The 55,380-nt window shown below is 69.9% G+C and carries 60 protein-coding genes and 1 pseudogene (2 of these 61 cut by a window edge); 14 read left to right on the top strand and 47 right to left on the bottom strand.

All coding sequences use genetic code 11. The features are described 5' to 3' along the window. A protein-coding gene (locus ACQP09_RS21875) for a LuxR C-terminal-related transcriptional regulator (RefSeq protein ID WP_433402099.1) crosses the window boundary here: on the bottom strand, positions 1–2,771 show its 5' portion. 109 nt of this gene lie to the left of the window's left edge; the window shows 2,771 of its 2,880 coding nt (coding positions 1–2,771); its start codon is at positions 2,769–2,771; the stop codon falls past the left edge of the window. 814 nt (positions 2,772–3,585) lie between these two features. Here ACQP09_RS21875 and ACQP09_RS21870 point away from each other — a divergent pair. Together ACQP09_RS21870 and ACQP09_RS21865 are read left to right on the top strand one after the other, a co-directional pair. Then, positions 3,586–5,034: a S8 family peptidase gene (locus ACQP09_RS21870; protein WP_433402097.1), complete on the top strand. Its 1,449-nt coding sequence runs from the start codon at positions 3,586–3,588 to the stop codon at positions 5,032–5,034. Positions 5,035–5,104: 70 nt separating this feature from the next. Continuing rightward, entirely contained in the window at positions 5,105–6,331 is a 1,227-nt protein-coding gene (locus ACQP09_RS21865; protein ID WP_433402095.1) for a S1 family peptidase, read from the top strand. A gap of 125 nt (positions 6,332–6,456) precedes the next feature. On the opposite strand, the gene ACQP09_RS21860 is transcribed toward ACQP09_RS21865, so the two are convergent. Both ACQP09_RS21860 and ACQP09_RS21855 read right to left on the bottom strand, forming a co-directional pair. Beyond that, positions 6,457–7,116, bottom strand: a complete 660-nt coding sequence (locus ACQP09_RS21860) for a hypothetical protein (protein ID WP_433402093.1) — start codon at positions 7,114–7,116, stop codon at positions 6,457–6,459. Continuing rightward, complete coding sequence (locus ACQP09_RS21855) at positions 7,109–7,630, bottom strand: SigE family RNA polymerase sigma factor (protein ID WP_432151131.1); 522 nt, start codon at positions 7,628–7,630, stop codon at positions 7,109–7,111. Before ACQP09_RS21855 ends, ACQP09_RS21860 begins: the two co-directional genes overlap by 8 nt. A gap of 196 nt (positions 7,631–7,826) precedes the next feature. Between ACQP09_RS21855 and ACQP09_RS21850 the strand changes: the two genes are divergently transcribed. From ACQP09_RS21850 to ACQP09_RS21835, 4 genes are all read left to right on the top strand, one after another. Next, the gene (locus ACQP09_RS21850; protein WP_433402091.1) at positions 7,827–8,474 is read left to right on the top strand and encodes an RNA polymerase sigma factor; all 648 of its coding nucleotides are present in this window, start codon (positions 7,827–7,829) and stop codon (positions 8,472–8,474) included. After that, the gene (locus ACQP09_RS21845) at positions 8,462–9,511 is read left to right on the top strand and encodes a CU044_5270 family protein (RefSeq protein WP_433402089.1); all 1,050 of its coding nucleotides are present in this window, start codon (positions 8,462–8,464) and stop codon (positions 9,509–9,511) included. Before ACQP09_RS21850 ends, ACQP09_RS21845 begins: the two co-directional genes overlap by 13 nt. 149 nt (positions 9,512–9,660) lie before the next feature. Further along, positions 9,661–10,656, top strand: a complete 996-nt coding sequence (gene coaA, locus ACQP09_RS21840) for a type I pantothenate kinase (RefSeq protein WP_433402087.1) — start codon at positions 9,661–9,663, stop codon at positions 10,654–10,656. A gap of 23 nt (positions 10,657–10,679) precedes the next feature. After that, positions 10,680–11,645, top strand: coding sequence for a DUF389 domain-containing protein (locus ACQP09_RS21835; RefSeq protein WP_433402085.1), 966 nt, complete (start codon positions 10,680–10,682; stop codon positions 11,643–11,645). Between the two features lie 99 nt (positions 11,646–11,744). Here ACQP09_RS21835 and glmM read toward each other — a convergent pair whose 3' ends face one another. From glmM to ACQP09_RS21815, 4 genes are all read right to left on the bottom strand, one after another. Next, a complete protein-coding gene (gene glmM / locus ACQP09_RS21830; RefSeq protein ID WP_433402083.1) occupies positions 11,745–13,103 on the bottom strand; it encodes a phosphoglucosamine mutase in 1,359 nt (452 codons plus the stop codon). Between the two features lie 244 nt (positions 13,104–13,347). After that, complete coding sequence (gene rpsI, locus ACQP09_RS21825; protein WP_432151127.1) at positions 13,348–13,875, bottom strand: 30S ribosomal protein S9; 528 nt, start codon at positions 13,873–13,875, stop codon at positions 13,348–13,350. A gap of 44 nt (positions 13,876–13,919) precedes the next feature. Next, positions 13,920–14,363 (bottom strand): 50S ribosomal protein L13, encoded by a 444-nt coding sequence (gene rplM, locus ACQP09_RS21820; RefSeq protein ID WP_003966932.1) that lies wholly within the window; start codon positions 14,361–14,363, stop codon positions 13,920–13,922. Between the two features lie 450 nt (positions 14,364–14,813). Next, a complete protein-coding gene (locus ACQP09_RS21815) occupies positions 14,814–16,433 on the bottom strand; it encodes an ABC-F family ATP-binding cassette domain-containing protein (protein WP_404064681.1) in 1,620 nt (539 codons plus the stop codon). Positions 16,434–16,499: 66 nt separating this feature from the next. On the opposite strand from ACQP09_RS21815, the gene ACQP09_RS21810 reads away from it, so the two are divergent. Next, the gene (locus ACQP09_RS21810) at positions 16,500–17,363 is read left to right on the top strand and encodes a hypothetical protein (RefSeq protein WP_433402080.1); all 864 of its coding nucleotides are present in this window, start codon (positions 16,500–16,502) and stop codon (positions 17,361–17,363) included. 58 nt (positions 17,364–17,421) lie between these two features. Then, positions 17,422–17,763 (top strand): hypothetical protein, encoded by a 342-nt coding sequence (locus ACQP09_RS21805; protein WP_433402078.1) that lies wholly within the window; start codon positions 17,422–17,424, stop codon positions 17,761–17,763. 12 nt (positions 17,764–17,775) lie between these two features. Here ACQP09_RS21805 and truA read toward each other — a convergent pair whose 3' ends face one another. From truA to rpsJ, 31 genes are all read right to left on the bottom strand, one after another. After that, positions 17,776–18,633 (bottom strand): tRNA pseudouridine(38-40) synthase TruA, encoded by an 858-nt coding sequence (gene truA, locus ACQP09_RS21800; protein ID WP_433402076.1) that lies wholly within the window; start codon positions 18,631–18,633, stop codon positions 17,776–17,778. Between the two features lie 91 nt (positions 18,634–18,724). Continuing rightward, positions 18,725–19,240, bottom strand: a complete 516-nt coding sequence (gene rplQ / locus ACQP09_RS21795) for a 50S ribosomal protein L17 (RefSeq protein WP_018510586.1) — start codon at positions 19,238–19,240, stop codon at positions 18,725–18,727. A gap of 265 nt (positions 19,241–19,505) precedes the next feature. Further along, complete coding sequence (locus tag ACQP09_RS21790; protein ID WP_003966937.1) at positions 19,506–20,528, bottom strand: DNA-directed RNA polymerase subunit alpha; 1,023 nt, start codon at positions 20,526–20,528, stop codon at positions 19,506–19,508. 137 nt (positions 20,529–20,665) lie between these two features. Next, entirely contained in the window at positions 20,666–21,070 is a 405-nt protein-coding gene (gene rpsK / locus ACQP09_RS21785; protein WP_003956432.1) for a 30S ribosomal protein S11, read from the bottom strand. Positions 21,071–21,174: 104 nt separating this feature from the next. After that, positions 21,175–21,555, bottom strand: a complete 381-nt coding sequence (rpsM, locus tag ACQP09_RS21780; protein ID WP_014047799.1) for a 30S ribosomal protein S13 — start codon at positions 21,553–21,555, stop codon at positions 21,175–21,177. A 197-nt stretch (positions 21,556–21,752) separates the two neighbouring features. Next, entirely contained in the window at positions 21,753–21,866 is a 114-nt protein-coding gene (gene rpmJ / locus ACQP09_RS21775) for a 50S ribosomal protein L36 (RefSeq protein ID WP_003956441.1), read from the bottom strand. 60 nt (positions 21,867–21,926) lie between these two features. Beyond that, the gene (infA, locus tag ACQP09_RS21770) at positions 21,927–22,148 is read right to left on the bottom strand and encodes a translation initiation factor IF-1 (RefSeq protein ID WP_003956442.1); all 222 of its coding nucleotides are present in this window, start codon (positions 22,146–22,148) and stop codon (positions 21,927–21,929) included. A 172-nt stretch (positions 22,149–22,320) separates the two neighbouring features. Then, the gene (gene map, locus ACQP09_RS21765) at positions 22,321–23,157 is read right to left on the bottom strand and encodes a type I methionyl aminopeptidase (RefSeq protein ID WP_433402072.1); all 837 of its coding nucleotides are present in this window, start codon (positions 23,155–23,157) and stop codon (positions 22,321–22,323) included. Between the two features lie 138 nt (positions 23,158–23,295). Then, positions 23,296–23,958, bottom strand: coding sequence for an adenylate kinase (locus tag ACQP09_RS21760; RefSeq protein ID WP_432151122.1), 663 nt, complete (start codon positions 23,956–23,958; stop codon positions 23,296–23,298). After that, positions 23,958–25,271, bottom strand: coding sequence for a preprotein translocase subunit SecY (secY, locus tag ACQP09_RS21755; protein ID WP_404064695.1), 1,314 nt, complete (start codon positions 25,269–25,271; stop codon positions 23,958–23,960). The genes ACQP09_RS21760 and secY overlap by 1 nt, the downstream gene beginning before the upstream one ends. A 381-nt stretch (positions 25,272–25,652) precedes the next feature. Beyond that, the gene (rplO, locus tag ACQP09_RS21750) at positions 25,653–26,108 is read right to left on the bottom strand and encodes a 50S ribosomal protein L15 (protein WP_003966942.1); all 456 of its coding nucleotides are present in this window, start codon (positions 26,106–26,108) and stop codon (positions 25,653–25,655) included. 1 nt (position 26,109) lies between these two features. Next, the gene (gene rpmD / locus ACQP09_RS21745) at positions 26,110–26,292 is read right to left on the bottom strand and encodes a 50S ribosomal protein L30 (protein ID WP_015610734.1); all 183 of its coding nucleotides are present in this window, start codon (positions 26,290–26,292) and stop codon (positions 26,110–26,112) included. Beyond that, positions 26,292–26,897: a 30S ribosomal protein S5 gene (gene rpsE, locus ACQP09_RS21740; RefSeq protein ID WP_010058791.1), complete on the bottom strand. Its 606-nt coding sequence runs from the start codon at positions 26,895–26,897 to the stop codon at positions 26,292–26,294. The genes rpmD and rpsE overlap by 1 nt, the downstream gene beginning before the upstream one ends. 47 nt (positions 26,898–26,944) lie before the next feature. Beyond that, positions 26,945–27,328 carry a 50S ribosomal protein L18 gene (rplR, locus tag ACQP09_RS21735; RefSeq protein WP_018510591.1) on the bottom strand — a complete coding sequence of 128 codons (384 nt, stop codon included), beginning with the start codon at positions 27,326–27,328 and terminating at the stop codon, positions 26,945–26,947. A 2-nt stretch (positions 27,329–27,330) separates the two neighbouring features. Then, complete coding sequence (gene rplF, locus ACQP09_RS21730) at positions 27,331–27,870, bottom strand: 50S ribosomal protein L6 (RefSeq protein WP_003966946.1); 540 nt, start codon at positions 27,868–27,870, stop codon at positions 27,331–27,333. A gap of 21 nt (positions 27,871–27,891) precedes the next feature. Next, complete coding sequence (rpsH, locus tag ACQP09_RS21725) at positions 27,892–28,290, bottom strand: 30S ribosomal protein S8 (protein ID WP_007446728.1); 399 nt, start codon at positions 28,288–28,290, stop codon at positions 27,892–27,894. Positions 28,291–28,514: 224 nt separating this feature from the next. Beyond that, positions 28,515–28,700: a type Z 30S ribosomal protein S14 gene (locus ACQP09_RS21720; RefSeq protein WP_003948630.1), complete on the bottom strand. Its 186-nt coding sequence runs from the start codon at positions 28,698–28,700 to the stop codon at positions 28,515–28,517. 2 nt (positions 28,701–28,702) lie between these two features. Continuing rightward, positions 28,703–29,260 (bottom strand): 50S ribosomal protein L5, encoded by a 558-nt coding sequence (rplE, locus tag ACQP09_RS21715; RefSeq protein ID WP_003966948.1) that lies wholly within the window; start codon positions 29,258–29,260, stop codon positions 28,703–28,705. Beyond that, positions 29,260–29,583 (bottom strand): 50S ribosomal protein L24, encoded by a 324-nt coding sequence (gene rplX, locus ACQP09_RS21710; RefSeq protein ID WP_003966949.1) that lies wholly within the window; start codon positions 29,581–29,583, stop codon positions 29,260–29,262. Before rplX ends, rplE begins: the two co-directional genes overlap by 1 nt. 2 nt (positions 29,584–29,585) lie before the next feature. Beyond that, positions 29,586–29,954 carry a 50S ribosomal protein L14 gene (rplN, locus tag ACQP09_RS21705; protein ID WP_003966950.1) on the bottom strand — a complete coding sequence of 123 codons (369 nt, stop codon included), beginning with the start codon at positions 29,952–29,954 and terminating at the stop codon, positions 29,586–29,588. Positions 29,955–30,063: 109 nt separating this feature from the next. After that, complete coding sequence (gene rpsQ, locus ACQP09_RS21700; RefSeq protein ID WP_093693505.1) at positions 30,064–30,351, bottom strand: 30S ribosomal protein S17; 288 nt, start codon at positions 30,349–30,351, stop codon at positions 30,064–30,066. Then, positions 30,351–30,575: a 50S ribosomal protein L29 gene (gene rpmC / locus ACQP09_RS21695; protein ID WP_015610729.1), complete on the bottom strand. Its 225-nt coding sequence runs from the start codon at positions 30,573–30,575 to the stop codon at positions 30,351–30,353. Before rpmC ends, rpsQ begins: the two co-directional genes overlap by 1 nt. Next, positions 30,575–30,994: a 50S ribosomal protein L16 gene (gene rplP / locus ACQP09_RS21690; RefSeq protein ID WP_003966953.1), complete on the bottom strand. Its 420-nt coding sequence runs from the start codon at positions 30,992–30,994 to the stop codon at positions 30,575–30,577. Before rplP ends, rpmC begins: the two co-directional genes overlap by 1 nt. A gap of 5 nt (positions 30,995–30,999) precedes the next feature. Next, on the bottom strand, positions 31,000–31,839 hold the full coding sequence (rpsC, locus tag ACQP09_RS21685; RefSeq protein WP_018510593.1) for a 30S ribosomal protein S3: 840 nt from the start codon (positions 31,837–31,839) through the stop codon (positions 31,000–31,002). Next, positions 31,839–32,186, bottom strand: a complete 348-nt coding sequence (gene rplV, locus ACQP09_RS21680) for a 50S ribosomal protein L22 (RefSeq protein ID WP_004571827.1) — start codon at positions 32,184–32,186, stop codon at positions 31,839–31,841. The genes rpsC and rplV overlap by 1 nt, the downstream gene beginning before the upstream one ends. Before the next feature lie 43 nt (positions 32,187–32,229). Beyond that, complete coding sequence (rpsS, locus tag ACQP09_RS21675; RefSeq protein WP_003966956.1) at positions 32,230–32,511, bottom strand: 30S ribosomal protein S19; 282 nt, start codon at positions 32,509–32,511, stop codon at positions 32,230–32,232. A 12-nt stretch (positions 32,512–32,523) separates the two neighbouring features. Continuing rightward, complete coding sequence (gene rplB, locus ACQP09_RS21670; protein WP_003966957.1) at positions 32,524–33,360, bottom strand: 50S ribosomal protein L2; 837 nt, start codon at positions 33,358–33,360, stop codon at positions 32,524–32,526. Between the two features lie 39 nt (positions 33,361–33,399). Next, the gene (rplW, locus tag ACQP09_RS21665; RefSeq protein WP_007446738.1) at positions 33,400–33,723 is read right to left on the bottom strand and encodes a 50S ribosomal protein L23; all 324 of its coding nucleotides are present in this window, start codon (positions 33,721–33,723) and stop codon (positions 33,400–33,402) included. Continuing rightward, positions 33,723–34,373, bottom strand: coding sequence for a 50S ribosomal protein L4 (rplD, locus tag ACQP09_RS21660; protein WP_003966959.1), 651 nt, complete (start codon positions 34,371–34,373; stop codon positions 33,723–33,725). The genes rplW and rplD overlap by 1 nt, the downstream gene beginning before the upstream one ends. A gap of 4 nt (positions 34,374–34,377) precedes the next feature. Continuing rightward, on the bottom strand, positions 34,378–35,022 hold the full coding sequence (gene rplC, locus ACQP09_RS21655) for a 50S ribosomal protein L3 (protein WP_003966960.1): 645 nt from the start codon (positions 35,020–35,022) through the stop codon (positions 34,378–34,380). 14 nt (positions 35,023–35,036) lie between these two features. After that, the gene (rpsJ, locus tag ACQP09_RS21650; protein ID WP_003948644.1) at positions 35,037–35,345 is read right to left on the bottom strand and encodes a 30S ribosomal protein S10; all 309 of its coding nucleotides are present in this window, start codon (positions 35,343–35,345) and stop codon (positions 35,037–35,039) included. A 631-nt stretch (positions 35,346–35,976) separates the two neighbouring features. Between rpsJ and ACQP09_RS21645 the strand changes: the two genes are divergently transcribed. Both ACQP09_RS21645 and ACQP09_RS21640 read left to right on the top strand, forming a co-directional pair. Next, positions 35,977–38,001 carry a PIG-L family deacetylase gene (locus ACQP09_RS21645; protein ID WP_433406702.1) on the top strand — a complete coding sequence of 675 codons (2,025 nt, stop codon included), beginning with the start codon at positions 35,977–35,979 and terminating at the stop codon, positions 37,999–38,001. A gap of 159 nt (positions 38,002–38,160) precedes the next feature. Further along, positions 38,161–38,886: a S1 family peptidase gene (locus ACQP09_RS21640; protein ID WP_433402062.1), complete on the top strand. Its 726-nt coding sequence runs from the start codon at positions 38,161–38,163 to the stop codon at positions 38,884–38,886. Between the two features lie 135 nt (positions 38,887–39,021). Here ACQP09_RS21640 and ACQP09_RS21635 read toward each other — a convergent pair whose 3' ends face one another. From ACQP09_RS21635 to ACQP09_RS21625, 3 genes are all read right to left on the bottom strand, one after another. Then, positions 39,022–39,624, bottom strand: coding sequence for a response regulator transcription factor (locus tag ACQP09_RS21635; RefSeq protein WP_433402060.1), 603 nt, complete (start codon positions 39,622–39,624; stop codon positions 39,022–39,024). Between the two features lie 30 nt (positions 39,625–39,654). Beyond that, positions 39,655–40,149 carry a hypothetical protein gene (locus ACQP09_RS21630; protein WP_433402058.1) on the bottom strand — a complete coding sequence of 165 codons (495 nt, stop codon included), beginning with the start codon at positions 40,147–40,149 and terminating at the stop codon, positions 39,655–39,657. Between the two features lie 137 nt (positions 40,150–40,286). Beyond that, positions 40,287–46,475 (bottom strand): DNRLRE domain-containing protein, encoded by a 6,189-nt coding sequence (locus tag ACQP09_RS21625; protein ID WP_433406701.1) that lies wholly within the window; start codon positions 46,473–46,475, stop codon positions 40,287–40,289. A gap of 219 nt (positions 46,476–46,694) precedes the next feature. Here ACQP09_RS21625 and ACQP09_RS21620 point away from each other — a divergent pair, with 219 nt between their 5' ends. Further along, positions 46,695–47,849 carry a histidine kinase gene (locus ACQP09_RS21620; RefSeq protein ID WP_433402056.1) on the top strand — a complete coding sequence of 385 codons (1,155 nt, stop codon included), beginning with the start codon at positions 46,695–46,697 and terminating at the stop codon, positions 47,847–47,849. 146 nt (positions 47,850–47,995) lie between these two features. Here ACQP09_RS21620 and tuf read toward each other — a convergent pair whose 3' ends face one another. The 5 genes from tuf to ACQP09_RS21595 form a co-directional block, all read right to left on the bottom strand. Next, positions 47,996–49,189 carry an elongation factor Tu gene (gene tuf, locus ACQP09_RS21615; RefSeq protein WP_018490814.1) on the bottom strand — a complete coding sequence of 398 codons (1,194 nt, stop codon included), beginning with the start codon at positions 49,187–49,189 and terminating at the stop codon, positions 47,996–47,998. Positions 49,190–49,346: 157 nt separating this feature from the next. Continuing rightward, positions 49,347–51,476, bottom strand: coding sequence for an elongation factor G (fusA, locus tag ACQP09_RS21610; protein ID WP_433402053.1), 2,130 nt, complete (start codon positions 51,474–51,476; stop codon positions 49,347–49,349). A gap of 38 nt (positions 51,477–51,514) precedes the next feature. Next, positions 51,515–51,985 (bottom strand): 30S ribosomal protein S7, encoded by a 471-nt coding sequence (gene rpsG / locus ACQP09_RS21605; protein WP_003966970.1) that lies wholly within the window; start codon positions 51,983–51,985, stop codon positions 51,515–51,517. A 2-nt stretch (positions 51,986–51,987) separates the two neighbouring features. Then, positions 51,988–52,359, bottom strand: a complete 372-nt coding sequence (gene rpsL, locus ACQP09_RS21600; RefSeq protein ID WP_003948652.1) for a 30S ribosomal protein S12 — start codon at positions 52,357–52,359, stop codon at positions 51,988–51,990. Positions 52,360–52,623: 264 nt separating this feature from the next. Then, complete coding sequence (locus tag ACQP09_RS21595) at positions 52,624–53,070, bottom strand: helix-turn-helix domain-containing protein (RefSeq protein WP_433402050.1); 447 nt, start codon at positions 53,068–53,070, stop codon at positions 52,624–52,626. Positions 53,071–53,265: 195 nt separating this feature from the next. On the opposite strand from ACQP09_RS21595, the pseudogene ACQP09_RS21590 reads away from it, so the two are divergent. Continuing rightward, a pseudogene (locus ACQP09_RS21590) lies at positions 53,266–54,045 on the top strand (hypothetical protein); the annotation flags it as partial. A 134-nt stretch (positions 54,046–54,179) separates the two neighbouring features. Beyond that, complete coding sequence (locus ACQP09_RS21585; protein WP_433402049.1) at positions 54,180–54,386, top strand: hypothetical protein; 207 nt, start codon at positions 54,180–54,182, stop codon at positions 54,384–54,386. 83 nt (positions 54,387–54,469) lie between these two features. On the opposite strand, the gene ACQP09_RS21580 is transcribed toward ACQP09_RS21585, so the two are convergent. Further along, positions 54,470–54,781 (bottom strand): hypothetical protein, encoded by a 312-nt coding sequence (locus ACQP09_RS21580; RefSeq protein WP_433402047.1) that lies wholly within the window; start codon positions 54,779–54,781, stop codon positions 54,470–54,472. Positions 54,782–55,124: 343 nt separating this feature from the next. On the opposite strand from ACQP09_RS21580, the gene ACQP09_RS21575 reads away from it, so the two are divergent. Next, on the top strand, positions 55,125–55,380 hold the 5' portion of the coding sequence (locus ACQP09_RS21575; RefSeq protein ID WP_053559776.1) for a hypothetical protein. The gene runs 155 nt beyond the window's last position; only the first 256 of its 411 coding nucleotides appear in the window; the start codon lies at positions 55,125–55,127; the stop codon falls past the right edge of the window.

Below are 55,380 nucleotides of genomic sequence, written 5' to 3'. Positions count from 1 at the left end.
GTCGCGGCGATCTCCCGGTTGGTCAGGCCGGAGACGGCCAGCTGCGCCACCTCCTCCTCGCGCGGCGACAGCTGGTCGGCATGGGAAGGACGGCCGGGGGGCCGCCCCTTCCTGGCCGGCTGGCGCGTCCGCAGCAGGGCCCTGGCCCGTGCGGCATCCCAGACGGCCCCCAGATCGGTGAAGCGCTGAGCACAGCCCTCCAGCTCCGCGAGCGCCGCGAGGGTCGCTGCGGTGTCATGGGGGGCTGAGGCGGGGCAGGGGGTGCCCTTGGCGTCCGGGGCCGGACCGGGGGCCCCGTCGCCCGCAGGGGCCGGACCGGGAGTCCCATCACCAGCAGGGGCCCCGTCACCGGCAGGGGCCGCGCCCGAACCCCCCGTCGCCCCCCGGACCGCCCCCGAAGCCCCCTCCGTATCCGCCGCGAGCACACAACGCGCCGCGCCCTCCGCCGTCAGCGCCTGCGCGTACGGCCGCGGCAGCTCCCCGTACGCGCCCGCGGCCTCCTCGTACAGCTCGGCGGCCTCCAGCAGGCCGCTCCGGCGCTCCTCGGCCAACGCCTCCGTCTCGGCGAGGACGGCCCGGCTCCAGGTCAGCGCGGCTCTGGCGGCGGGTGCGTCGCGGCGGCCGAGGCCTTGGGAGAAATTGCGGACCATGGTGTGGGCCGCCGGCCCGTCGCCCGCGCGCGCCACGGCCTCCACGGCCCACGGCGCGAGTTCCGCCGCCCACGGCCAGACTCCCTTGCCGGCCACCACCTTCCAGGCGGCCCGCGCGTGTTCCGCCGCGGCGGTCACCTCCTGCCGGGCCAGGGCCAGCCGGATCACGGCTCCGGCCGCCGCCGCACCCAGGGGAACCGGCAGCTTCTCCGTGCCGAACGTCCCCTGCTGCGACAGCCAGGACCGCGCCTCGCCCCAGTCCCCCTGCGCGAGCGCGAGCAACCCGCGTACGACGTAGGCGTCGGAGGCGATGAACGGCATGTCGGCGGTGGCGGCGACGAAGTCCTCGCACCGCTTGTCCAGGCCCAGCCACCGGCCGGTCCACCACTCCTGGAGCAGCCGCGTCCCGAGCGCGCTGTGCTCGGTGTACGGCGCTCCGCTCCGCGCGGACAGGTCGCGGCCCTCGGCCAGCAGGTCGGCGCCGCGCTCGTAGAAACCGAGCCAGACCGCGGAGTCCGCGCCGTTGCACAGACCGCGCGCCGCCTGCCGGGCGCAGGCCGGGTCGGTGCTCTGCACGGGCAGCTTCTCCACCAGCTCCCACGCGTCGGGGTCGGCGCAACTCATGGCGAGCCCCACATGGTTGGCGAGCACCGCCGTACGCATCGGCTCGTCCCCGCTGTCGTCCGCGGCGACCTCCGCCTTGATCAGCCACTCCCGGTGGACGTCCACGGAGACGCCCGGCCAGTACGGCGTGACCAGGGCCGCCATGGCACGCGCGGCCAGGACGGACCGGACCTCGCGCAGTTCGCCGGCGGCGACCTCCAGGACCCGCCAGCCCTCGTCGGACCGGCCCATCTGGTTGCACAGCATCAGCCCCAGGTCGAGCCGGAGCTCTCCCCGTACGGCCGGCGGGAGCGCCGCGTCCTGCACGATCTGCGCGAGCACCTCCACGGTCTGGTCCGAGCGCAGTCCGGTCACGGCGGTGCGGGCCAGCAGCGGCGCCAGCCGGGCGCGGGCCTGCGGGGGAAGGCCGGGCAGGGCCAGTGTCCGCTCCAGGAGCGCGATCGCCTGCTCGTGCCGGCCGGAGGCCTCCGCCGCCTCGGCCGCCCGCTCCACCGCTCTCAGCCACCGGTGGCTCTCACCGGCCGCCCGGTGGTGCTCGGCCACGGCGGCCCAGGCCACCGGCTGCCTGCGGCTGAGTACGTTGGCCGTCCGCCGGTGCAGATCCTGGCGTACGGGGCCGGGCACGGTGGCCCGTACCGCTGAGGCGGCCAGCGGGACGGCGAAGCCGTAGCGGCCCTCGGCCGGCTCCGCCAGGGCCGCGCTCTCCAGGGCCCGCAGCAGTGCGGCGCCTCCGGTCGCGGCGCCGAGGCCCGACACCGCGATCAGCTCGTCACGGCCGGCGGGCCCGTCGAGGACGGCGGCCGCCCAGACCACCGGCCGGTGCTCGGGCGCCACGGCGTGCGTGCGGCTCAGCACCAGCTCCGCCAGCCGGGCCGGCACACCGGCCGCGTCGATCTCGGCGGCCGTGCCGGTGAAGGCCGGCCACTGCGCGCGGACCAGGGCCAGCAGGTCGACGACGACCCGGGGCACTCCGCCGGTGCGCTCGTGGAGCCGGGCCACGGCCTCGTCCGTACAGCTGTCCTCGCCCAGCGCCTCCACGGCGGCCCGGCGGACGCGCTCCTCGTCCCAGGGCGCCAGCCGGTTCCTCAGGACCGTCAGGCCGTTCGGATACGCCACCGGCGGGCCGCCCAGCGGGAGACCGGGCACCGGGAGTTCCTCGGGGCGGTAGGTCACGGCGGCCGCCGAGCCCGGCGCCAGCTCCTCCAGCACCCGGCGCAGCCGCCGCAGCTCGTCCTCGTCCGCCCGGTGGACGTCGTCCACCAGCCACAGGGTCGCCTCGCGCCGGTGCCCGTCCTCCTCCGGCGGCCCGCCCTCGGCTCCGCACCGCCACCACCTGCGGGCCAGGTCCGGCGGGCCCGACAGGTCGGCCAGCTCCTGGAGCAGGTGGCTCTTCCCCTCGCCGGCGGCACCTTCGACGAACATCAGCACCGGCTCGGCGCTCCGGGTGGGCAGCGCCCGTACGAAGGACCGCAAGGCCGAACCACAGGTCGTGATCACGTTGCCGCCCTCACCACGAGATGTCTTTCCTGCCCCCTGGAGAAACAAGTAGATCACTTGTTCCCGATGAACAACAGTGCAGGTGAATGCACGGGTGCGCGGATGAATGGACGGGTGCGCGGAAGAGCTTTCGGCGCTGCGGCGCGCAGCGGAGCACGCTCGGCCGACTGCTCGAAAAGCAGGGCGCAATGTCTTTCGGCCGGGACTGCCGAAAGCGGCGCGCACAGCTCGTTCCGCACACCCGTGCCCGTACCGGCCGCACCGGGACCACGCAGGTGTCGCGCATCCCGCTCGCACGTTCCTCGCGTCCGGTCGGCCGCGGTCCGAACGTACGCCTCCTGCGCCCACGCCAACATCCGGAGTGCCGGTCCACGGATACGTAATCAACTCTCACCGCTCACCGCCGGTAAGGAAGTTGTCACGGCGCCCACCGGTCGGCGGGCGCTTCCCGGATTCACTCCGCACCTCTGCGCCCGGGCGGACGGGACCGGCCCGGACCGGAAAGCGGATCGGAAAACGGGGCGGTGAACGGCGCGGTGAACGGCCGGCGAATTAAACAGGGATCCGTATACGCGGCACCCGGATGGTCATCGGGGTGGCGCGTTCATAGGTTTCCCCCCATCGACCGATCACTCGCACCCCACAGTGATCAGCCGTATCTCGACAGGCTCCCGTCCCACCGGGATCCCGAGAGCTGAGCATGCGCGTGCCCTTGATTCCGCACCCACGCATGCGCCACCCCCCTCTGTTTGTCATGCCCCGTTCGAGCTGCTCGACCTGCTCGATCTGCCCGAACGGATCGAAAGGAACCGACGTGCACGGTTTTACCCCCCTCCGCATATCCGTCGCGCTCGCCACCGTCGCCGCTGTCATGGGCACCGGCGTCGCCTTCGCCGGCAGCTCCCCCGACACCGCCCGCCCGGCCCAGGCCTCCGCCCCGGCGGCGTCCGACCCCACCGAGCCCACCCAGGGCTTCATCGTCGGCTACAAGTCCCACGCCGAGGAAGCCAGATCGAACGCGGCGATCGTGAAGGACGCCAAGGCCAAGGGCGACCGGGCCGGCGAACACCTCTCCTTCGAACGCCGCCTGGGAACGGGCGCCGCCCTCGTGGAGCTGCCCGACACCGCGAAGCCCGAGGACACCCAGGAAGCCATGGCGGCCTTCCGGTCCGACCCCGACGTCGCCTACGTCGTCCCCGACCGCCGGGTCTTCCCCACCGCGGTCGACCCCGCCGAGTACCGCTACCAGTGGGACCTGTACGAGTCCCGGGCCGGCATGAACGTTCCTTCGGCCTGGAAGCAGGCCACCGGCAAGGGCGTCACCGTGGCGGTCATCGACACCGGCATCACCCGACACACCGAGCTGGGCTCCAGGCTGGTGCCGGGATACGACTTCATCTCCAACTCCTGGACGGCCACGGACGGCGGCGGCCGCGACAGCGACCCGTCCGACACCGGCGACTGGGCCAACCGCGGCGAGTGCGGCCGGGACAGGAACGGCAACCCGGTCCCGGCCCGGGACACCAACAACTCCTGGCACGGCACGCATGTCGCCGGCACCATCGCGGCCACCGCCAACGGCTACGGCACGGTCGGCGTGGCGTACGAGGCGAACATCCAGCCGATCCGCGTCCTCGGCAAGTGCGGCGGATCGACCTCCGACATCATCGACGCCATCACCTGGGCGTCCGGCGGAACGGTCTCCGGAGCGCCCGCCAACAAGACCCCCGCAGCGGTCATCAACATGAGCCTCGGCGGCGGGTTCACCTGCGACCAGGCGTACAACACCGCCATCAAGGCCGCCGTGGACCGCGGAACCTCCGTCGTCGTGGCCGCCGGCAACGACAACGCCGACGCCTCCGCCTACAGCCCGGCCGGCTGCGGACACGTCATCGCCGTCGCCGCCTCCGACCGCGAAGGCAACCGCGCGGCCTACTCCAACTACGGCAGGTCCGTCGACGTCACCGCACCCGGCGGCGAGACCACCGTCCGTGCCGACGACGGCATCTGGTCCACGATCAACAAGGGCACCCGCTCGCTCGGCAGCGAAGGCTACGCCTCCTACCAGGGCACCAGCATGGCCGCTCCGCACATCGCCGGCCTGGCCGCGCTGCTGAAGCAGACGAGCCCCTCCCTCACCCCCGCCCAGATCGAGACGGCGATCAAGAACAACACGCGCAGCCTGCCCGGCTCCTGCTCCGGCGGCTGCGGCGCCGGCCTCGCCGACGCGGCCAGGACCCTCACCGCCGTCACCGGCAACTGACCCGGTCCTGAGGCACGCCCGCACGGCACCGCACGGCACGGCACGGCACCGCACCCCCCAAGGAGAAGACGTGAACAAGTTCAGCAAGACGCTGTCGATCGGCGCGATAGCCGGAGCGGTCGCTCTGACCGGAGGCATGGCGGCCGCCTCACAGCCCGCCACCACCGATCCGACGCCCGCACCGACCACCCGTACGCAGCCCACCGGCATGGTGAAGGCGCTCGCCGACTCGCTCGGCGTCTCCGTCGCGGAGGCCGAGCGGAAGCTCGACCGCCAGGAGGCCCAGCAGCAGGCCCTGGAGCGCCTCGGCGCCTCCGGAGTGCCCACCGGCAGCGCGTACTTCGACGCCAAAGGCACCCTCACGGTCGACGTCGCCACCGCACGGCAGGCCGCCGATGTGAAGGCGGCCGGACTCGCCGCCCGTATCCCGGCCCGCGCCCCGGCGGCGCTCGACCGGATCAAGGCGGAGCTCGACCGGCTCGCCGAGAGGAAGCTCCCGGCCGGCGTGGAGTCGTGGCACGTCGACCCGGCCGGCAACAAGGTCGTCGTCACCGTCCGCGGCACCGCCGACGCCACCGGCCGGGCCTTCGTCGCCGCCGCCCGCGCCCACGGCCCGGCCGTCACCGTGGAGACCACCACCGACGACGCCCCGCAGGCCGCCGCCGCCATCGCGCCCGGCAGCAAGATGAACATCAACACCTCCGATGTGAACGGCAATTACTGCTCCGTCGGCTTCGGAGCCCGGGACCAGCAGGGCCGGCAGTACCTGGCCACCGCCGGCCACTGCATCAAGGGCCTGGACACGCTGTACTTCAACGGCTCGCAGTTCGCCAAGGGGACCAAGACCCGCTTCGCGCACGGCTACGACAGCGTCGACATGGGCATCGCCGCCATCAGCTCCGGCAACTCCGTCACCACCACGGTCGGCGGCTGGCGCGTCGTGGCGGACACCCCGGTCAAGGGGAGCCAGCGGGCCGCCGTCGGCTCGACGGTCTGCAAGTCCGGTGCGACGACCAGGTGGACCTGCGGCACCATCAGCAGCTACGACCACTCGGTCACCTACACCGACCCGGGCCAGCCGCGGACCCTGGTCAAGGGCCTGGCCAAGTCCACGGCCTGCATCCACAAGGGCGACAGCGGCGGCGCCTGGATCACCAACCAGGGCCAGGCCCAGGGCGTGACGTCCGGTTCCAGCAACACCAGCTGCGACGGCAGCTTCGGCAGCGGCGCCAGCTGGATGCAGCCGCTGGACGACCTGCTCCGCCACTACGGTCTGACGCTGAACACCACGTCCTGACCCGGGCTCGATGAGAACGGCGGCCACCCGACCCCCCGTCGGGTGGCCGCCGCCCCATGCCCGGGCTCGACGGGTGCCCGGGCCCGACGGGTGCCCGGGCCCGACGGGTGCCCGGGCCCGACGGGTCAGCCGGTCGACTCCACCGGCGGCAGCTGGGTCTCCACCACTCCGACCCACGCCCCCCAGGACGTCACGGTGACGTTGAGCCGGTCCTCCGTGTCCCGGGCCACCCCGGTGTACTCGCCGGCCGGCTCCCCCACGGCCCTTTCCACCCCGCAGCCGACCAGGGTCTCGTCCAGCTGCTCCACGGCTTCGGCGGCTTCGGCCCGGGTCCCGTACGTGGCGACGCGGTGCCGGGCGAGGGCGCCGTCCTTGCCCGAGTAGGTGCTGGTGAACTGCTGCCAGGGCCGGTCCACGCCGGCGGACCACACCCCGCACGCGTCGCCCAGCCCCACCTTCGGCAGCGGGGCGTCCCCGTCCTCCGCCCCCGCTTCGACCGTCCTCCAGCGCAGGACCTCGTCACCCGGCAGCTCCGACGGTTCCAGGTTCTGCACCACCCCGTCGGACAGGAACGGGTTCGGGCCCGCCGAGGCCACCTCCGTACCGCCGCCCGAATCCCGCGGCAGCGCCAGCCCCGCCCACACGCCGAAGCCCATCGCCCCGGCGGCCACCACGGCCACGGCCGCCCGGCGGCGGGCCCGGCGGCGGGCGCCGCGGGCGCGGACCGCCGCAGCCGGGGCGAGCCGCACGGAGGTGTCGGTCAGCAGTTCCTCGATGTCAGCCATGCCGGGCCATCCCCTCGTCGTCGTACGTGTCCATGTGGGCGAGCCGCTCGCCCAGTTGCCTGCGGGCCCGGCTGAGCCGCGTCCGTACCGCTCCGCTCGTGGAGCCCGTCTCCCGGGCCACCTCCTCCACCGGCAGATCCAGCAGGTGGTGCAGCACCACCGCCCGCCGCTGGTCCGGGCTCAGCTCGCGCAGGGCCGCCACCAGCGCGGCCCGGTCGCCGGAGGCCCCGGACGGGCCCGGGTCGTCCGACGCGGGCCCGTGGCGCAGCTGCGCGCGGAGCCGGTTGCGGGTGCGGCGCCAGGCGCTGACCGCGAGCCGGGAAGCGACGGTCCGCACCCACGGGAGCGGGTCACCCTCGCGGGTCAGCCGGTCCCAGCGCTGCCAGGCCCGTGCGTACGCCTCCTGGACCGCGTCCTCGGACTCCGCCAGGTCGCCGGACATCGCGTAGACCGTGGCGACCAGGCGTCTGGCCGTCGCCGTGTAGAAGGCGTCGAACTCAGCTTCCTTCGACATCCTGATCCTGACTGTGGTGGGTCGTCTTCTGTGGTCGTGCGGAAGCCGGCGTGGCCGTGTCTCCGCCGCTTCCTGTCATCAGCACGCCCGGGCGGCCCGCGATGTTACGAACAGGCCCGGAAACCCGTGAACCTTTCCGGCAGCTGCGGGCAACAGGGGTGACCGACGCACTCACCGACCCACCCCTGGAGGCGCAGTGACCGGACCGCCCCCGGCCCGGCCCACCACCGACGGTGCCGACGACGCCGATGACGCCGACGTCATCGCGCAGTCCCTCGACGAGCCCGAGCTGTTCGCCGGGCTCTACGACCGGCACGCCCCGGACATCCACCGCTACGCCGCCCGCCGGCTCGGGGAGGGCCCGGCGGACGACATCACCGCGGAGACGTTCCTCATCGCCTTCCGCACCCGGCACCGGTACGACACCGCCCACCGGCTGGCCCGGCCCTGGCTGTACGGCATCGCCGCCAACCTGATCGGCAGGCACCGGCGTACCGAGGTACGGGCGCTGAAGGCGCTGGCCCGTACCGGTCACGACCCCGTCACCGCGTCCTGGAGCGACCGGGCCGACGACCGGATCGCCGTCCAGGCGCCGCTGGCGGGTGCGCTCGCCGCGCTCTCGCCCGGGGACCGGCACGTCCTGCTGCTCGTCGCCTGGGCCGACCTCGGCTACCAGGAGGTGGCCGACGCGCTGCGGATACCGCTCGGCACGGTCAGGTCGCGGCTGAACCGGGCCCGCCGCAAGGTCCGGGAGGCGCTCAGCGGCGATCCCGCCTTCACCTCGGCCCTCGACCCGTCTTCCGCCCCGGCCGGACAGGAGCTGAACCCGTCATGGACGAAATGACCCGGCTGCGCGAGCTGCGCGCCGACGCCCCCGTACCCGACCGCGCCCACCTCGCACCCGGCCGCGAGCGCCTCACCGACGCCATCGCGGGCAACCGGCACCACCGCTCCTTCGCGCTGCGGCTGAGGCTGCGGGACTGGCGGGTCGCCTCGCTCGGTGCGGTGGTGGCGGTCACCGCGGCGGCGCTGGTCCTCACCCAGGTCGTGGGCGTCCAGGCGCCCGACCCCACGAGCCCGGCGACCGTCGCGGGCGACCTCGACCTGACCAGCCCGGCCGCCGCGCTGAACCGGGCCGCCGACTACCTGGAGCGGCAGAAGGTCCCGCCGGAGCCGCGCTCCGACCAGTGGATCCACATCCGCGAGGTGGACGGCGCCTCCGAGAACGCGCAGGCCGTGAAGGAGCTCCAGGAAGCGGGCGTCGAGGTGCCCCCGGAGTTCGGTCCCGACCGGTGGATCCCGTACGACGGCAAGGCCACCGGGAACGACGCGTCCGACACGGACCACCGGACCGCCCGCGAGGCCTACCGCATCGCCGCCGCGCTGCCGGAGAACCCGGAGGCGCTGCTCGCGAAGGTCCGCGCGACCTTCCCCACCGGTGACGAGGCGGACGGCGAGAAGGAGGAGAGCGAGGACGCGCACTCCTTCCGCGCCGTCTCCGTCCTGCTCCGCTCGTATCCGATCCCGCCGGACGCCATGGCCCGGATCTACCGGGCGCTGGCCACGGTCAGAGGCGTCAAGGTGACCCACCACCTGGTCGAGGACGCGGCAGGCAGGGAGGTCATCGCGGTGGTCCGGCAGGAGCACAGGGAGTTCACCCGGACCGATCTCCTGATCGACCCCTTGGACTACGGCTACGCGGGCACCCGCGAGGTCGTCGTCGAGTCGTACGGGACCGTCGGGTCCGACGAGGAGCCGGCCGAGCAGCGGGAGCCCGGCGACGTCCTCATCGACATCGCCCGCACCCACGCCGCCGTCGTCGACGCCAAGGGCGACAAGAGCGACAGGGGCGACAGGGGCGACAGGGGCGACAAGCCTTGACCGTACGGCCCGCAGAAAGCCCGGGCGCGGGCCCGGTGTCCGGCACAGGGGAGCGGACACCGGGCCCGCGTCCGCCGTACGGGGACGGCCCGGCACCCACGTGACCGACCCCACCCCCCACTCCGTTGAAACTCCCGCAACAATGAAGGGTGATCACTTCGCCCGCACGGAGCCCGCAGCGCCGCACCGAGCATGCGCCGACCCCTTACGTCGACCTCTCGCGCGACGAGTGGAGCGCCCTGCGGGACAAGACGCCGCTGCCGCTGACCGCCGACGAGGTGGAGCGGCTGCGCGGGCTCGGGGACGTCATCGACCTGGACGAGGTGCGGGACGTCTACCTGCCGCTCTCCCGGCTCCTCAACCTGTACGTCCAGGCCACCTCCGGGCTGCGCGGCGCGCTGAACACCTTCCTCGGGGACGCCGGGAACGGGCACGGGGAGCAGCGCGGGACCCCGTTCGTCATAGGGGTCGCGGGCAGTGTCGCCGTCGGCAAGTCCACCAGCGCCCGTATCCTCCAGGCGCTGCTGGCCCGCTGGCCCGAGCACCCGCGCGTGGAGCTGGTGACCACGGACGGGTTCCTGCTGCCGATGAAGGAGCTGCGGGCGCGCGGGCTGACCTCGCGCAAGGGGTTCCCGGAGTCGTACGACCGGCGGGCGCTGACCCGGTTCGTGGCGGACATCAAGGCGGGCAAGGACGAGGTGACCGCGCCCGTCTACTCGCACCTGATCTACGACATCGTCCCCGGCGAGCGGCTCACCGTCCGCCGCCCGGACATCCTCATCGTCGAGGGCCTCAACGTCCTGCAGCCCGCGCTGCCCGGCAGCGACGGCCGGACGAGGGTCGGGCTGGCCGACTACTTCGACTTCAGCGTGTACGTGGACGCGCGCGCCGAGGACATCGAGACCTGGTACCTCAGCCGCTTCCGCAAGCTGCGCGACACGGCGTTCCAGGACCCGTCCTCGTACTTCCGCAAGTACACCCAGGTCTCCGAGGAGGAGGCGCTGGAGTACGCGCGCACCATGTGGCGGACCATCAACAGGCCGAACCTGATGGAGAACGTGGCTCCGACGCGCGGCCGTGCCACTCTGGTCCTCCGCAAGGGACCGGACCACAAGGTCCAGAAGCTCTCCCTGCGCAAGCTCTGACACTTCCGGGGAAGGCGTGCCGCGTGCTGCATCTGCGTCTCATCGTGCCCGCCGGCACCACCGACGAGGTCGTCACCCTCCTGGAGTCCACCGTCGGCACCGCCCACCTGGTCGTCCTGCCCGGCGCGGCCCGCTCCCCGGCCGGGGACGTGGTGATGTGCGACGTCGCGCGGGAGGCCGGGGACGAGCTGATCGACAGCCTCCGGGACCTCGGCATCGACAGGTCCGGGGCGATCAGCATCGAACACCTGGACCTCACGCTCTCCTCGCGCGCCGAGAAGGCGGAGCACGAGGCGCCGGGCGACAGCGCGGACGCGGTGCTGTGGGAGGAGCTGACGGAGGCGACGCACGAGGAGTCGACGTTCTCCATCACGTACGTCTCCTTCCTCGCGCTGGCCACCATGCTCGCCGCCTGCGGCGTGATGCTGGACAACGCGGTGCTGATCGTGGGCGCGATGGCGGTGGGCCCGGAGTTCGGGCCGCTGGCCGGGATCTCCACGGCCATCGTGCAGCGCGCGCCCCGGCTGGTGGCGCGCTCGCTGGTGGCGCTGATCGGCGGCTTCGCGCTGGCGATGGTGATCACGGCGGGGTTCGCGTGGCTGATGGACGCGCTCGGCCTCTTCACGCACGACATGATCGACAAGCCGCGCCCCAACACCGACTTCATCTGGCATCCGGACTTGATGTCGTTCGTCGTCGCGTTCCTGGCGGGCATCGCCGGGACGCTCTCCCTCACCTCGGCGAAGTCCGGGGCGCTGATCGGCGTGGCGATCTCCGTGACGACGGTCCCGGCCGCCGCCAACGCGGCCGTCGCGTTCAGCTACTCCGACTACCAGCAGACCGTCGGCTCCGGGCAGCAGCTGCTCGCCAACCTGGGCGGGATCGTCCTCGCGGGCACGCTGACGCTGCTGCTGGAGAAGGGCCTGTGGCGGGTCCGGCGCACGCAGAAGCCCCCGGCGAGCACGCCGGGGGCTTCGGTACGCAGGTGAGGCGGCGGCTTCGGTACGGCAATGAGGCTTCCGTAGTACGCCTACGGGGCTTCCGTAGTACGCCTACGGGGCTCTTCCGTACGCCGGTGAGGCGGCGGCTCAGCCCAGCGCGGACTTCACCACATCGGCCAGCCGGCCCGCGACCGCGCGCGCCTGCTCGATGTCGGCGGCCTCGACCATGACCCGTACCAGCGGCTCCGTACCCGACTGGCGCAGCAGGACACGACCGGTGGAGCCCAGCTCGCGCTCGGCGTCGGTCACCGCCGTGGCCAGCTCGGAGGAGGTGGCGACCCGGGACTTGTCGACGTCGGGGACGTTGATGAGGACCTGCGGCATCCGCTCCATGACCCCGGCCAGCTCGGCGAGGCTCCGGCCGGTGGCGGCGATGCGGGCCGCCAGCATCAGGCCGGTCAGCGTGCCGTCGCCGGTCGTGGCGTGGTCCAGGACGATGACGTGGCCGGACTGCTCGCCGCCGAGCGCGAAGCCCTCGGCCTTCATCGACTCCAGGACGTAACGGTCGCCGACCGCCGTCTGCACGAGCTGGATGCCCTCGCGCTCCATGGCGATCTTGAAGCCGAGGTTCGACATCACGGTGCCGACGACGGTGTCCTTGCGCAGCTGCCCGGCCTCCCGCATGGCGAGGGCCAGCACGGCGAGGATCTGGTCGCCGTCGACCTCCTCGCCGGCCGCGTCCACGGCGAGGCAGCGGTCGGCGTCGCCGTCGTGGGCGATGCCGAGGTCGGCGCCGTGCTCGACGACGGCGGCGCGCAGGAGGCCCAGGTGGGTGGAGCCGCAGCCGTCGTTGATGTTGAGGCCGTCCGGCGCCGCGCCGATGGTGACGACCTCGGCCCCGGCCCGCGCGAACGCCTCGGGCGAGACCCGGGAGGCGGCGCCGTGCGCCTCGTCCAGGACGACCTTCAGCCCGTCGAGCCGGTTGGGGAGGACGCCGATGAGGTGGGCGACGTACCGGTCGAAGCCCTCCGTGTAGTCGGTGACCCGGCCGACGCCCGCGCCGGTCGGGCGGCTCCACGGCTCGCCGGTGCGGTGCTGCTCGTAGACCGTCTCGATCCGGTCCTCCAGCTCGTCGGCGAGCTTGTGGCCGCCGCGCGCGAAGAACTTGACGCCGTTGTCCGGCATGGCGTTGTGGCTGGCGGAGAGCATCACGCCGATGTCGGCGCCGAGCGCGCCGGTGAGGTACGCCACGGCCGGCGTCGGCAGCACGCCGACGCGCAGGACATCGACGCCGGCGCTGGCCAGACCGGCCACGACGGCGGCTTCCAGGAACTCTCCGGAGGCCCGGGGGTCGCGGCCGACCACGGCGGTCGGGCGATGGCCCTCGAAGCTGCCCGCCTCGGCGAGTACGTGCGCCGCCGCGACCGAGAGCCCGAGCGCGAGCTCGGCCGTCAGATCCGCGTTGGCGACACCGCGCACTCCGTCCGTACCGAAGAGTCGTCCCACTGGTGTCCTCCGAAGTGCTCAGAAACCGCAAAAAACAAAGCGAAGCGAAGCTAAACAACCACAACTACAAGAGCAGCAAAGCGGCCGGGCAGGCGGCATGACACGGCCCGGGCGGCAGAAGTCCGCGCGTGCGGGCCGATGAACGTCTTATGCCGTTATACGCCTGCGGGGCCCGATAAACGAACGCCCCAGCAGCACGGAGTGCGCCGCCGGGGCGTTCGGGTAATGCGGACGAGCAGGCGATTTAGCGCTTGCTGTACTGCGGGGCCTTACGGGCCTTCTTGAGACCGGCCTTCTTGCGCTCGACCGCACGGTCGTCGCGGGAGAGGAAGCCGGCCTTCTTCAGCGTGGCGCGGTTGTTGTCCACGTCCGCCTCGTTCAGCGCACGGGCCACACCGAGGCGCAGGGCGCCGGCCTGGCCGGAGACGCCGCCACCCGAGATGCGGGCGATGACGTCGTAGCGGCCGTCGAGCTCGAGCACCTTGAAGGGCTCGTTGACTTCCTGCTGGTGCACCTTGTTGGGGAAGTAGTCCTCAAGGGTGCGACCGTTGATCTTCCACTTGCCGGTGCCCGGAACGATCCGGACGCGGGCGATGGCGTTCTTGCGACGGCCAAGGCCGGCCGCGGGCTGCGGGTCGCCGAAGCGGCCGGCGAGCGACTCGGAGGTGTACTCACCCTCGACGGGGACCTCCGACTCGAAGGTGGTCACCTCGGCGAAGTTCTCCTCGCCCTCGGTGCCCTCGACGGGGTTCTCAACAGTGGTCTCGGCCACGATTCTCCTCAGATCTTTCTGTACGTCTTAGGGGGTGGCCGGAACTACTGCGCGACCTGGGTGATCTCGAACGGGACCGGCTGCTGAGCAGCGTGCGGGTGCTGGTCGCCCGCGTAGACCTTGAGCTTCGAGAGCATCTGACGGCCCAGGGTGTTCTTGGGGATCATGCCCTTGATGGCCTTCTCGACGGCCTTCTCGGGGTTCTTCGCGAGGAGCTCGTCGTAGCGCACCGAACGGAGACCGCCCGGGAAGCCCGAGTGGCGGTACGCCATCTTCTGGGTCTTCTTGTTGCCGGACAGGTGCACCTTGTCGGCGTTGATGATGATGACGAAGTCGCCCATGTCCATGTGGGGGGCGTAGATCGCCTTGTGCTTGCCGCGGAGGAGATTGGCAGCCGTGGTGGCCAGACGCCCCAGGACGATGTCCTGAGCGTCGATGATGTGCCACTGGCGAGTGACATCGCCGGGCTTGGGGCTGTACGTACGCACTTCGTAGCCTTCGCTTCTTAGTGGATGAGGTCCAGACAACACATGGCACCCCTGAAGCGATCATGCAGCTGGGGCTCACACTGCCGGGACACCGCCCGTATGCGAGCCACTGGTAACTGCTCCAGAGAACCTACGTAGGGGCCCGCCGCGTGAGAACGACGACCCGATACGTATAACAAACCTCGACAGTACCCGCCCGCCCTCGGGCGGGTCAAAACGACCACTTCCAGCCCCGCCGGCCTCCCTAGCCCCGCCGGCGCTTGAGGCGATCTTTTCAGCCCGGCCGCACGAATCCAGCCCCGCCGGCGCTTGAGGCGACCCTTCCAGCCCCGCCGGCGTTTGAGGCGCGGGGGCCCGGGGGCAGCGCCCCCGCAACGGCGCCGCACGACACCCCGCACCCGCACCACACCCCCACCCCACCCCCGCCGCCGCCGCCGCCGACCGCCAAGGTCACCGCACCCGCTGAACCCTCCGCTCATCCCACACCGGCTCAGCCGTCTCCCGCACCACCCCGTCCGACCCGAACACCAGATACCGGTCGAACGACTTCGCGAACCACCGGTCGTGCGTGACGGCCATCACCGTCCCGTCGTACACCTCCAGCCCGTCCTGCAACGCCTCCGCCGACTCCAGGTCCAGGTTGTCCGTCGGCTCGTCCAGCAGCAGCGCCGTCGTCCCCGCCAGCTCCAGCAGCAGGATCTGGAACCGCGCCTGCTGCCCACCGGAGAGCCGCTCGAACGCCTGGTCCCCCTGCCGCTCCAGCTCGTACCGCCGCAGCACCCCCATCGCCCCGCCCCGGTCCTTGGCGTGCTCGGACCAGAGGATCTCCACCAGCGTCTTGCCGAGCAGCTCCGGATGCGCGTGCGTCTGCGCGAAGTGCCCCGGCACGACCCGCGCCCCGAGCTTCCACTCCCCCGTGTGGGCCACCGGCTCACCGGCCAGCAGCCGCAGGAAGTGCGACTTGCCGGACCCGTTGGAGCCGAGGACGGCGACGCGCTCCCCGTAATAGATCTCCAGGTCGAACGGCTTCATCAGCCCGGTCAGCTCCAGCCCCTTGCAGGTCACCGCCCGCACCCCGGTCCGCCCACCGCGCAGCCGCATCCGGATGTCCTGCTCGCGCGGCGGCTCCGGCGGCGGCCCGGCCTCCTCGAACTTCTTGAAGCGGGTCTGCATCGCGTGGTAGCGGTTGGCCATGTCGGGGCTGTTCGCCGCCTGCTGCCGCATCCGCAGGACGAGCGCCTTCAGCCGGGCGTGCTCCTCCTGCCAGCGCCGCAGCAGCTCCTCGAACCGCGCGAACCGCTCCTTGCGGGCGTCGTGGTAGGTGGCGAAGCCGCCACCGTGCACCCACACATCGCTGCCGGCCGCGCTCGGCTCGACGCTGACGATCTTCTCGGCGGCGCGGGAGAGCAGCTCGCGGTCGTGGGAGACGAAGAGGACCGTCTTACGGGTCTCCTTCAGCTTCTCCTCCAGCCACCGCTTGCCCGGCACGTCCAGGTAGTTGTCCGGCTCGTCGAGCAGCAGCACCTCGTCGGGCCCGCGCAGCAGCGCCTCCAGCACCAGCCGCTTCTGCTCACCGCCGCTGAGCGTGCGCACCTCGCGCCACTGCGCCTTCTCGTACGGGACACCCAGCGCGGCCATCGTGCACATGTCCCAGACCGTCTCGGCCTCGTACCCGCGCGCCTCCGCCCAGTCGCTCAGCGCCTGCGCGTACGCCATCTGCGCGGCCTCGTCGTCGACGGTGAGAATCCGCTCCTCGGCCGCGTCGACGGCCTTCGCGGCCTCCCTGATCCGGGGCTGGGCCACCGACACGAGCAGGTCCCGTACGGTCCGCTCGTCCCGCACCGAGCCCACGAACTGCGGCATCACCCCGAGCCCGCCGCTCACCGAGACCGTGCCGCCGTGCGGCTGGAGCTCGCCGGCGAGCAGCCGCAGCAGGGTCGTCTTGCCCGCTCCGTTCGCCCCGACGAGGGCGACGACGGCTCCGTCGGCCACCCGGAACGAGGCGTCGCCGAGCAACACCCGCCCGTCCGGTAGGTAGTACTCCAGGTGGCCCGCTTCAAGATGTCCCATACAGAGCATTGTCACGGCCCGCGAAGCCATGGCCCAACCGGTTTACGCACCCTCTAGGATTCGCGCATGAGTTCATGGCAAGGGGGGCCCTCCTGGGGGCCGGGGGACAACGGGACTCCGGGGGACAGCGGGACTCCGGACTGGGCCGCGCTCGCCGACGCGTCCGCGGCGCGAGCCCGCCGGAAGCGCTGGCTGATGATCGGCGGCGGGATACTGGCCACCGGCCTGGTCGGGGCGATCGTGGCGACCGCCGTGGTCACCACGGGCGGCAGGAGCGATCCGACCGGCAGCGCGAGCGAACTGCCGGCACCGGCCGACCTCCCCGAGGACACGTCGGCGCCCGAGCCCTCCTTCTCGTCGGTGGCACCGCCGCCTCCGCCGGACCCGAAGGAGTACATATCCAGCGCCGGCAAGGACAAGGCGCCGATCACCGTCGGCAGCTTCTTCCCCGGCGAGAAGCTCGCGATGGGTGACCGCGTCCACGTCAAGGGCGCCACCGGCCGCACCACCGACTGCGCGACCGGCACCCAGGGCGCCCTCGGCGCGGTCCTCACGGACAACGGCTGCGAGCAGCTGATCCGCGCGACGTACAGCAAGGGCGGTGTGGCCGTCACCGTCGGCATCGCGGTCTTCGACACCGAGGCCCGCGCGAAGAAGACGGTCGACCAGGCCTCGGGCGGCCTCGCCTCCCTCAGCGGCGCGGGCGTCTCCACGTTCTGCCGCGGCGGTACGGTCTGCCGCCGCACGACCAACTCCTACGGCCGGTACGCCTACTTCACCGTCGGCGGCTTCACCAACGGCACCAGCGTCACCGAGCAGGACAGGGGCGTCTTCGCCGTCGGCGACGACCTGACGAACTTCGTCTTCCGTCAGATCCACCAGCGCGGCCGGGTCCAGGCGTCACAGGCGGCGGCGGAACCGGCGCAGTAGAGGACGACTCCCGGGGCCGGTGCGCACCACGCATAACTGAACATGTTCAATAAGGGCGATGAACACTCTCGGCCTCCGCGCCGGCCCCCGCCTCATCGCCGTCGGCTACGTCGTCCTGGTCCTGGCTGTCGCCCTGGCCGACGAGATCGCCGGTCATCCGTCGGCCCTCGGCGCGACGATGACGCTGATCTCCTTCCCCGGCTCCATCCTGGTGCTGGTCACCCTCGTCTACCCCCTGGCCATCCTGGTCGGCGACGACACAGTCGACGAAGAGGTCACGTTCAGCCTCCTGACCCCCCTGCTCCACGGCGCCGGCGCCCTGGTCAACGTGCTGGTCGTGTGGGCCGTCATCGCCTTCGTCCGCCACTTCAGGAACGAGGCCCGCCGCAGCGGCCGCTGACCGCGCACCGCCTCAGCAGCACCCGGCGGCCCCCGGCAACGTCCTGACGTTCCGGGCCTCTTCGGCCCGCGCCGCCAGCAACTCGTCCGCCGGGTACTCCACTTCCTCCAGCGTCAGCCCGTGCGGCCGCACCACGTGCACTCCGGGGTCGCGGACCTTCGCCGCGAGCACCTCGGCGGGCCAGGCGGCCGGGCGGCGGCCGTCCCCGACGAACAGCGCTGCACCGATCAGGGCGCGGACCATGTTGTGGCAGAAGGCATCCGCCTGCACGGTCGCGGTGAGGACTCCGGACTCCTCGTCCCGTACCCAACTCAGCTTCTGCAGGGTGCGGATGGTGGTCGCGCCCTCGCGCTTCTTGCAGTACGCGGCGAAGTCGTGCTCGCCCACCATCAGCGCGGCCGCCTCGTTCATCGCGTCCAGGTCCAACGGCCGGTCGTGCCACAGCACATGACCGCGCGTCAGCGGGTCGACGCCGCCGGGCCGGTCGCCGACCCGGTAGGCGTAACGCCTCCAGAGCGCGGAGAAGCGGGCGTTGAACCCGGCCGGGGCGGGGGCCGCGCGCCAGATCCGTACGTCCAGCGGCAGCCGCCCCGCCAGCCGCCGCAGCAGCTTCTCCTCGTGCTCGGCCCACACCGCCTCCGGCAGGTCCACGTGCGCCACCTGGCCGCGCGCGTGCACCCCGGCGTCCGTGCGGCCCGCCACCGTCAGGTCGTACGTCACCGGCGACCGGGTCACGGTCCGCAGCGCGTCCTCGATCTCGCCCTGCACCGTGCGCCGGCTGGTCTGCTTCGCCCAGCCGGAGAAGTCCTTGCCGTCGTACGACAGGTCCAGCCGCACCCGTACGAACCCGGGCTCCGCCTCGTCACTCACCGCGCCATCCTCTCCCTGCCCCTGCTCAGCAGAACGGGCCCGCACCGCCCCGAAGGGAGGATGCGGGCCCGTCCAGTGGTCCTCAGAACGCTCAGGCGTCCTTGGACTCCTCGTCGGCCTTCTCGACCGGCTTGGCGTCCTCGACGGCCTCGGTGGACTCGGCCTTGGCCTCGTCCTTCTTGGCAGCGTCTTCCTTGACCGCGCGCTTCGTCGCGGCCTCGGCCTCACCGGTGGCCTGCTGGGCCACGGTCAGCGCCTCGACCAGCTCGATGACGGCCATCGGGGCGTTGTCGCCACGACGGTTGCCGATCTTGGTGATACGCGTGTAACCACCGGGGCGGTTCTCGTACCGGGGAGCGATCTCGGTGAAGAGCGTGTGGACGACGCTCTTGTCCGTGATCGTCTGCAGCACCAGGCGACGGTTGTGGATGTCGCCCTTCTTCGCCTTGGTGACGAGGCGCTCGGCGACGGGGCGCAGGCGGCGGGCCTTGGCCTCGGTCGTCGTGATGCGGCCGTGCTCGAACAGCGACTTCGCCAGGTTGGCGAGGAGCAGACGCTCGTGCGCGGCGCTGCCGCCCAGACGGGCACCCTTTGCGGGACGCGGCATGGTGATTCTCCTTGTGTGCTGCACCGGCCGTATCAGGTACCGGTGTCAGTTCCCGTGAAGCGGACGCCTCACGGAAGTCATAGCTGCCGGATATCGGCCAAAATCAAGCCGGCCCGGCGTTCGCGCCGGACATCAGCCAAAATCAGCCCGCCCGACGTTCTCGCCGGACATCAGCCAAAATCAAGCCCGTCCGGCGATTGAGGACAAAGCCTCAGCCCCGGCCCGGGGCACCCTCAAAACCGGGCACCCCCAGCCGGGAGGCGACTCAGTACTGCTCGGTCTCCACGAAACCCGCATCCGCATCGTCATCGGCGCCGAAGGCGTCAGCCGCAGCCGTCGGGTCGAAGCCGGGAGGCGAGTCCTTCAGCGCGAGGCCCATACCGGCCAGCTTCGCCTTGACCTCGTCGATCGACTTCGCACCGAAGTTGCGGATGTCGAGCAGGTCCGCCTCGGAACGGGCCACGAGCTCACCCACGGAGTGGATGCCCTCGCGCTTGAGGCAGTTGTACGAACGGACCGTGAGCTCCAGCTCCTCGATCGGCAGCGCCAGATCGGCGGCGAGAGCAGCGTCCGTCGGGGACGGGCCCATGTCGATGCCCTCGGCGTCGATGTTGAGCTCGCGCGCCAGACCGAACAGCTCGACCAGGGTCTTACCGGCCGACGCCATGGCGTCACGGGGACGCATGGCCTGCTTGGTCTCGACGTCGACGATCAGCTTGTCGAAGTCGGTGCGCTGCTCGACACGGGTCGCCTCGACCTTGTACGTGACCTTGAGCACCGGCGAGTAGATGGAGTCGACCGGGATGCGGCCGATCTCCTGGCCGACCTGCTTGTTCTGGACGGCGGAGACGTAGCCGCGACCGCGCTCGACGGTCAGCTCCATTTCCAGCTTGCCCTTGCCGTTGAGCGTGGCGAGAACGAGGTCGGGGTTGTGCACCTCGACACCGGCCGGAGGCGCGATGTCGGCGGCGGTGACCAGACCCGGGCCCTGCTTGCGCAGGTACATCACGACCGGCTCGTCGTGCTCCGAGGAGACGACCAGCTGCTTGATGTTGAGGATGAGGTCGGTGACGTCCTCCTTGACGCCCGGCACGGTGGTGAACTCGTGCAGGACACCGTCGATCCGGATGCTGGTGACAGCGGCACCGGGGATCGAGGAGAGGAGCGTACGGCGGAGGGAGTTGCCGAGGGTGTAACCGAAGCCCGGCTCCAGCGGCTCGATCACGAACCGGGAGCGGAACTCGTCGACGACCTCTTCGGTCAGCGACGGACGCTGAGCGATAAGCATGCGGTGATCCTTCAGTCGTGGGCACCCACTATTTGATGCCCGACAGTGAAACAAGGGTACGGGCGGTACGCCCCGAATGAGGCGTACCGCCCGGACCTGAACGCTACTGACGCACGGCCGTCACCGGCCGTAGCGGGTCAGACGCGGCGACGCTTCGGCGGACGGCAGCCGTTGTGCGGCGTCGGGGTGACGTCCTGGATCGAACCGACCTCCAGGCCGGTGGCCTGGAGCGAGCGGATCGCGGTCTCACGGCCGGAGCCGGGACCCTTGACGAAGACGTCGACCTTGCGCATGCCGTGCTCCTGCGCGCGGCGGGCCGCCGACTCGGCGGCCATCTGCGCGGCGAAGGGGGTGGACTTGCGCGAGCCCTTGAAGCCGACGTGGCCGGCGGAGGCCCAGGAGATCACGTTGCCCGAGGGGTCCGTGATCGAGACGATGGTGTTGTTGAACGTGCTCTTGATGTGCGCGTGGCCGTGAGCGACGTTCTTCTTTTCCTTGCGACGCACCTTCTTGGCTGCGCCCTGACGACCCTTGGGGGGCATGTCTTGACTCCAGATGGAGAGGGGAGGTGATCGGTCCTACAGCGAAGACCGCTGGTTGCTGCGGGTTCCGGAGAACCGGAGGTCCGCAGTGCGTCCGCTGAGGACTACTTCTTGCCCGGCTTCTTCTTACCGGCGATGGCGCGACGCGGGCCCTTGCGGGTACGCGCGTTCGTGCTGGTGCGCTGACCGTGGACCGGCAGACCGCGGCGGTGACGAATGCCCTGGTAGCAGCCGATCTCGATCTTGCGGCGGATGTCGCCCTGGATCTCGCGACGGAGGTCACCCTCGGTGCGCAGGTTGGCGTCCACGTACTCGCGGATCTTGACCAGGTCCTCTTCGGCCAGGTCGCGAACGCGGGTGTTGGGGTTCACGCCGGTGGTGGCGAGGATCTCCTTGGACCGGGTGCGCCCGATACCGAAGACGTAGGTGAGGGCAACCTCCACGCGCTTTTCGCGCGGGATGTCAACACCTGAAACGCGTGCCATTCAATGGCTCCAGTTGTTAGTTCGGGGGTCTTCCGCAGTACCGCTCCCGACCGCCGACCACCCACGAGGAGTGGTGGTACGTCCGGGTCCCCGGCCCCCGCCGGAGGTGTCGTCAGCCGTGAGGCTTGGACGGGCACTGCGTATGTACGTGCTTACGTGCGTCGCGCGAAGAACTGCGAGATGCAGGGGGTCGTGCGTCAGCCCTGGCGCTGCTTGTGGCGCAGGTTGTCGCAGATGACCATGACCCGACCGTGGCGGCGGATCACCTTGCACTTGTCGCAGATCTTCTTGACGCTCGGCTTGACCTTCATGGGATGTCAGGTTCTCCGGGTCAGTGCCATCACCGCGCCGAAACGGGGTGCGGGCAAGATCTACTTGTAGCGGTAGACGATCCGGCCACGCGTCAGGTCGTACGGAGAGAGCTCCACCACGACCCGGTCATCCGGGAGGATGCGGATGTAGTGCATCCGCATCTTGCCGCTGATGTGCGCCAGGACCTTGTGACCGTTCTGGAGCTCCACCTTGAACATTGCGTTCGGGAGGGACTCGATCACGGTGCCCTCAATCTCGATGGCACCTTGCTTCTTGGCCACGCTTCGCCTTTCGAATCGGCTACCTTGATCGACTCCTGCGATCCCCTGTCCTACCTGCGGACATACGGATGCACCGGAGCCGACGAGTCAGTCTACGTCAGCGGACTCCAAAAGACGAATCCGTCAAGTTTGCCCACTGCCGGTGATCCTTAGACCTGCCGGACGTATCACGTCAACCGAGCGGGTCGGGCGCGGCCTCGATCCCGTACTCCGCGAGCTTCGCCTTCCCGCAGTCCGGGGCGGTCAGGACCAGCGGGCCCTGCTCGGTCAGCGCGATGGAGTGCTCCCAGTGCGAGGACCAGGTGCCGTCCGTCGTGATGACCGTCCAGTCGTCGGCGAGGGTCTCCGTACGGGCCGTGCCGAGCGAGACCATGGGCTCGATCGCCAGGCAGACGCCCGGGACCAGCTTGATGCCCTTGCCGCGCTTGCGGGAGACGTAGTTCAGCAGGTGCGGGTCCATGTGCATCTCGGTGCCGATGCCGTGGCCGCCGAAGTCCTCGATGATCCCGTACTTGCCGGTGGCCGGACGGGGCTGGCGGCGGATGTACGTCTCGATCGCCTTGGAGATGTCGACGAGGCGGTTGTTCACCTTCATCGCGGCGATCCCGGCCCACATCGACTCCTCGGTCACCCGCGAGAGCTCGACCAGCTCCGGAGCGTGACCGGTGCCCACGAAGGCGGTGTACGCGGCGTCGCCGTGCCAGCCGTCCACGATGGCGCCGGCGTCGATCGAGATGATGTCGCCGTCCTTGAGGACCGTCTTCTCGTCCGGGATGCCGTGGACCACGACCTCGTTGACCGAGGTGCAGATGGTCGCGGGGAACCCGCCGTACCCGAGGAAGTTCGACTTCGCGCCGTGGTCGGCGATCACCTTGCGGGCGACCTGGTCCAGGTCGTGCGTGGTGGCGCCGGGCACGGCCGCCTCACGGGTGGCCGCGTGAATGGCAGCGACCACCAGCCCCGCCTCGCGCATCTTCGCGATCTGCTCGGGGGTCTTGATCTGCACCATTGCTCGGCGCCTCTCTGCATCGTCGGTGACGGGTGACGGGGCCGCCGCGCGGCCGTACCCCACGATACGGGCGCAAGAAGTCGGCCGCGGCGCCCTGGGGCGCCGCGGCCGACTGCACAGCGGTGGTACGGGTGGGGCTCAGTCCTGGTCGCCGGACTTCTGCAGAGCCGCCATGGCGCGCTCGGTCACCTCGGTGACCTTGCCGAGCGCGGAGATGGTCACCACCAGGCCCTGGGCCCGGTAGTAGTCGATGATCGGCTCGGTCTGCGTGTGGTAGACCTCCAGCCGCGTCCGGACCGTCTCCTCGGTGTCGTCGTCCCGCTGGTACAGCTCGCCGCCGCAGGCGTCGCAGACGCCCTCGGTCTTCGGCGGGTTGTACGTCACGTGGAAGACGTGCGCGCTGTCGTTACGGCAGATGCGGCGGCCCGCGATCCGCTTCACGACCTCGTCCTCGGGGACCTCGAGATCGAGGACCGCGTCCAGCTTCACGCCCTCGTCCTTGAGCATCACGTCAAGGGCTTCGGCCTGGCCGACGTTCCGCGGGAAGCCGTCCAGCAGGAAGCCGTTCACGGCGTCCGGCTGGCCCATGCGGTCCTTGGCCATCCCGATGGTGACTTCGTCCGGCACCAGCCGGCCTGCGTCCATGTAGGCGCGGGCCTGCTTGCCAAGGTCGGTGCCCTGGCTGATGTTGGCGCGGAAGAGGTCGCCCGTGGAGATGTGCGGAATCGACAGGTTTTGGGCAAGGTACGCAGCCTGCGTTCCCTTGCCGGCCCCCGGAGGCCCGACGAGGACGATTCGCATCAGCGGAGGAACCCTTCGTAATTGCGCTGCTGGAGCTGACTCTCGATCTGCTTCACGGTTTCCAGACCCACACCCACGATGATGAGGATGCTCGTCCCGCCGAACGGGAAGTTCTGGTTCGCACCGCCGAAGCCTGCCAACGCCATCGTCGGCACCAGAGCGATCAGGCCCAGGTACAGCGAGCCCGGCCAAGTGATCCTGTTGAGCACGTAGCTCAGGTACTCGGCAGTAGGTCGACCTGCCCGGATACCCGGGATGAAGCCACCATACTTCTTCATGTTGTCGGCGACTTCGTCGGGGTTGAACGAAATGGCGACGTAGAAGAAGGCGAAGAACACGATGAGTACGAAGTACACCGAGATGTAGTACGGGTGGTTACCCGTCACGAAGTGGTCCTGGATCCAGGTGGCCCACCCTGCGGTGGATCCGGAGAACTGGACGATCAGCGACGGGATGAAGAGCAGCGACGAGGCGAAGATGACGGGAATCACACCCGCCTGGTTCACCTTGAGCGGGATGTACGTCGACGTACCGCCGTAGGAACGGCGCCCGATCATGCGCTTCGCGTACTGGACCGGGATGCGGCGCTGGGCCTGCTCGACGAAGACGACGAGGGCGACCATCACGAAGCCGATGAGGATGACCGTGCCGAACTCGATCCAGCCGTCGGCCAGCTTGCCGCTCTCCTTGATGGCCCACAGGGCGCCGGGGAACGTGGCGGCGATCGAGATGAACATGAGGATCGACATGCCGTTGCCGATGCCCTTGTCGGTGATGAGCTCACCGAGCCACATGACCGCGGCGGTGCCGGCCGTCATGGTGATGACCATCACCAGGGTCGTGAAGATGGACTTGTCGGCGACGATCTGGCTGCCGACGGTGCAGTTCTGGAACAGCGCCCCGCTCCGGGCGGTGGCGACGAGGCCGGTGCCCTGGAGGACGGCCAGCGCGACGGTCAGATAACGCGTGTACTGCGTGATCTTCGCCGTGCCGGACTGGCCCTCCTTCTTGAGGGCTTCCAGCCGGGGGATCACGACGGTCAGCAGCTGGAGAATGATGCTGGCCGTGATGTACGGCATGATGCCGAGCGCGAAGATGGTGATCTGCAACAGGGCGCCACCGCTGAACATCTGCATCAGACCGAGCAGGCCACCCGAATCGGCCTGGTCGATGCACTGCTGCACCTTCGCGTAGTCGACCCCGGGGGCCGGGACGTGGGCCCCGAGCCGGTAGATCACGATGATGCCGAGCGTGAAGAGCAGCTTCTTGCGCAGGTCGGGCGTCTTGAACGCTCGGGCGAACGCGGTGAACACGGTGCCTCCTGCGACCCCCGCGCTATGCGTCAGAGGCGACGGGTCTGGATGGGACTGGATGGGATCGGATACAAGGCAGCCCTACATCGTAAGGAGGCCACAAAAGATTAACGGCGCCACCCTACCCGGCCCGGGACTGAGCAGGAAACACGCACTGCACACCGGTGCAACGCCTGCTCCCCGCCCCGGGCCGTGAAAGACCGGCCAAGCCACACCAATTGGGACGTGAACGACCTCGGACTCCCCCACCGCCGGTGCGGTGGACACCCGTTCAACCTTTCCCGAGCCTTTACGGTTCCCGTACAGCGGCACAAACGAGAAAAAGCCTGGCCGGCCACCCTCCGAAGAGGGGGCCGGCCAGGCTCAGTTCTGTCCCGCGGCTCAGACGAGCTCGGTGACCGTACCGCCGGCGGCGGTGATCTTCTCCTTGGCGGAGCCGGAGACGGCGTCAACCGAAACCTGCAGCGCCACGGAGATCTCGCCCTGTCCGAGGACCTTGACGAGGTGGTTGTTGCGCACGGCACCCTTGGCGACCAGGTCGGCCACCGTGACCTCTCCACCCTCGGGGTAGAGCGTCGCGAGCTTGTCCAGGTTCACGACCTGGTACTCCGTGCGGAACGGGTTCTTGAAGCCCTTGAGCTTCGGGAGACGCATGTGGAGGGGCATCTGGCCACCCTCGAAGCGCTCCGGAACCTGGTAACGAGCCTTCGTACCCTTGGTACCACGGCCTGCGGTCTTACCCTTGGACGCCTCACCACGACCCACACGGGTCTTGGCGGTCTTGGCGCCCGGGGCAGGCCGGAGGTTGTGGGCCTTCAGCGGGCTGTTCTCCGCCATGTCAGTCAACCTCCTCAACCGTCACGAGGTGGCGGACGGTGTTGGCCATTCCGCGGAACTCGGGGCGGTCCTCCTTGACAACCGAGTCGTTCAGGCGCTTGAGCCCGAGCGAACGCAGGGTGTCGCGGTGGTTCTGCTTGCTGCCGATGTACGACTTCGTCTGCGTGATCTTGAGGCGAGCCATTACGCACCCGCTCCCGCACGCGCACGGAGCAGAGCCGCGGGGGCGACGTCCTCGAGGGGCAGACCACGGCGGGCCGCGATCTCCTCGGGACGCTGCAGGCCCTTCAGGGCCTCCACGGTCGCGTGCACGATGTTGATCGCGTTGGACGAGCCAAGCGACTTCGACAGGATGTCGTGAACGCCGGCGCACTCGAGCACGGCACGCACCGGGCCACCGGCGATAACACCGGTACCGGGGGAAGCCGGCTTGAGCAGGACGACGCCCGCAGCCTTCTCGCCCGTGATCGGGTGAGGGATGGTGCCCTGGATGCGCGGGACCTTGAAGAAGTTCTTCTTGGCCTCTTCGACACCCTTGGCGATGGCCGCGGGAACTTCCTTGGCCTTGCCGTATCCGACACCGACGGTGCCGTCACCATCGCCCACCACGACCAGCGCGGTGAAGCTGAAGCGACGACCACCCTTCACAACCTTGGCGACGCGGTTGATCGCGACGACACGCTCGACGTACGCGGTCTTCTCGGCGGCGCTGGCGCCACCGTCACGGCCCTTCCGGTCCCGCCGCTCGCCGCCACCGGCACCGCTTCCGCGGCGCTGGGGTCCAGCCATTGGATTTACCTCTCTCTGTTACGTCCGCTGTGCGTAGGAACCGGGGCTTAGAACTTCAGCCCGGCTTCACGGGCGGCGTCAGCCAGAGCGGCAATCCGCCCGGCGTACTGGTTACCACCGCGGTCAAACACGACGGCCTCGACGCCTGCGGCCTTGGCGCGCTCGGCGACCAGGGCGCCGACCTGCTGGGCCTGGGCGCTCTTGTCACCCTCGCCACCACGGATCGAGGTGTCCAGGGTCGACGCCGACGCGAGCGTGTGGCCCGCGATGTCGTCGATGACCTGGGCCACGATGTGGCGGTTGGAACGCGTCACGACCAGACGGGGACGCTCCGGCGAACCCGACATGTGCTTGCGGACGCGGATGTGGCGGCGCTTGCGAGCAGCGCGCTTGTAAGCGTCGCCCTTGGCGATCTTCACACCGTATGCCATGGCTACTTACCAGCCTTTCCGACCTTGCGGCGGATGACCTCGCCGGCGTACTTGACGCCCTTGGCCTTGTACGGGTCGGGCTTCCGCAGCTTGCGGATGTTGGCGGCCACTTCGCCGACCTTCTGCTTGTCGATGCCCTCGACGCTGAGCTTCGTGGGCGACTCGACCTTGAAGGTGATGCCTTCCGGAGCCTCGATGAGGATCGGGTGGCTGTAGCCCAGGGCGAACTCCAGGTTGGAGCCCTTCGCCTGGACGCGGTAACCGACACCGCTGATCTCGAGCGCCTTGGAGTAACCCGCGGTCACGCCGGTGATCATGTTCGCCACCAGCGTGCGGGACAGGCCGTGGAGGGCCTTGTTCTGACGCTCGTCGTTCGGGCGGGTGACGTTGAGAACGCCGTCCTCACCCTTGGAGACCTCGATCGGCGCGGCGACGGTGTGCGTGAGCGAGCCCTTGGGGCCCTTCACGGCGACCGTACGGCCATCGATGGTGACGTCCACACCGGCGGGAACCTGGATGGGGAGCTTGCCGATTCGCGACATGAGCTTTCCTTCCTTTCCCGACTACCAGACGTAGGCGAGGACTTCCCCACCTACGCCCTTCTTGCCTGCCTGCTGGCCGGTCAGGAGGCCGTGGGACGTGGAGATGATCGCCACGCCCAGGCCGCCGAGAACCTTCGGCAGGTTGGTGGACTTTGCGTATACACGCAGACCCGGCTTCGAAATCCGCTTGATGCCGGCGATCGAGCGCTCGCGGTTCGGGCCGAACTTCAGCTCGAGGACGAGGTTCTTGCCGACCTCGGCGTCCTCGACCTTCCAGCCGGTGATGAAGCCCTCCTGCTGGAGGATCTCCGCGATGTGCGACTTGATCTTGCTGTGCGGCATCGAGACATCGTCGTGATATGCCGAGTTCGCGTTACGCAGACGCGTGAGCATGTCTGCGATGGGATCAGTCATGGTCATGAGTTGGCCTTCGGCCTCTCTCGCCGGGGTTTCCTGTATGCGCCATCCCTCTCCCCACTCAGTGGTGGGACGGGTGCGGTGCGGGGACCTACGGCGTAGTAAGTCGGTCGTGGGCGGCAGGCGCCCAACCCTTCAAGCCTACGGCATGAAAGGACGGGCTCCTGCCGACCCAGATGCTTACCGAGAGTCTCCAGAACTTCCCTTCGCCCTAGGGCGGAGGAGAGTTACCAGGAGCTCTTGGTCACGCCCGGCAGCTCGCCACGGTGAGCCATCTCACGAAGGCACACGCGGCACAGGCCGAACTTGCGGTAGACGGAGTGGGGCCGGCCGCAGCGCTGGCAGCGGGTGTACCCGCGAACGCCGAACTTCGGCTTACGGGCGGCCTTAGCGATCAGAGCCTTCTTCGCCACGGTCAGTTCTCCTTGAACGGGAAGCCGAGGTGACGAAGGAGGGCACGACCCTCGTCGTCGTTGGTCGCCGTGGTGACCACGGTGATGTCCATGCCCCGGACCCGGTCGATCTTGTCCTGGTCGATCTCGTGGAACATGACCTGCTCCGTGAGACCGAAGGTGTAGTTGCCACGGCCGTCGAACTGCTTCGGCGACAGGCCACGGAAGTCACGGATACGCGGCAGCGCGAGCGACAGCGTACGGTCCAGGAACTCCCACATCCGGTCACCGCGGAGGGTGACGTGGCAGCCGATCGGCTGGCCCTCACGCAGCTTGAACTGCGCGATGGACTTGCGGGCCTTGGTGACGGCCGGCTTCTGACCGGTGATCGTGGTGAGGTCCTTGACGGCACCGTCGATCAGCTTGGAGTCGCGGGCGGCGTCGCCCACACCCATGTTGACCACGATCTTGACCAGACCGGGAACCTGCATGACGTTCTCGTACGAGAACTCCTCACGCAGCTTGCCGGCGATTTCCTCGCGGTAGCGCGTCTTGAGACGCGGCGCAGTGGTGGCAGTCATCAGATGTCCTCACCGGTCCGCTTGGCAACGCGGATCTTGTTGCCCTCGTCGTCAAAGCGGTAGCCGACGCGGGTGACAACCTTGTTGCCGTCCTTCTCCACGACCAGCTGAACGTTGCTGACGTGGATCGGGGCCTCGGTGGTGACAATGCCACCCGTCTGCGAACCGCGAGCCGTCTGACCGGCCTTGGTGTGCTTCTTGACCCGGTTGACACCCTCGACGAGGACGCGGTCCTGAGCGGGGTAGGCCACGATGACCTTGCCCTGCTTGCCCTTGTCCTTACCGGTGATGACCTGAACCAGGTCGCCCTTCTTGATCTTCATGCTTACAGCACCTCCGGCGCGAGCGAGATGATCTTCATGAACTTCTTCTCGCGCAGCTCTCGGCCCACCGGGCCGAAGATGCGGGTGCCGCGGGGGTCGCCGTCGTTCTTCAGAATGACGGCGGCGTTCTCGTCGAAGCGGATGTACGAGCCATCCTGACGACGACGCTCCTTGACGGTGCGAACGATGACGGCCTTGACGACGTCACCCTTCTTCACGTTGCCACCGGGGATCGCGTCCTTGACGGTGGCGACGATGACGTCACCGATACCCGCGTAGCGGCGACCCGAGCCACCGAGAACACGAATGGTGAGAATTTCCTTCGCACCCGTGTTGTCGGCGACGCGCAGTCGCGACTCCTGCTGGATCACGTCTATCTCCTGATCGTCTGCCGGTTCCCGGCGGGTGCCTCTCCGTGTTACCGGAGAGGCACCTCACCGAGCCTGGCGGAACTGACCTGAGGGGAGAATCCCTCAGGAATTACTTGGCCTTCTCGAGGATCTCGACGATGCGCCAGCGCTTCGAGGCCGACAGCGGACGCGTCTCCATGATGATGACGCGGTCGCCGACGCCCGCAGAGTTCTGCTCGTCGTGGGCCTTGAGCTTGTTCGTACGGCGGATGACCTTGCCGTACAGCGCGTGCTTGACGCGGTCCTCGACAGCGACGACGACGGTCTTGTCCATCTTGTCGCTGACGACCAGACCCTCGCGGGTCTTGCGGAAGCCGCGGTCGGTCTTGCTGGTCTCAGTCACAGTCTTCTCGCTCATCAGACGCTCTCCACCGTCTCGATGCCCAGCTCGCGCTCGCGCATCAGGGTGTAGATCCGGGCGATGTCCTTACGGACGGACTTGAGCCGGCCGTGGTTCTCGAGCTGGCCCGTCGCCGCCTGGAAGCGGAGGTTGAACAGCTCTTCCTTGGCTTCGCGGAGCTTGTTGAGGAGCTCCTCGTCGCCCAGCTCGCGCAGCTCGGACGCCTTGGTACCGGCCGACATCACGACTCACCTGCCTCGCGCCGAACGATCCGGCACTTCATCGGAAGCTTGTGAGCAGCGCGGGTGAGCGCCTCACGAGCAATCTTCTCGTTCGGGTAGGACAGCTCGAACATCACCCGACCCGGCTTGACGTTCGCGATCCACCACTCGGGAGAACCCTTACCGGAACCCATGCGGGTCTCGGCCGGCTTCTTCGTCAGGGGACGGTCCGGGTAGATGTTGATCCAGACCTTGCCGCCACGCTTGATGTGACGGGTCATCGCGATACGAGCGGACTCGATCTGACGGTTCGTCACGTACGCCGGGGTCAGCGCCTGGATGCCGTACTCGCCGAACGCAACCTGCGTGCCACCCTTGGACATACCGCTGCGCTTCGGGTGGTGCTGCTTGCGGTGCTTGACCCTACGGGGGATCAGCATTTCGGTCAGGCCTCCGTTCCGGTGCTCTCAGCAGCCGGAGCAGCGGCGGCGGGGGCGTCGGCCTTGGGGGCCTCGGCTGCCGGCGACTGCTGCGGCTTACGGCCGCGACCGCCACGCTCGCCACCACGGCCGCCACCACGGCCGGCCGGGCGGTCGGTGCCGCCACGAGCCGGACGGTTGCCGGCGCGGGCCGCGGCGTTCTCGGCGCGAACCTCGGCGATGTTCTTGACGTCGCCCTTGTAGATCCAGACCTTCACGCCGATGCGGCCGAAGGTCGTCTTGGCCTCGAAGAAGCCGTAATCGACGTTCGCGCGGAGCGTGTGCAGGGGCACGCGGCCCTCGCGGTAGAACTCCGAGCGGGACATCTCGGCGCCGCCGAGGCGACCGCCGCACTGGATCTTGATGCCCTTGGCGCCGGCCTTCATCGAGGACTGCATGCTCTTACGCATGGCCCGACGGAAGGAGACGCGGGAGGAGAGCTGCTCGGCGACGGCCTGGGCCACCAGCTGAGCGTCCACCTCGGGGTTCTTGACCTCGAGGATGTTCAGCTGGACCTGCTTGCCGGTCAGCTTCTCCAGCTCGCCGCGGATGCGATCGGCCTCGGCGCCACGGCGACCGATGACGATGCCCGGACGGGCGGTGTGGATGTCAACGCGGACGCGGTCGCGGGTGCGCTCGATCTCGACCTTCGAGATGCCGGCCCGCTCCATGCCCTTCGTCATCATGCGACGAATGGCGACGTCTTCCTTGACGTAGTCCTTGTACAGCTTGTCGGCGTACCAGCGGGACTTGAAGTCCGTGGTGATGCCGAGCCGGAACCCGTGCGGGTTTACCTTCTGGCCCATTACCGGGTTCCTTCCTTGCTGCTGACGACCACGGTGATGTGGCTGGTCCGCTTACGGATCCGGTAGGCACGGCCCTGAGCACGCGGACGGAACCGCTTCAGGGTCGGGCCCTCGTCCACGTACGCCTCGCTGATGACCAGCGAAGAGGCGTCGGTGTGGTCGTAGTTGTGTGCAGCGTTGGCGATGGCGCTGTCCAGCACCTTGCCAACCGGCACGCTCGCGGCCTGCGGGGCGAAACGCAGGACCGCCTGAGCCTCCGTGGCATCCATGCCACGGATGAGGTCCACCACGCGGCGGGCCTTCATGGGCGTGACGCGGATGTACCGCGCCTGGGCCCTGGCTTCCATGGTTGTCCCTTCGGTGTAAGTCATAGTCGTTTCCACCCCGCGCTTAGCGGCGCTTCGACTTCCGGTCGTCCTTGACGTGGCCGCGGAAGGTGCGAGTCGGCGAGAACTCGCCGAGCTTGTGGCCGACCATCGACTCGGTGACGAACACCGGGACGTGGATCTTGCCGTTGTGCACCGCGATGGTGTGACCCAGCATGGCCGGGACGATCATCGAGCGACGGGACCAGGTCTTGATGACGTTCTTGGTGCCTGCCTCGTTCTGTACGTCCACCTTCTTGATGAGGTGGCCGTCGACGAAGGGCCCCTTCTTGAGACTGCGCGGCATCTAAACCCGCTCCTAGCGCTTCTTGTTCGTCTTGCGGCGGCGGACGATGTACTTGTTGCTCGCCTTCTTGGGAGAACGCGTACGACCCTCCTTCTGACCCCACGGCGAGACCGGGTGGCGTCCACCGGAGGTCTTGCCTTCACCACCACCGTGCGGGTGGTCAACCGGGTTCATCGCGACACCGCGGACGGTCGGGCGGACGCCCTTCCAGCGCATGCGGCCGGCCTTGCCCCAGTTGATGTTCGACTGCTCGGCGTTGCCGACCTCACCGATCGTCGCGCGGCAGCGCGCGTCGACCAGGCGGATCTCACCCGACGGCATACGAAGGTGGGCCATGGTGCCCTCCTTCGCCAGCAGCTGCACGGAGGCACCCGCGGAACGGGCGAACTTCGCGCCGCCGCCGGGCCGCAGCTCGATGGCGTGGATGGTCGTACCGACCGGGATGTTGCGCAGCGCCAGGTTGTTACCGGGCTTGATGTCGGCGGTCGGACCGTTCTCGACACGGTCACCCTGCGACAGGCCACGGGGAGCGACGATGTAACGCTTCTCGCCGTCCGCGTAGTGCAGCAGCGCGATGCGCGCGGTGCGGTTCGGGTCGTACTCGATGTGCGCGACCTTGGCCGGCACGCCGTCCTTGTCGTGACGACGGAAGTCGATCACGCGGTAGGCGCGCTTGTGGCCACCACCCTGGTGGCGAACGGTCACACGACCGGCGTTGTTACGGCCGCCCTTGCTGTGCAGAGGGCGGACCAGCGACTTCTCCGGCGTGGACCGCGTGATCTCGACAAAGTCGGCGACGCTGGAGCCACGACGGCCCGGGGTCGTCGGCTTGTACTTGCGGATACCCATTTCTCAGTCCTCGTCCGATTCCGGACGACTCGAACTCCGTTAGGAGGTCGGGCCGCCGAAGATGTCGATACGGTCGCCCTCGGCGAGGGTCACGATGGCGCGCTTCGTGTCCGAGCGCTTGCCGAAGCCGGTCTTGGTGCGCTTGCGCTTACCCTGCCGGTTGATCGTGTTGACCCCGGTGACCTTGACCGAGAAGACCGCTTCCACGGCCTGCTTGATCTGGGTCTTGTTGGAGCCCGGCGCGACGATGAACGTGTACTTGTTCTCGTCGAGCAGCGCGTAGCTCTTCTCGGAGACCACGGGCTTGACGAGAACGTCACGCGGGTCCGAGTACGTCTTGCTGGTAACGGTCGCCTCGCTCATCAGGCGTCGCTCCCTTCGGTCTCAGCGGTCTGGGGGCCAGACACGAAGGACTCGAAAGCGGCCTGGGTGAAGACCACGTCGTCAGAGACGATCACGTCGTACGTGTTGAGCTGGCCCGGCTCCAGGATGTGCACCTGGGGCAGGTTGCGCGCGGACAGCCACGCGGCCTCGTCGGCGCGGTCGACGACCAGGAGCAGGTTCTGGCGCTCCGAGATCTTGCCGAGCAGCGTCTTGGCGGCCTTCGTGGAGGCGGCACCCTCGACCACGCCGGTGACGACGTGGATACGGGAGTGACGGGCCCGGTCCGAGAGGGCACCGCGCAGGGCGGCGGCCTTCATCTTCTTCGGGGTCCGCTGCGAGTAGTCACGCGGCTGCGGGCCGTGGACGACGCCACCACCGGCGAACTGCGGGGCGCGGGTCGAACCCTGACGGGCGCGGCCGGTGCCCTTCTGGCGGTAAGGCTTCTTGCCACCACCGCGGACTTCGCCGCGGCGCTTGGTCTTGTGCGTGCCCTGACGGGCAGCCGCCAGCTGAGCGACAACGACCTGGTGGATCAGCGGAACGCTGGTCTTGGCGTCGAAGATCTCCGCGGGGAGGTCGACGGTACCGGCCTTGTCGCCTGCCGGCGAAAGGATGTCAATGGTGCTCATTACCTCAAGCCCCCTTGGCCGCGGTACGGACCAGGACGAGGCCGCCGTTCGGACCGGGGACCGCGCCCTTGATGAGGAGCAGACCCTTCTCCGCGTCAACCGCGTGGATGGTCAGGTTCTGGGTGGTGACGCGCTCGTTACCCATACGGCCCGCCATGCGCATGCCCTTGAAGACACGCCCAGGGGTGGCGCAGCCACCGATGGAACCGGGGGAACGGTGCTTGCGCTGGGTGCCGTGCCCGGCGCCGAGGCCCTTGAAGTTGTGACGCTTCATGACACCGGCGAAGCCCTTGCCCTTGCTCTTGCCCGTGACGTCGACCTTGACGCCGGACTCGAACACCTCGGCAGTGACCTCCTGGCCCAGCGTGTACTCGCTGGCGTCAGGGGTGCGGAGCTCCACCAGGTGGCGGCGCGGGGTGACGTCGGCCTTGGCGAAGTGACCCTTGAGGGGCTTGTTCACCTTGCGCGGGTCGATCTCGCCGAAGGCGATCTGGACCGCTTCGTAGCCGTCGCTGTCGTTGGTGCGAACCTGCGTCACGACGCACGGCCCGGCCTTGACGACGGTCACCGGGACGACCCGGTTGTTCTCGTCCCAGACCTGGGTCATGCCGAGCTTCTCGCCCAGGACGCCCTTGATGTTCTTGCTCATCTCGGCCCGTCCCCTCAGAGCTTGATCTCGATGTCGACGCCCGCCGGGAGGTCGAGGCGCATCAGCGAGTCAACCGTCTTCGGCGTGGGGTCGAGGATGTCGATGAGGCGCTTGTGCGTGCGCATCTCGAAGTGCTCGCGAGAGTCCTTGTACTTGTGCGGCGACTTGATGACGCAGTACACGTTCTTCTCAGTGGGCAGCGGCACCGGGCCCGCGACCGACGCACCAGTGCGGGTCACCGTCTCGACGATCTTCTTCGCCGAGGAGTCGATGACCTCGTGGTCGTAGGCCTTGAGCCGGATGCGGATCTTCTGTCCCGCCATGGCTACTAGTAGTCCTGTCTCTCGTAACGCTCTGGAACCCGGGGGTTCTCTGGACTCCTCCTCCGACCCACGCGGTCGGGCGTGTCGCATCCCCTCTACGAAAATCTCCCGGAGGAAATCCCAACCAAGGGGGTGCGGGCCCTGGGACCGCGGAACCGGGGGCGGAACACCCACCGGGTGCCTGGTCGGCGCCCTGCCTTGCTTCCCGGAAGATTCCCGTACGTCCGGCCCATACAGGGCCGACGAGTACTGTGGGACTCGCTTCCGGTCCTCCCGGCGGGAGGCGCGCAGCATTGACACTCAACCGAGCAACCTGGTCAGTGTGCCATACGGGGCGCGGGCCTGGCCAATCGAGTCGGGAATCCTACCCCGCGCGAGCGAGTGCTCAAACGCAGGCGCGCATCCGGCGGCGCTGTTGCCCGCCTTCGTGGTGCGCGACGCCACACCCTGACCGGGCAACCTCTGTGCCGCGATCCCCGTCTCTCCCCCCGCAGGCGCCGCCGACCAGCCGCTGACCTGCGCGAAGAGCCAGGAGTACGCAGGACAGGGCGACCGTTCGCCCGCTGCGGGGGACGCGGGAGCGGACGGGGTGCGTGGCGTGGTGGATCGGTCTGTCCTGTCCCGAATACGGGTGCCCCGGCGCACGCTCCTTCTGACGGCCACCGCGACCGCCGCGCTCGCCGGATGCGCCGTACCGGCTCCGCGGCGCCGGGGGCCGGTGCCGGATCCGGCACCCGGGCTGGCCATAGCGTCCACCCGGCGGGCGCAGATCATGCAGCTGCTGGCCCACCCGGACGACGACCTGTACTTCATGAACCCCGACACCCGGCAGGCCCTGGACGCCGGGACCCCGCTGGTCTGCGTGTACCTGACCGCGGGCGAGGCGGACGGCGTCAACAAGATCCCCGGTGCGCCCCGCCCGGCCGCCGACCGCGCCGCGTACTCCTCCTCCCGCCACCAGGGCCTGCGCCAGGCGTACGCCGAGCTCCTCGGCCTCGACCGCTTCACGCCCTGGGAGCGGTCGGTGCTCCCGCTGCACGGCGGCCACCGGGCCGAGGTGAACGTCCTGGTGAACGGGGTGCGCCGGGTGGAGCTGGTCTTCCTCAACACCGCGATGCACACCGGCCGGGGGCGGCTCGGGCTGCCGAGCCTCTGGCAGGACCGGCGCCTGGTGCTGCGTACCGTCGTGGCCGACGACTCCCCGGTGGACAGGGCGGGTTCGTATACGTACGACGGTCTCGTCGACGTCCTCGTCGGGCTGCTGGAGCGGTACCGGCCCACCCTCGTGCACACCCTGGACCCCGACCCGGACCTCCAGTCCAGCTCGGAGTACGAGCGGCGCCGGGACAGCGAGCAGCGCGGCTACTCCGACCACGCCGACCACACCGCGGCCGGCGGCTTCGCCTGGGCGGCCCTGATCCGCCGGGTGGCGCGGGCGACGTCGGCCGGGGAGCCCGTTCCCGGGTTCACGGTCTCCTCGTTCCGGGGCTACTACAACCGGCACTGGCCGAAGAACCTGCCGCCGGAGGTGCTGGAGCGCAAGGCCGCCCACCTCGTCCCGTACGGCGGCTCGCCCGACTGGGAGTGCGGCAACCCGTCCGGCTGCGGCGACTACAACGTCGGCGGCGACCGCCCGCTGACCAACCGGAAAGGCTGGGTCCGCTCCACCCACCACCGCTACCCGGGCCCGCGTACCGCCGTCGCCTCCGGAGCGGACGGCCGGCTCACCGCGTACGGGGTGCTGGGGCTGCGCGCGGTGCGGTGGCGCGAGAGCGCGCCCGGCAGCGGGGTCTGGGACGCGCCGGACGACCTCGGCGGCGGCCCGCTCGCCCCGGTGCTGGGCTCGGCGGCCACGGCGGACGGGCGCCACCTGCTGTTCGGGCTGCGGTTCGCGGCGCTCGGCGGGCACGGCTCGGACAACGAGCGCGAGATCGTGGTGCTGGAGCAGCGCTCGCCGGGCGGCCCCTTCCGCGCCTGGCAGGGGCTCGGCAACCCGGCGGCGGGCAGCGACCACGGCCGCCGCATCGGCATACCGGTCGCGATCGCCGCGCCGGACGGCCGCGTCCACCTCTTCGTACGGAACGCGGAGAAGGGGCTGAGCACCCGCATACGCGAGGCGGGCAGCGGTCGTTGGGGGGCGTGGCGCGATCTGGGCGGCGGCGAGGTGCAGGACGGGCTGAGCGCGGTGGTGGACGCGGCGGGGTGCGTGCACGTGTACGCGGCCGGGCACCATTCCGTGCACCACTGGACCCAGGACGCGCCGGGCACGGAGGTCACCGCCCGTACGCAGCTGACCGAGGCCCCTGTCCCCTCCCACGCACCGGCCGCCGTCGCCGCGCCGGACGGGTCGGTGGAGCTGTACTACCGGGCCGCCGAGGCAGCCGGGCTCACCGTCGTGGGCAGCGAGCCGGCCCCGCGCTTCGCGGGGTACGGTCCGGTGGCCGCGGCTTCCTCCGCCGGGGGCCTGACGCTGCTCGGCCGTGGAGCGGAGGGCGCGCTCCACCTCCGTACCGCCGGAGCCACCGCCGTACGCTCACGGGGGCCGGTCGCGCTGGACGGGCCGGCGCTCCACCTCGCGGCGGACGGAGCGGCCACGGTCGTGGGGTTCGGGCCGGACGCGGCGCCGTGGATCTGGCGTCCCGGGAGCGCTGTCTAAGGGTTTCGGGAACGGCTCCGTGGCGCCACCTAAGGTTCGCCGGGGCATAACGCGGCGTTATGGGAAAGCGTTAGTACCCGGCCGATGGGTTCTTCGACACTCTGGGGCCGTCAACCCCCACAAACACGCCCCTCAGCGTGCTCCCCGAAATGAGGAACCATGCGAATAGCAAGGCTAGTTCCCGCTGCCCTCGCCGCCGCGGCCACCATCCTCGCTCTTCTCACCCCCGCCGCCACCGCCGCCCCGCAGCCCCCGCTCACGGACGCCCCGCCGCCCACCACGCAGATCATCGGCGGCGGTTACGCGCAGAACGCGCCGTGGGCCGCGCGGCTCTTCTCCAACGGAAGAGAGACCTGTTCGGCGACGATCATCGCGCCGACCTGGATCCTCACCGCCCGGCACTGTGTCACCGGCGGCGGCCTGTCGTTCCGCATCGGCAGCCTCGACCAGCACAGCGGCGGCGTGGTGGCCAACGGCGTCCAGACGTACAACCACAGCGCGGACATCTCCCTGGTCCGCCTGGACCGCTCCGTGCAGACGACCTACTCCCGCCTCGGCAACCCCGGTTCGGTGAGCGTCGGGCAGAGCGTCCAGGTCTGGGGCTGGGGCGCCACCTCGCAGTGCGGCTCGGAGGCCAACTGCCAGTCGCGTTACCTGAAGGTCGCCAACGTGACGGTGAGCGGCGGCTGCGGTGACGCGTACGGCGGCTCGGCGATCTGCGCCCGCCGCGGCAACGGCATCACCGCCGGCGGCGACTCCGGCGGCCCGATGACGGCCAACGGCATCCAGGTCGGCGTGGCCTCCACCAGCGACCGGCAGACCACGACGGCGTACACGAACGTCACCGCGTACCGCTCCTGGATCCGGTCCATCGCGGGCGTCTGACCGGCCGTCACCCTTCGGGGCGGCGGGCACCTGACCGACCCGCCGCCCCTTCTGAACGTAGGGCCCCCTTACCTCTCCGCCCTGAGGTACCGGGGCCCTACATCCATGAGGGGACACCGCCTAGCCGGACACCCCCTACAGCCACCCGTGGTGCGTGGCGATCCGGACGGCGTCGACCAGCGTGCGGGCGTGGAGCTTGCCGACCGCCGACGAGAGCCGGTTGCGTACGGTGCCCACGCTGAGGAACAGGTCGGCGGCGATCTCCCGGGAGTGCGCGCCCATGGCGGCGAGGCGGAGGGCCTCGGCCTCCTTGTCGGTGAGCGGGCTGGGGCCGGTCCGCTCCTCCTCCCGCATCCGGGCGTCGATGGCCCGGCCGCCCGCGGCGATCCGCCGGACGGCGTCGGCGACACCCGCCGGCGGGGTGCTCTTGAGCAGGTATCCGGCGGCGCCGGCGGCCAGCGCGCGGCGCAGGTGGCCCGGGCGGTCGAGCGCGGTGAGCATCAACGTACGGCAGGAGGGCAGGCGTTCCGCGAGCGCGGCGGCGACGGTGATCCCGTCGAGGCCGGGCAGGTCGATGTCGAGCAGCGCCACGTCCGGCCGCAGCCGCTCCGCCTCGGCGAGCGCGGCGGGGCCGTCCGCCGCCTGGCCGGCCACCTCGATGCCGAGCTCGGCCGACAGGAGCACCGCCAGGCCGGACCGCACCACGTCATGGTCGTCGACCACCAGCACCCTGATCACGGGTTCGATTATCGCCCACCGCTTGGGCGTTCACGGCGAGGCGTCCGCCTTCCGGTGGCGGCCGGGGGCCCCGAAGAAGCGGCCGGGCAGGAGGAGGCAGCCGGACACGAGGGCTGCCAGCAGCACCGCCGTCTCCACGCCGGTCAGTACGTCGCCGAGGGACGCGAACACCGCCGGCCACTCCCGTCCCCTGGCGACTGCTCCGCCGAGGACACCGATGAGTGCTGCGCAGGTCACGTAGGTCGCGACACCGGCGGCGAGATACCGGGCACGCTTCTTCAGAAGCCAGCCCCCGGCCGTCGGACCGAGCTCCGGAGGCGCCCCGGCGCCGGCGTGCAGCATGGGCGTGAACGGATGGAGGAGCAGCCCGGTGTAGATGATCGCGATCTCGATCGGGTAGGAGCCCATCAGCCCCAGGAGGGATTCGTCCGAGGCGACGGCCACCCCTGCGGACAGGGAGGCCAGGATCCAGAAGTTGCGGAAGGCGATGCGGAATCTGGTGGGCAGGGGTACGGAGGACTTCATGGTGCGGACTCTCCCTCGGTGCCCGCTCGGCACGGTGGAAGCGGACGAATGGAGGGTGGCGCATACGGAAGGGTCCGTATGCGCCACCCGTTCACGGCCTCATCGGCCGAAGCGTGGACCGGGTGCGGAGCGCCCGGTCACCGTCTGCGCCTGCCGCCCCCCTTCCCGAACGGCTGGCACGTCCCGATACGGGAGTACAGGCCGAGTGAGACACCGGCGCTGAGGTAGCCCCAGCCGCGCTGGACGTTCGCCCTCTGCGACCCGGCGTGGCCGATCACTCCGGCGCCGATCCCGTATCCCGCGACCGCGCACCCGACTCCCCGCACCAGGCTGCGACCGCGCTTCCTGTTGCCCACATGACGCGCCCGGCGCATGGACTTGCCCCACTTGTAGCCACGGTAGGCGTACTTGGCGGCCTTGTACGTCTTCTTGCAGTACCGGTAGCAGGCGATCGCCGCCCGGACGCCGAAGACGACCAGCGGCACCCACTTCCCGTCGAGGTCGAACTTGTTGACGGGGTCCGCGTAGCCGTACTCGTAGGCGTTGGCGCTTCCGCCGTACACCGGGTCGCTGGAGAGGAAGCGGCCGGTGGCCGGGTTGTAGAGGCGCACGCCCATGAGCGTGAGACCGGTCAGGGTCTCGGTGGAGCGCTGCTTGGCGCCGAGCCAGCCGTAGCGGACCGGCTCCTGGCTCTGGCGGGCGTTGCCGTACTCGTCGGCGTCCAGGACCGTCGGCGCCTCCTCCGGGTTCAGCGGCAGCTGCAGCGCGATGTCGCCGTGGAGGGTGGAGAGCTGGAGGACGGTGCCACCGGTCTTCTCCGTGGTCGCCCCCAGGTCACCGGCGGCCGACTCGACGTTGCGGGTCAGTGCGCCGGTGGTGGTGTCCTCCACGATCCAGCGGGGGTTGTCGCCGTCGCTGTCGTAGTGGTTGACCTTGGACTCGGCCGGCGTCCAGGTGGAGCCGGAGCCGGTCTCGACCTTCCAGGAGCGCAGGCGCAGGCTCGCGTCCAGCTCCCAGGTCTGCCGCCGGCCGTCGGCGGTCTGACGGTGGACGAGGTCGTTGGCGTAGTAGCCGACCGTGGTGCCGGTCAGTGCCGTCGTCCGGCCGAAGGCGTCGTAGCCGTAACCCGCGTCGACCAGGCGGTCGGCGCTGTCGTAGCGGTGGTTCACCGTCGTGCCGCCGCCCGCGGGGCAGTCGGCGCCGGGGGCCGCGACCGCGGTGGCCAGCGACGTCCGGTTGGAGCGCCGGTCCAGCGTGTACGTACGCCGGGTGCACTCCCCCTCGACGTTGTCCTCCACGCCGGTCAGCCTGGCGGCCCTGTCGTAGTGGTAGCGCTGCTCGGACCAGCCGGCGTGGGTGCCGACCTGCCCGTGGGCGTTGCGCGTGACCGAGTCGGTGAAGACGGTGGTGTCGTCACTGTCCCGGGTGTAGGTGCGGTTGACCGCCGTCCCGGTGGTGTCCCCGGTGATCCGGAGCGTGTAACCGCCGGGCAGCTTCTCCGTGGCCGCCGAGCCGTCCGCGTCGTAGGTGGCGCGGAAGGTGCCGGCGACGGAGTCGGCCTTCGTGGTGAGCAGACCGCGCGGCTCGGCCGTGTGGTCGTAGGTGTAGGTCACCGTGGTCGGGACGGAGTCGCTCTCCTTGACCTTCCGGTCGAGCAGGTCGTACTCGGTCCTGGTGACGCCTCCGTCGGCGTCGGTGTAGGAGATCAGCCGGCCCAGCAGGTCGTAGGCGCTGGTGATCGTTCCCCCGGTGGGCGAGGAGACCTTGACGACCGCCCCGGTGGCCGGGTCGTACTCGCTGGTGGCCGCCGGTACGGCCTGGCCGAGGCCGCCCGTCACCGCCTCGTAGATCTTGCGTCCGGCGGCGTCGTACGTCGTCGCGGTCGTCCGGGAGACCCCGCCGACCTCGTCCGTCACGACGGCCCGGTTGCCCCAGCGGTCGTACTCCGTCGTCGTGTTGGGCAGCTTGGCCGGGTGGGAGCCGCCGCCGGTGATGTCACCGGCCGGGCCGGTCCAGCACGGCTGGTCCGCCCACTCGGGCCGGCCCTTGCACCAGCCGGTGCCGGTGGCCGACCAGTACTCGGTGATCCGGCTGGCCGCGTCACCGCCCGTGCCGCCGGGCAGCACCTGGGAGGTGACCCGGCCCTGGGCGTCGTACCCGGTGCTGGTGGTGATGGTGAGGCCGCCCGGGTCCTGGATCGTCAGGGTGGGCAGGCCCTTGACCCAGTCGTACTGGGTCTCGGTGAGGCGCTTCTCGCCCATGACGCCGTAGTAGTCACGGACCCGGACGCCGGTGATGGCCAGCGTGAGCTGGTCCTTCGCCTTGGCGGTCCCGTCGGTGGGACGGCCGGTGTCGTACTCGTTGACCGTCCAGGCGCGCGCCGGCACGGAGGTGCCCGCGCCCACCAGGACCGTGGAGCCGTCCTTGAGGTCCTCGGAGAGGTCCACGCGGTGGGTCGGGCCGAACTGCTCGGTCTTGCGCACGCCCGCCTCGTCGTAGGTCGAGACCGTGGAGAGCAGCTGCGCGCGCTCGGCCGGCGGCATCGCGCTGAGCCCGAGGTCGGTGAGGACGTCCCGGTGCTCCTCGCGCACGCCGAGCGCCAGTTCGCGGTTGCCCGCGGTCAGCTCACGGACCGTGTTGCCGAACCGGTCGAACTCGGTGGTGGTGACGTGCCCGCCGGGCGTGGCCGAGTTGACGGTGCGGCCCGACGCGTTGAGGTAGGTGACGGTGGCGCGGCGGTAGCCCGTGGCCGCGAGGTCCGCGCCCGAGTGGGAGGCGGGGACCGCGTCGGCGGGGAAGACCGCGGTGGCGTCGCTGGGTGCGTCGCTCTGGCCCCAGGTGCGGACGTCGGCCGCGCCCATGGCGTACGGGGCCTTGGTGCCGGTGAGCGGGACGCCGTACACGATGCTGGTGACCGCGTTCCCCTCGACCGTGTTGACGGTGCCCTGCTTGAGGGCCTGCCGGGAGGAGCTCAGCAGCATGCCGTCGCCGGGGGCCGTGCCGGCTCCGGCGTTGCCGTACGTGAAGGTGTACGGGAGCTGGCTCTGCTGCTGCATCCAGGTGACCCGGCCGCCGTAGTAGGCGTACTGGGTCTGGGAGGCCTGGCTGAGGCGCGGGTCCCACTGCTGGCGCAGGCTCCCGTTGGAGTCGTAGCGGTAGGTCGCGACGGCGGTGGCCGTGGCGGCGGAGGCGCCGGGGCTCGTGGCCCAGACGCGGATCTCGCGGACCTGGCCGGTGAAGTCGCCGAACTGGGCGTTGGTCTCCGTGCCGGTGGCCGTGGTGGTGGTCGCGTAGACGAACTCCAGGACCTTGCAGCCCTTGGTCGCGGGCGTCGTCTCGCACGCGGCCGTGGTGGCGGCCGTGGTCGGGGCGATGATCCGCTTCGGACGGGCCAGCTTCTTGCCGGCGACCGTGACGGTCTCCGAGACGACCTTGGTCGTGGAGTTGGTCAGGCCGTCGTCCAGGACGCTGGAGAGCTGCCAGGTGGTCGCCGCGGCGTCCGCCTTGACGAAGGTGGTGACCGTCCCCTCGGTGTCGGAGAGCGTGAACGTGCCGCTCACACTGCCCTTGAGGGTCAGGTCCTCGGAGCCGGGCTCCGGGATCCACCCGTTCTTCGCCGCGTTCGCGGTGAAGTGGATCGCGTCGCCCTCCTCCAGCACCACGTCGACCGCGGTGTCGGAGATGCGCCGGACGTGGCTGTAGTCGGACTCGGTGGCCTCGGCGGCGGTGCCGGAGACCCACTCCTTGCCGAAGATCGCGGCCTGGCCCTCCTGGTCGGCGCCCCGGTTCGGGGTGCGCGAGGCGGCCGTACGCGACACCGACAGGTCGAAGAGCGACACGTCGGTCTCGGAGAGCGTGTAGTTGCCGGTCAGCAGGTTGACCGAGCCCGGACCGACCTCGCTGGTGGCCGCGCCGTCCGCGTTGCGGTCGACGACCGCGGTCAGCGGCACGGTGCTGCTGGCGGCGGAGTTCGGGCCGGTGAAGTCGGCCTTGAGCTGGACGGTGCCGTCCGGGTCGACCGTACTGGTGGCGTTCCACACCAGCGGCGCGTTGCGGCCGTTGGTCAGCGGGACCGGCCAGGCCGTCAGCGCGCTGCCGCCGGAGGTGACGTGGCCGACGGGGATCCGCACCCACGGGTCGGCCTCGGAACGGCGCCAGGAGAAGGCGACGGCGTTGTACTTGCCGCCCTCCGCCTCGGCGACCAGCGGCAGCCGGCGCGCGGTCCGCTCACCCTCCGCGGGCTGGACGAAGCCGCCCGAGCCGGCGTGGAAGACGTACTCCAGCGCCTCGGACTTGTTGTCCGCCTTGTCGACGGAGCGCACCTGGAGGGTGTGGCTGCCGTTCTTCGGCGGGGTGACGGAGACCGCCTTGTTCGCGGCGGCGCCACCGGTGACGACCTTGGTCCAGGTCACGCCGTCGAGGGACCACTCCAGCCAGTTGTGGTCGGAGCCGCTCGGCGGGGTCACCGTGAAGGTGCCCGGCTGCCCGGCGCCCTTGACCCACTGCCCGGAGGGGTAGTCGGTGGAGGTGATCCTCGTCGGTGCGGACGGCGCCCTGGTGTCGACCGTGAAGGTCTTCCACGCCGACCAGCCGGTGTTGTAGTGCGTGCCGTCGTAGGGGCTCGTACGGAACTTGTACGTCTTGCCCTCGGCCAGCACGCCCGCCGGCACGGTCACCGACGCGGCCTGCCCGGACGCGACGTACTTCGACACGATCGGCGAGCCGACCTGCGTGTTCGTGGCGTTGTCGAAGATCTGGAAGGTGCCGTTGACCTTGTCACCGTCCGCGTCGACGAAGGTGTCGCGCAGCGTCGGCGTCAGGGTGTTGACCATGTAGGCGCCGGAGTAGGAGAAGAACGGCGGTCCCGCCTCCTGCTTGGTGCCGGTACGCGGCCGGAAGTTGTACGTCACCGACAGCTTCGGCGGGTTCTTCGCGGCGTTGGCGGAGTTCACCCGCTTCCACTGGGCGACCGTGGTCTCGCTCTTGGCCCGGATGCCCAGGTGACCGCGGGTGGCCTTGGCCGCGGCCCACTCCTGGGCCAGCGTGGTCACGTTCGCGTTGATCCAGCCGTCCGGCTGGCCGGTGCAGGCGGTGTTGCCGCGCGTCTCGGTGGACTCCGCCTTCATCGCGGTCATCGTCGGCCGGTTGGTCCACCGGCTGGCCGTCGTCGCGGCGGGCGAGGACCAGACCTGCCACGGCTGGGCGGCACAGGTGGTGTTGGCCGAGTGGAAGTTCCACAGGCTCAGCTTGGCGCTGGAGACCAGGGCGTCGGCGATCGGCGCGGTGTTCCAGGTGATGAACGACTGGGCGGTACGGGGCGTGCCGTTGGCGTTCGTCGTACCGGGGTTGCCGAAGTCCAGCTCGACATCGGTGGACCAGTCGCGGGTCTCGCCCTGCTGGACGTAGGTGTCGAAGACGTTCGACAGCGACGAGGTCGACGGGTCGACCGTCACCGGGTACACCGTCTCCGGGTCGGCGAGGAACTCCGCGTCCGGCGTGACGACCAGGTCGACGGCGCCCTTCCTGGGCACCACCTTCATCGCCACCGGCACCCGGCGCGTGCGCTCGCCGGAGACCTGGTCGACGGTGGAGTCCCACATCACCGGCGCGGGCATCACGGCCCGCTTGCCGTTCCTCCGGTCGGTGAAGAGCACGCTGCCGTCGGGCTGCTCCTTCGCCGTCAGGCCCTTGGCCTTGAGCGGCAGGGTGTACGAGTAGCCCTCGGCCGGACGCCTCTTGATCTCGACGTACTGCTCGAAGCCCGTACGGGTCGACTCGACGACGACGTCCGCGCCCGGCAGGGCCTCGGGGTAGGTGGCGCGCGTCCCGTCCAGTTCGGGTGCGGGCAGTCCGCCCTTCCACTGGAGCGTGATCCGCTCGTCGCCCTCGCCGAGCGTGACCAGGTCACGTGCGGGGGCCCGGTCCGCCTCGCGCACCGAGCGCGGCAGCGCACCGCCCTTGCCCGCCAGGCTCAGGCCGTTCGGGTGGGCCTTGGCCTCGACGCCGCCGGCGGCCGTCTCGCGGAGCTCGACGTCGACATCGGTCCAGGTGCCGTTCTCCTCGAAGCGGACCGGACCAGCCGTCAGCTCGGTCGTGAGCGAACCGTCCTTGTTCACCCAGGTCGTGGAGGTCTCGGTGCGCTCGGACAGCGCCTCGACCCGCCTGCCGTACAGTTTGGCGGCCACCCTCGCCGAGAGGATGTCCGCGGCTTCGCGGGGCCCCTCCGGTACCGGCTTCTCCTCGACCGGAGCCTTCGGCACCTGCTGGGTGACGGCCACGGCCTGGCCGCTCTCCGTCACCAGGGCCATCTCCACCGCGAGCACCATGGCCGCGCCGAGGGCGATCCGCGGCAGAAGCCGTCTTCGCCGTTGCAGGGCCAACGATGAGCCCTCCCAGCCAGCGGCGGGAGGTATGTGCTCCGACACGTCGGACAACTCTCTGTTGTAGTGGGCATGAAACAGAGGCGATCAAAGCAGGGGGACCGGTGGTGAAGAAGTGAAGCTTTCACGAAGTCAGGCACGGAGAGCGGAACGAAGGAGCTCCTGATGCGGCGTCCAGCAGGCCTGGGAGCAGGTGCGCCGCATGGCTCCGGGGTCGCCTTCGGAGCCCTGGTCATCCTGGTGGTCGGGTCCCTCACACTGGTCGCTCTGGAGGTGGCGGCCTCACCGCTCGGCAGACGGACGGTGGTCGCCGGCCTGACCGTGCTGGTGCTGATGCCCGCGCTCATGCTGGGCCAGTACGCGCCACCGCCGTACCGGCTGCCCTACCGCCGGCGGTGGGTGCTGCTGCTCGTGCAGGCGGTGCTCACCTACCTGCCGCTGCTGCTCTTCCACTACCGGTGGCTGAGCCTGCTGGGGTTCCTCGCCGGGGCGGTCCTGCTGACCCTGCCGCCGGGCACCTCCGTACCGCTCGCGCTGGCGGTCGGGGCCAGTGGGCCGCTGCTGGCCGCCACCGGGTTCATCGACACCGACCGGAGCGCGCTCAACATCCTGCTCGGTACGGCGATCACCGCGACCACCGTCTTCGCCGTGGCCCACCTGGCGCTGCTCGCGGCCCGGCTGCACAGCAGCCGGGAGCACGCGGCGCACCTGGCCGAGCAGCGGGAGCGGGCGCGGATGCAGCAGGACCTGCACGACCTGGTCGGGTCGTCGCTGGCGGCGATCACGCTCCAGGGCGAGACGGCGCTGCGCGGCGGTTCCGGGCAGGAGCGGGCCGCGCTGACCGAGATCATCGCCTTGGCCCGGCGGCTCCACGACGACGTGCGCTCCATCAGCCGGCCCGACGTCGGCGGCCTCTCGCTCTCCGAGGAGCTCGGGCACGCGCAGCGGGTCCTCACCGCGTCCGGCGTGGAGGTACGGACCGTGCTGCCGCCGCGGACCGAGGCCGCTCCGGCGGTCGTGGGCTGCCTGCGCTTCGTCCTGCGCGAGGCCGTCGGCAACGTACTCCAGCACAGCCGGGCCACGCACTGCTCGATCACCCTGCGCACGGACGGCACGGCGGTCCGGCTGACGGTCCGCAACGACGGCGCCGAGGCCGCTCCGCCGGCGTCGGCCGCGTCCGGGCGGCACGGCACGGGGCTGGCCGGGCTCAGCGGGCGGGTCCTGGCGCTGGGCGGGGAGTTCACCGCCGGGGCCGAGGACGGGACCTTCACGCTGAGAGCCGTCGTACCGCGGGAGGGGGCCGTCGTGCCGCGCCCGTAGGACCGGGCCGTGGCGTACGGATCCGCCGCCCCCGCCTCCGTATGCCTGAGGCTTCCGGACACGGCGAAGGGCCCCGCACCTCTTGCGAGATGCGGGGCCCTTCTTGCGACTCAATGAGCCACCAGGTCCAAGGACCAAGCAGAGAACTACTTGATGATCTTGGTGACCTGGCCGGCGCCCACGGTCCGGCCACCCTCACGGATGGCGAACTTCAGGCCCTCTTCCATGGCGACCGGCTGGATCAGCGCGACGTCCATGAGGGTGTTGTCACCCGGCATGACCATCTCGGTGCCCTCGGGAAGGGTCACCACGCCCGTCACGTCCGTGGTACGGAAGTAGAACTGGGGGCGGTAGTTGTTGAAGAACGGGGTGTGACGGCCACCCTCGTCCTTCGACAGGATGTAGGACTGCGCCTGGAACTCGGTGTGCGGCGTGACCGAACCCGGCTTGATGATGACCTGGCCGCGCTCGACGTCCTCGCGCTTGATGCCACGGAGGAGCAGACCGACGTTCTCACCGGCCTGGCCCTCGTCGAGCAGCTTGCGGAACATCTCGATGCCGGTGACCGTGGTGGTGGTCTTCTCGGTCTTGATACCGACGATGTCGACGGTCTCGTTGACCTTGAGGACACCACGCTCGATGCGGCCGGTGACGACCGTACCGCGACCGGTGATCGTGAAGACGTCCTCGATCGGCATGAGGAACGGCTTCTCGACGTCACGCTCGGGCTGCGGGATGGACTCGTCCACGGCGGCCATCAGGTTCAGGACCGACTGGCCCCACTCCTTGTCGCCCTCGAGAGCCTTGAGCGCCGAGACCTTGACGACGGGAACGTCGTCGCCCGGGAACTCGTACTCGGAGAGGAGCTCACGGACCTCGAGCTCGACGAGCTCCAGGATCTCCTCGTCGTCCACCATGTCGGCCTTGTTCAGGGCGACGACGATGTACGGAACGCCGACCTGGCGGGCCAGGAGCACGTGCTCCTTGGTCTGCGGCATCGGGCCGTCGGTGGCGGCGACGACGAGGATGGCGCCGTCCATCTGCGCCGCACCCGTGATCATGTTCTTGATGTAGTCCGCGTGACCGGGGCAGTCGACGTGCGCGTAGTGACGCGACTCCGTCTGGTACTCGACGTGCGCGATGGAGATGGTGATACCGCGCTGGCGCTCTTCGGGAGCCTTGTCGATCTGGTCGAAGGCCGAGGCCTCGTTCAGGTCCGGGTACGCGTCGTGCAGCACCTTGGTAATGGCGGCCGTGAGGGTCGTCTTACCGTGGTCGATGTGACCGATGGTGCCGATGTTGACGTGGGGCTTAGTCCGCTCGAACTTTGCCTTCGCCACTGGGGTCCTCCTGAGTGGTTCTGTACGCCTTGCTTCATCGGCGCCAGGTGATCTTTGCTGGGGTGCCGGCGCCGGGGGCATACGGCACAGTGCTCGCGCGCTGTGCCGCATGCCCGCCCGGCTCCGGTGACAAGCCTAAAGCGTGAGCTCGGGAGAGTTACTCGCCCTTGGCCTTCGCGATGATCTCCTCGGCGACGTTCCGCGGAACCTCGGCGTAGGAGTCGAACTGCATCGAGTAGCTTGCGCGACCCGAGGTCTTGCTGCGGAGGTCTCCGACGTAGCCGAACATCTCCGAGAGGGGCACGAGGCCCTTCACGACGCGAGCGCCGCTGCGCTCCTCCATGGCCTGGATCTGGCCACGGCGGGAGTTGAGGTCGCCGATGACATCGCCCATGTAGTCCTCGGGCGTGGTGACCTCGACGGCCATCATCGGCTCCAGGAGCACGGGAGAGGCCTTGCGGGCACCCTCCTTGAACGCCTGCGAACCGGCGATCTTGAAGGCGAGCTCCGAGGAGTCGACCTCGTGGTAACCACCGTCGAGAAGGGTGACGCGGACGCCGACCATCTCGTAACCGGCCAGGATGCCGAACTGCATGGCTTCCTGCGCACCCGCGTCCACCGAGGGAATGTACTCGCGGGGGATGCGGCCACCGGTGACCTTGTTGACGAACTCGTAGGACGCGTCGCCACCCTCGATGGGCTCGAGAGCGATCTGCACCTTCGCGAACTGGCCGGTACCACCGGTCTGCTTCTTGTGCGTGAAGTCGATGCGCTCGACGGCCTTGCGGATCGTCTCGCGGTACGCGACCTGCGGCTTGCCGACGTTCGCCTCGACGCGGAACTCGCGCTTCATGCGGTCGACAAGCACCTCGAGGTGAAGCTCGCCCATACCACCGATGATGGTCTGGCCGGTCTCCTCGTCGGAGTGCACCTGGAAGGAGGGGTCCTCCTCCGAGAGGCGCTGGATGGCGACACCCAGCTTCTCCTGGTCACCCTTGGACTTGGGCTCGATGGCGACCTGGATGACCGGTGCCGGGAAGTCCATGGACTCCAGGATCACCGGGTTCTTGTCGTCGCACAGCGTCTCACCGGTGGTGGTCTGCTTCAGGCCCATGACGGCGATGATGTCGCCGGCGCCCACCGACGCGATCTCCTCACGCTTGTTCGCGTGCATGCGGTAGATCTTGCCGATGCGCTCCTTCTTGCCCTTGACGGAGTTCAGCACCGCGGTGCCGGCCTCCAGGCGACCGGAGTAGATCCGGACGAAGGTGAGCTTGCCCAGGTGCGGGTCGCTCGCGATCTTGAACGCCAGGCCGGAGAACGGCTCGTCGTCCGAGGGCTTGCGGGCGATGACCTTCTCCGGGTCCTTGACGTCGTGGCCCTCGATGGCCTCGACGTCCAGGGGGGAGGGCAGGTAGCGCACGACCGCGTCGAGCAGGGGCTGGACGCCCTTGTTCTTGAACGCGGTGCCACAGAACACCGGGGTGACGGTGACGGAGTCGGCGCTGCCCTTGGAGGCCAGGGTGATGCGGCGGATCGCCTCGTGCAGCTGCTCCTGGGTGGGCTCGTTGCCCTCCAGGTACAGCTCCATCATGGCGTCGTCGTTCTCGGCGACGGCCTCAAGGAGCTTGCCGCGCCACTCGACGGCCGACTCCTGGAGGTTCTCCGGGATGTCGACGATGTTGTACATCTCGCCCTTGGCGGCCTCTTCGGGGTACACGAAGGCCTTCATCGACACGAGGTCGACAACGCCCGTGAAGTCCGCTTCGGCGCCGATGGGGAGCTGCATGACGATCGGGGTCGCGCCGAGGCGGTCCACGATCATCTCGACGCAGCGGAAGAAGTCCGCACCGGTGCGGTCGAGCTTGTTGACGAAGCAGATACGCGGCACGCCGTAGCGGTCCGCCTGACGCCAGACGGTCTCGGACTGCGGCTCGACACCCGCGACACCGTCGAACACGGTGACGGCACCGTCGAGGACGCGGAGCGAACGCTCCACCTCGACGGTGAAGTCGACGTGACCCGGGGTGTCGATGATGTTGATGGTGTGGTCAACATCGTTGAGCGGCCAGTGACAGGTCGTCGCGGCGGACGTGATCGTGATGCCGCGCTCCTGCTCCTGCTCCATCCAGTCCATCGTGGCAGCGCCGTCGTGGACTTCACCGATCTTGTAGCTCACACCGGTGTAGAAGAGGATCCGCTCAGTGGTGGTCGTCTTGCCCGCGTCGATGTGGGCCATGATCCCGATGTTGCGGACCTTGGCCAGGTCAAGCGAAGTGGTGGCCATATGGCTCAGTCTTCTCTCGGTCTCGATGGGGGGAGCGACTACCAGCGGTAGTGCGCGAAGGCCTTGTTGGACTCGGCCATCTTGTGGGTGTCCTCACGCTTCTTGACCGAAGCGCCGAGGCCGTTGGAGGCGTCGAGCAGTTCGTTCATGAGGCGCTCGGTCATGGTCTTCTCGCGGCGGGCGCGGGAGTAACCGACGAGCCAGCGCAGAGCGAGGGTGGAGGCGCGACCGGGCTTGACCTCGATCGGCACCTGGTAGGTGGCGCCACCGACACGGCGGGACTTGACCTCGAGCGAGGGCTTGACGTTCTCAAGCGCGCGCTTCAGCGTGATGACCGGGTCGTTGCCGGTCTTCTCGCGGAGGCCTTCCATGGCGCCGTACACGATCCGCTCGGCGGTGGAACGCTTGCCGTCGAGCAGGATCTTGTTGATCAGCGAGGTGACAAGAGGAGAGCTGTAGACCGGGTCGATGATGACCGGGCGCTTCGGGGCGGGGCCCTTACGAGGCATTCTTACTTCTCCTTCTTGGCGCCGTAGCGGCTGCGGGCCTGCTTGCGGTTCTTGACACCCTGGGTGTCAAGGGAGCCGCGGATGATCTTGTAACGAACACCCGGCAGGTCCTTCACACGGCCACCACGCACGAGCACGATGGAGTGCTCCTGCAGGTTGTGTCCCTCACCCGGGATGTAGGCCGTGACCTCGATGCCGGAGGTCAGACGCACACGCGCGACCTTACGGAGCGCCGAGTTCGGCTTCTTCGGGGTGGTCGTGAACACACGCGTGCAGACACCACGACGCTGGGGCGAACCCTCGAGCGCGGGCGTCTTGTTCTTCTCGACCTTGTCCTGCCGGCCCTTCCGGACCAGCTGCTGGATCGTAGGCACTACTTCTCCGGTTTCTGTGTGCCGTTCGTGAAACTAACCTGGAACATCTCCGACCCACGCGGTCGGGTGTGTCGAATACTGCTGACTACCGCCCTAGGGGCAGAAGGGCGCAGATTGCGGTGGCTACGGACGGGCTCGCGCTGCGGTTGAGGACACGCACCGGAGCCCAGGCACACCCCAGGCACAAGGCTTGAGCGTACCTACCTCACGGACCTGGGTCAAAACAAATGCTGTCCACCCCGACACGCCGGGGCCGCCCCGGGCTCAGTCGGAGGCGAGCGGGGCCCGGCGGCCGGTGGCGGTGGCCGCCGGGTCGGGGAGGAACTGGGCCGCGACCCGGACGAACATCTCGCGCCGGTCCGCCGGTACGCCGAGGGCCACGGCGGCCTCTTCGAGGGTGAGCGGACGCCCGCCCGCCTCGGGCGCGCCCGCCGGCGCGGACGGCAGCGGCAGGTCCTCCTCGGTGAGCCGGCCGGAGCGGATGAGCATGTCGCGCACCGGGACCTGCAGCACCTGGGCGAGGCGCCTGGTCGTCTCCAGGTCGGGCATGCTCTGGCGCTGGAGGAGGCGGGTGATGGCGGCCCGGTGGACCCCGGCCTCGTCGGCGAGGCGGGACTTGCCGCCGCCGCGTGGACTGTCGATGTCGAAGCCGCGCCGACGGATCAGTTCCTCGATCCAGGTCGCGAAGCTGTCGAGTTCGCCCGTGGTCATGGGGCACTCGCCTCCCTCCGAAGCAAGCATCAGACTATCGCGCTTGCGCGCAAGGAATTACCCCGCCGACCCATACCGTTTGAGCAAAATCTGTGGAGATAAAGGTGGCACAGCCCGCCATTCTCCCTTGCGTGCGAGCGCGCAACATGCCAAGGTGCGGACTCGCAACACCTTGTGCGGGGAGAAGGGATCGCCATGAACACACCGAACGCATCCACATCGAACACGCGGACACCCGGGGCCGTGACCGCGAACGCGACCGCGGACGCCGTGACCGCGGACGCCATGCTCTGGATCGAGCTGCTGCTGCGCCAGTTCCCGGAGCTGCTCACCGAGCTGGCCCCCGCCTACCGCTCCTCCTCCGCCCCGCGCCCGTCCCCCGCCGGCGCCCGCCCGACCCCGGCCGGCCCGACCCGCGCCGAGCGCGAGGAGGCCCTGCTCGCCGAGCAGACGCACGGCCTCACCCCGTCCGGAGCCCGCACCTCGCCGCTCCGGCTGCACATCTCCGATGCCGTACGGGACATCACCGATGGCGTGATCGAGCTGGACGAGGCCGTCCACGACCGGCTGCGGCTGTCCCGCCCGCGCCGCGAGCGGGTGGCCGGCCGGCTGCTGCGGATCGCGGGGCTGCTCGACCGGGCCGCCGCCGACGACGTACTCCTCGAACACGTCCGGGACGAGGTCCGCCGGATGGCCCGGCGCTGCACCCGGGCCCTGGGCGGCGCCGAACCGGTGGTACGGGTGAGCGGCCGCTGCCCCTGGTGCGACTCGGTCTCCCTGCGGGCCTTCCCCGCGCGCCGGGCGGTCCTCTGCGTCAACCCGGCCTGCCGCTGCACGGACGGGACCTGCGACTGCCGTACGGATCCGGCGCACCGGCACGCGTGGAGCGAGGGTGCGTGGGTGCGGCTGGCGACGGAGTCGGGGGCGGACCTCGCGGAGCTGACGGCCTCGACGGCGGACACGGCACGACGCGAGACGGACCCGACCGCCGGTACGGCCGGCACGACGCGGCGGGAGACGGAGCTCACCGCCGGCACGGCGGATACCACGCGGCGGGAGACGGACCCCACCACCGGCACGGCCGGCACCACGCGGCGGGAGGGAAGCCGATGACGGGCCCGGACCCGGCCCCGGCCCTGGTGACGGGCGCCCTGGCCGCGCACGAGGCGGGCGTGACCCCGGCGACGATCCGCAAGTGGGTCCAGCTGGGCCACCTCAGCCCGGCGGGCCGGCAAGGCCGGGCGCACACGTTCCGGCTGGAAGACGTCTTCGCGGCGGAACGGGCGGCCCGGCGGAAGCCGTCCGTAGCGCGCTGAACGGAAACAGGAGAGGTGAGAGAGGGGCGGCCCGTTCGGGCCGCCCCTCTCTCACCTCTCCCCCTTTTTCGCCGCCTCCCCGGCTACCTCTCCGGCGCGTTCCCGTTCGCCGTACGGAGCACCTGGGCCCCGCCCTCCGTACCTCCGGAGACCAGCGCGACCGCCTCGCCCCAGCCGCTGCGGAACCCCCGCGTCTCCGCCTCGACGGCGATTCTCGCGCCGACCTTGCCCACGACGGCGGTGAGGGTGCGGGCGACCTCCGCGGTGTACGTACCCGACTCTCCCGACTCCGCGGCCACCTCGACCGCCGCAGCCATGACATCGGCCAGCCGCTCCTGGGCACTGATCACCGGCTCACTCCCGTCCACCCACTCCCCCGCTCCCGTGCTCAGCACGCCTCGTCCCGGGCGCTTCTCGCTGCAGAACCGCCGCCTCTCGAATGCCAGTTCGATAACCGCAGACTAACGCACCTGGGGGAGGGATGCGGGAGGCGAGAACAGGCCCCGCCGCACGTCGACGAGGCGCGGAGGCTCCCGGAGCCGCGACCGGCAAAATTGCGCGCTCGCCCCAATGGGTTGCGTGCTCGCACGATCTCAGTCACAATAAGTGCAGCGGCGGAGCTGCGCCCACCCTCCGGGCGCGGCTCCGCCGCCCGCGTTCCGGCCCTTCGAGTACGTCTCGGACGCCTCGCCGGACGCCTCCATGACCACCTCCGCGAACAGGAGTGATCGCCCTGCCATGACCTCACCTCCGAGCACCTTCCCCGACGTGGAAGCCATCGTCGTGGAGCTTCTCTCCGAGCGCGCCGATCTGGCGGACGCGGTCGTGGACGAGACTCCGCCGCCGGGCTTCGACGGCACGCAGAAGGCGGTGATCGTCTCCCGGCGCGGTGGCGCCTGGATCGACGACCTCCACCTGGACCAGCCGCTGATCGAGCTGGAGGCCTACGGGCCGGACAAGACCACGGCGCACCGCCTGGCCAACTCCGCCCGGG

Source organism: Streptomyces sp. CA-146814 (assembly GCF_050942385.1).
Lineage (GTDB): Bacteria > Actinomycetota > Actinomycetes > Streptomycetales > Streptomycetaceae > Streptomyces.
Note: the sequence above shows the minus strand (reverse complement) of the source record. Positions and strands in the feature narration are given on the sequence as shown.

What these genes read in the sequence shown, in the direction of transcription:
- ACQP09_RS21860 (WP_433402093.1), bottom strand. Translation starts at nt 7,116, where the DNA reads ATGGCTGACATCGAGGAACTGCTGACCGACACCTCCGTGCGGCTCGCC.
- ACQP09_RS21855 (WP_432151131.1), bottom strand. Translation starts at nt 7,630, where the DNA reads ATGTCGAAGGAAGCTGAGTTCGACGCCTTCTACACGGCGACGGCCAGA.
- ACQP09_RS21845 (WP_433402089.1), top strand. Translation starts at nt 8,462, where the DNA reads ATGGACGAAATGACCCGGCTGCGCGAGCTGCGCGCCGACGCCCCCGTA.
- ACQP09_RS21815 (WP_404064681.1), bottom strand. Translation starts at nt 16,433, where the DNA reads ATGGGACATCTTGAAGCGGGCCACCTGGAGTACTACCTACCGGACGGG.
- ACQP09_RS21810 (WP_433402080.1), top strand. Translation starts at nt 16,500, where the DNA reads ATGAGTTCATGGCAAGGGGGGCCCTCCTGGGGGCCGGGGGACAACGGG.
- ACQP09_RS21805 (WP_433402078.1), top strand. Translation starts at nt 17,422, where the DNA reads ATGAACACTCTCGGCCTCCGCGCCGGCCCCCGCCTCATCGCCGTCGGC.
- rplQ (WP_018510586.1), bottom strand. Translation starts at nt 19,240, where the DNA reads ATGCCGCGTCCCGCAAAGGGTGCCCGTCTGGGCGGCAGCGCCGCGCAC.
- ACQP09_RS21790 (WP_003966937.1), bottom strand. Translation starts at nt 20,528, where the DNA reads ATGCTTATCGCTCAGCGTCCGTCGCTGACCGAAGAGGTCGTCGACGAG.
- rpsK (WP_003956432.1), bottom strand. Translation starts at nt 21,070, where the DNA reads ATGCCCCCCAAGGGTCGTCAGGGCGCAGCCAAGAAGGTGCGTCGCAAG.
- rpsM (WP_014047799.1), bottom strand. Translation starts at nt 21,555, where the DNA reads ATGGCACGCGTTTCAGGTGTTGACATCCCGCGCGAAAAGCGCGTGGAG.
- rpmJ (WP_003956441.1), bottom strand. Translation starts at nt 21,866, where the DNA reads ATGAAGGTCAAGCCGAGCGTCAAGAAGATCTGCGACAAGTGCAAGGTG.
- map (WP_433402072.1), bottom strand. Translation starts at nt 23,157, where the DNA reads ATGGTGCAGATCAAGACCCCCGAGCAGATCGCGAAGATGCGCGAGGCG.
- ACQP09_RS21760 (WP_432151122.1), bottom strand. Translation starts at nt 23,958, where the DNA reads ATGCGAATCGTCCTCGTCGGGCCTCCGGGGGCCGGCAAGGGAACGCAG.
- rplO (WP_003966942.1), bottom strand. Translation starts at nt 26,108, where the DNA reads ATGGCGGAGAACAGCCCGCTGAAGGCCCACAACCTCCGGCCTGCCCCG.
- rpmD (WP_015610734.1), bottom strand. Translation starts at nt 26,292, where the DNA reads ATGGCTCGCCTCAAGATCACGCAGACGAAGTCGTACATCGGCAGCAAG.
- rpsE (WP_010058791.1), bottom strand. Translation starts at nt 26,897, where the DNA reads ATGGCTGGACCCCAGCGCCGCGGAAGCGGTGCCGGTGGCGGCGAGCGG.
- rplR (WP_018510591.1), bottom strand. Translation starts at nt 27,328, where the DNA reads ATGGCATACGGTGTGAAGATCGCCAAGGGCGACGCTTACAAGCGCGCT.
- rplF (WP_003966946.1), bottom strand. Translation starts at nt 27,870, where the DNA reads ATGTCGCGAATCGGCAAGCTCCCCATCCAGGTTCCCGCCGGTGTGGAC.
- rpsH (WP_007446728.1), bottom strand. Translation starts at nt 28,290, where the DNA reads ATGACCATGACTGATCCCATCGCAGACATGCTCACGCGTCTGCGTAAC.
- rplE (WP_003966948.1), bottom strand. Translation starts at nt 29,260, where the DNA reads ATGACTGCCACCACTGCGCCGCGTCTCAAGACGCGCTACCGCGAGGAA.
- rplX (WP_003966949.1), bottom strand. Translation starts at nt 29,583, where the DNA reads ATGAAGATCAAGAAGGGCGACCTGGTTCAGGTCATCACCGGTAAGGAC.
- rpsQ (WP_093693505.1), bottom strand. Translation starts at nt 30,351, where the DNA reads ATGAGCGAGAAGACTGTGACTGAGACCAGCAAGACCGACCGCGGCTTC.
- rpmC (WP_015610729.1), bottom strand. Translation starts at nt 30,575, where the DNA reads ATGTCGGCCGGTACCAAGGCGTCCGAGCTGCGCGAGCTGGGCGACGAG.
- rplP (WP_003966953.1), bottom strand. Translation starts at nt 30,994, where the DNA reads ATGCTGATCCCCCGTAGGGTCAAGCACCGCAAGCAGCACCACCCGAAG.
- rpsC (WP_018510593.1), bottom strand. Translation starts at nt 31,839, where the DNA reads ATGGGCCAGAAGGTAAACCCGCACGGGTTCCGGCTCGGCATCACCACG.
- rplV (WP_004571827.1), bottom strand. Translation starts at nt 32,186, where the DNA reads ATGGAAGCCAGGGCCCAGGCGCGGTACATCCGCGTCACGCCCATGAAG.
- rpsS (WP_003966956.1), bottom strand. Translation starts at nt 32,511, where the DNA reads ATGCCGCGCAGTCTCAAGAAGGGGCCCTTCGTCGACGGCCACCTCATC.
- rplB (WP_003966957.1), bottom strand. Translation starts at nt 33,360, where the DNA reads ATGGGTATCCGCAAGTACAAGCCGACGACCCCGGGCCGTCGTGGCTCC.
- rplW (WP_007446738.1), bottom strand. Translation starts at nt 33,723, where the DNA reads ATGAGCGAGGCGACCGTTACCAGCAAGACGTACTCGGACCCGCGTGAC.
- rplD (WP_003966959.1), bottom strand. Translation starts at nt 34,373, where the DNA reads ATGAGCACCATTGACATCCTTTCGCCGGCAGGCGACAAGGCCGGTACC.
- rplC (WP_003966960.1), bottom strand. Translation starts at nt 35,022, where the DNA reads ATGAGCAAGAACATCAAGGGCGTCCTGGGCGAGAAGCTCGGCATGACC.
- rpsJ (WP_003948644.1), bottom strand. Translation starts at nt 35,345, where the DNA reads ATGGCGGGACAGAAGATCCGCATCCGGCTCAAGGCCTACGACCACGAG.
- ACQP09_RS21640 (WP_433402062.1), top strand. Translation starts at nt 38,161, where the DNA reads ATGCGAATAGCAAGGCTAGTTCCCGCTGCCCTCGCCGCCGCGGCCACC.
- ACQP09_RS21630 (WP_433402058.1), bottom strand. Translation starts at nt 40,149, where the DNA reads ATGAAGTCCTCCGTACCCCTGCCCACCAGATTCCGCATCGCCTTCCGC.
- ACQP09_RS21625 (WP_433406701.1), bottom strand. Translation starts at nt 46,475, where the DNA reads ATGGTGCTCGCGGTGGAGATGGCCCTGGTGACGGAGAGCGGCCAGGCC.
- ACQP09_RS21620 (WP_433402056.1), top strand. Translation starts at nt 46,695, where the DNA reads ATGCGGCGTCCAGCAGGCCTGGGAGCAGGTGCGCCGCATGGCTCCGGG.
- fusA (WP_433402053.1), bottom strand. Translation starts at nt 51,476, where the DNA reads ATGGCCACCACTTCGCTTGACCTGGCCAAGGTCCGCAACATCGGGATC.
- rpsG (WP_003966970.1), bottom strand. Translation starts at nt 51,985, where the DNA reads ATGCCTCGTAAGGGCCCCGCCCCGAAGCGCCCGGTCATCATCGACCCG.
- ACQP09_RS21595 (WP_433402050.1), bottom strand. Translation starts at nt 53,070, where the DNA reads ATGACCACGGGCGAACTCGACAGCTTCGCGACCTGGATCGAGGAACTG.
- ACQP09_RS21585 (WP_433402049.1), top strand. Translation starts at nt 54,180, where the DNA reads ATGACGGGCCCGGACCCGGCCCCGGCCCTGGTGACGGGCGCCCTGGCC.